Below are 56,893 nucleotides of genomic sequence, written 5' to 3'. Positions count from 1 at the left end.
GATAGACATCGACCCGATCATCTGCGATCAAACGATGTCCTCGTTTGATCAGTTCAAGCGCTGTTTCGCTTTTTCCGATCCCGCTGTCTCCTTGGATCAATACGCCAAGACCATATACATCGACTAAAACGCCATGTACACTTGTCCGAGGTGCCAGACGTCCGTCCAGGTAACTGGATAATTCACCTAGTAATCGGGAAGTGGAGATGGGTGAACGCAATACAGCCATTCCGTGTTCATTGGCTGCTTGGATCATTTCTTCCGGTGCCGGTAATCCTCTGGAAATGATAAATGCCGGCATATCCTCGCTGCATAATCTTCTCATGATCATCAAGCGTTCTTCAGGGATCATGCGCTCGGCAAAACTGATTTCCTTACTGCCAAATAACTGCAGTCGGTTATGTGAGTAATAATTAAAATAACCGGTCAATTCCAAACCGGGACGCGAAATATCACCCGTGACAATGACGCGTTCCAAGCTTTTTTCATCACCGGTCACGATTTCTAGCGATAATTTTTCTACTAACTGGCTAACTTTTACAACTTCTGCCATTCGTGCTACCTCATTTCTGTTAGAGTGTTCTCTTCCATTTTATCATTGTCTAGCCAAAAGTACTACCAATTAAAAAAAACGTTTTTATTTAAATATCATTAGATGAACATACCCCTTTTTCTCACGAATTTTTATCAGTCAGTAAACAAAAAAAGCTGCACCCAGTAACGGGTACAGCTTTTTTTGTTGGCAGAGCCTTATCTCCGGCTATTATGCTCGCTGACGATCACATTGACTAAAGACATCAAAATCGCTACTAATAAAGCAGCACCAAATGAAGAAAATTCAAAATGATCAGCTCCTACAAAGAAGGAGGTCATTTTTAAAATTGCCGCATTGATCACAAAAGTGAACAGGCCGAGGGTCACTAATGTAAAAGGAAGTGACAGGATCGATAAGATGGGTTTCACGAACATATTCAATATCGATAAAACAAAACTAGCCATCACAGCTGTCCAGATGCTACTCACATAGATCATGTTAGGGAAAAGGACAGCTAACGAAATAAACGTCAACGCGTTGACGAAGAGACGCTGGAAGTAAGACATTAGAAGTCACTCCATTCATCGTCATCGATTTTTTCCGCTTCCTTACGTTTTTTCGTTGGTTCCCGGTAGTTGTTTTTTTCATAATAAGCATTGTTATGACCATAGTTTGTTCGTGAAGAACGCGCAGATGGGATAATCAAAGCTAAGAAAATGTATAAAATAATTGGGCTGCCGAAAGCAACTAAGCTTAGGAAGACGTATACCACTCGGATAACTGTAGGATCGATTCCGAGATATTCACCAATTCCAGCCAGGGTCCCCGTCAAAACAATATTTTTATTTGATTTAGTCAACTTTTTTTTCATCATGTCTCACCTCTGTTCTACCATTTTAAATGAAGAAGGAATCTGTGACAATAGTCGCTATTACTCTTCTTCTGTTCTGTTCCTTTTTTGAATGATGTTCTACTGTCTGTCTATCGGCAAGAAGCTCACTGAACAAAAACAGGCGAAGCTGTTTTCTGTCCAGTGGTCTTACCGTTCAAAAATCAGACGAGACTCTTAGGAATACTTATTTGTCTGTATCTTTCAAGAAAATGTTTCCTGTTGTTGTAGACAACTGGATTTGTGCGATGCCGTTTTCTGATACACGGCGGAATTGTAGCATTTGATTGGTCCGCTCTTTCTTCTCACGAACGATCTCGTAGTCGGATAACCGGCTATTGATGCTTCCAAGACTTGTTTTCGCATGGCCTTCCATTCCGATTCCGGCAGGCAAAGCGACTTTGACATTTCCGTTCACAGAACTAGCTTCGATCTTCTTCAAGCGGTCTTCCTTGATCGTCAACCGAACATCACCGTTTACAAGTGACACAGAAAGATTTTCCGGTGTTGCGCCGAATGTTACAGTACCATTCACGGTTTCGATGATCGAATCCAGGATGTCGCCGTTTCGGATATCGATATTCCCGTTGACTCCTTCAATTTCCAGCATGGTTGCTGACAATTGGTTCACGAGGATATTACCGTTCGTAGACTTCGCATAGATATCTTTGGCTTCTAGCTGTTCGATCGTGATATTCCCATTGAGCAATTTGATCGCTGTATGGTCATAGATCCGTTTTGGCAAATAGAAGACCAAGTCTGCACGTACCCGTTTGTTCGGGATCTGGAAGGAAATACGTTCTTCATTCACTTCAATCTGGCTGCGTTCAGAAAATGCCTCGAATGGTTCACCGTTCATTTTTCCGTACAGCTTGATTTTCGCTTCGACTTTGACGTCTTCACTTTCCCAAGTCTTCAAGGTCACATTCCCGTTGGCCGCTTTGATGTCGATAATGCTGGCTTCAGGCGCATCATAGTAAAATTCATGATCGAATTTCGTTGTAGCGATACCGGGAACACGCAGATTGACATCTTTCCATTCCATGTTGTCATTGACTGTTTCTGAGACAGTTTGGAAAGTTTTTTTCAAGAATTTACCTAATTGTGAGCCAGCTTCAGACATTTTTTCACCGACTTGATTCAGTGTATCCGTCGCTTGATCTTTCCAGTCATCAGGCAGTTCGAATTTATCTGCTAACGTTTCTTTTTTCTCTGTCCACTGGTTCTTGCGGATGTCTTTCAATTCGGCTTCTAGCTTCAATTGTTCTTCTACGAGAGAATCACCAGCTACTTCTAATTCTTTGATTTCTGCTTCAAGTACTTGACGTGTCTCCAATTCTTCATCTGAAAGCTCGCCTAGTTCTTCTTTTGTATTCAACTGCATCAATGTTTCCTGTTTCTCATTGCGTGCAGCTTTATTTTCAGCTAAGCGGGCGTTGACTTCATCAAGTCGCGCAGAAGTTTTGTTCGCTTCGGTCGCCAGTTCATCTAGGATTCTTTCCAGATTTTCCTGATCTTCTTTTTCTTTTGCCTTTGGATCGACGGTCTCGGATGCCGAATCTTCTGTCCCGTTTTCCAGGTCATCGATCAATTGGTTCATCTGGTCTTTTTCTTTATGACTAGCAGTTACCTTGTCTGCTTCTTTTGCAATTTGTTTTTCGTCTTTTTCAGTTGCCATGCTTTCTAATAAATCTAAGCCTTCTTCAGTCGAAAGGATTCCTTTTTTTACTAAGTCTAAAATACGTTCTCTTTCTTTCATGGAAATTGCCTCCTTAAGCAAAAATTGTTTGCAAGCTTTTCCTTACATCCATATTATGCACCGTTTTTGAAAAAAAGTCATAGGACTTAAGTTGTAACTTTCTCTCCAACTCGGGTTGCTTTTCCTCTCCTTGTGAAAACAAACGATGAAATAAAGGACGTGATCGGCAAAACCAAGACAGCAGCAGCCGTTGTCAGAATAGCTGAGAGATATTCCATCACAAAAGCTTTTTCATTGATGATCTGCTGAAAGGTGTGTTCTAGGTCAATGAACCAAATGACAAGAGCAAGTGTACTACCGATAAATGCAAAAAGCAGTGTAATCACTGTTGAAGCTAAAATTTTCTTTGCAATCGTCAGACTTGAGCGCACCAATGCCTGAAAAGAAAGATCAGGATTCAGCCGGAATACTTCAAACGTCCCGCTTGAAACAGCGACGCTTGCATCCAAAACGGCTCCGCTTAAACTGATCAGCAGCAGTGATTGGCTCAATGTGCCAAAATCGATCGGGATCGTTGTATCCAGATGTGAGAGTTCATCTAATTCAACGGCTGTAAATCCTTGAATCGAAAAACGAGCTGTGAGAGGGACTACACACAAGAAAACGAGCAGGAACAACAAGACACTGATAAAAGCAGCTTGCATCTGCAGATTCCAGCCATTGACAAAAAACAGAGTGATCAGCGAAATGACAAGAAAACCAGCTACAGTCAGCCAGAGAATGGGCCATCGCTGATGGAAGCCAAAGACTAATAGGAAAAACACACCGATGTTTGCAAATATCCCTAAGATCGTATAAAAACCTTGCGTACCGCATACCATAAAGACACTTGCTGCTAACACTAAGGCTAAAACAAACAAGACATTCATATCTTTCCCCTCCTAACACTCAAAAAGCAAAGCAAGGCGATCGGAATCGAAAGGACGATCCCCAAACTACCAATGATCGCCCGCAGCAATTCCAAGGAAAGATGGACTTCCATCGTCTCTTTCACTGACCAGCCGTTTCCTAAATAAAGCAGGAGACTAGGGATCGCGCCGCTGATGTACACAAACAATAAGACATTCGTCATCGAACCGATCACATCCTGACCTACTTTCCGACCAGATAGCCATAGCTGTTTCAATGAGATAGCAGGCTGTTTTTCGACTAGTTCTTCTAGCGTTGCAATAACAGTCACAACAGTATCTAGTGTTCCTCCTGCTGTGCCAATGAGCAGGCTTGATAAGAAGACAGAGCGATATGGCCTTGTTAGATAATTCAATTCTTCGTATCGTAGTCCCTGGTCTTCTAGCAGATCCATTGCAATATAACAGATACCAAATGAGAGAAAGACGCTAGTGATCGTCGCAGTGATTTTTATCAAACTGCTTTTGTTCCAGCCATCAAGTGCCACTACACTGAAGACGACAGCTGAGATAATAAAGAAAGTCATAATCGCTAACAAAGAGATTCCTGTGGTCTTCGTGAATGTATGCAGGAGAAAAAGCAGCAAGGCAATGTTGACTAGCATACTACCTAAAACAAATCCCCCGTGTCTTCCACCAACAAGTAACAAGAGACCAATAAACATAGCAGTAACCAAAAAAAGCCAGCCATCATTTTTTTTCGCCCCTAGCTGCCACTCATCTCCAATGGATTGGATGAGATACATCTGTTTTTCTTTCACATGTGCCACATTGATTTGATTTTTCTGATAAGGGACAGCTAAAGTGATCCGCTCTCCTTTTTGTTCCGTATTCATTATTTCCCCGTGAATGATCTGCTGATGATCTTCCACTGTTACTTGCTGGACGAGCATGATCGGATCACTATACCATGCTGTACTGCGTTGAATCCCCCACGAAGCGAGAAGACAGCCAAGAATCATGGCAATTATTATGGTTATTTTTTTCTGCATCCTTCTTCCTTTCAATGAATGTCCATTCAAGAAGTAACCCCTTAGTGAAGAAACATCCAGTCATATGATACAAAAAGGAGTGTGACATCTGTCTGCCGCACTCCTTGATTTTAGAAAATCTCATTATGGTTCGTATTTAATTCAGTGATTTTCCCAGTTGCCAGATAAACGATCCACTCGCAAATATTTGTGACATAGTCACCGATGCGTTCCAGGTAGCTAGCTACATTCAAATAATCCGTTCCACTTATAACTGTTTCTGGATTCGACTGCATGTTCTGGATCGTTGCATTGTAGATACGATTGAAATAATCATTGACGCGCTGATCCATATTCGCGATTGTCCGTGCGTCTTTTTCGTCTGTTTTGACGTACGCAACTAATACATTGTCTACCATTTTTTTTACGTAATCTGACATGTCTGAGATTTCTTTTTCGATTTCAGGGATTCTTGTCTGTCCCTTCACTCGTATGGTCGATTTTGCAACGGAAACAGCATGGTCTGCCATTCTCTCCAAGTCAGAACTTGCTTTCATCACCGTGATGATCATGCGCAAATCTGTTGTTACCGGCTGTTGCAACGCGATCATCTCAAAGCTTTTTTTCTCCAGACGTGTTTCCATTTCATTGATATTCACGTCATTTTCGATCACTTCTTTTGCGATTGTCTTATCGTGCTTGATATAAGAACGTACAGATTTATGAACGGCGTTGCTCACCATCATTCCCATTTCATAAAACTGATTGTGAAGATTCAATAATTCTTCTTCAAATTGTGTCCGCAACATTTCGATTCCCCCTTATCCAAATCGTCCTGAGATATAATCTTCGGTTTCTTGTTTTTCCGGATTCATAAAAATCTTCTTCGTATCATTAAATTCTATCAAGTTCCCGTCTAAAAAGAAAGCTGTTTTATCCGAGATCCGAGAAGCTTGCGACATATTATGTGTCACGATGATCATCGTGTAGCGTTCTCTCAATTCTAAAAGCATGCTTTCGATCTTCCCTGTAGAAACTGGGTCCAACGCACTTGTCGGTTCATCCAGCAAGATAATCTCGGGATTTACGGCCAAAACGCGAGCGATACATACGCGTTGCTGCTGTCCGCCAGAAAGAGACAACGCGCTTTTATGCAATTTATCCTTTACATCGTCCCAGACAGAGGCAGCTTTCAAGCTTTCTTCTACTACTTGGTCCAATACTTTTTTATCTTTTTCGCCTTTCAGCTTCAATCCGTAAATCACGTTTTCGTAAATGGAAAATGGGAAAGGATTCGGCTGCTGGAACACCATGCCGATTTCTTTGCGAAGCTCTACGATATCTGTTTTAGGTCCGTAGATGTCTTTACCTTTATATAAGACGCTCCCCGTGATCGTGACATTCGGGATCAAATCGTTCATTCGGTTCAACGAGCGCAGATAAGTTGACTTTCCGCAGCCGGATGGACCGATCATCGCCGTGATTTCTCCCTGATTGAAACTGAGATCCACCCCTTTCAATGCTTCCTTTTTCCCATAATATAAGTGAAGATCTTTGGATGAAATAATTTCTTTTGTCATATTGAGGCCTCCGTTTTAACCAAAATGACCGGACACATAATCTTCGGTTGCCTGAATTTTTGGTCTGGTAAATATCTTGTTTGTTTTGTCGTATTCCATGACTTTCCCTAGATAGAAAAATGCTGTGTAATCACTGATACGGGCTGCTTGTTGCATGTTATGCGTCACAATGATGATCGTATAATCTTCTTTCAGATTCACTAGTGTTTCTTCGACCGTCCCAGTCGAGATCGGGTCCAATGCGCTTGCTGGTTCATCCAAGAGTAAGATATCAGGCTTCATTGCGATCGCGCGTGCAATACAAAGCCGCTGCTGCTGTCCACCAGATAAAGCAAGTGCACTTTTGTCCAGGCTGTCTTTTACCTGATCCCATAATGCGGCTTGCTTCAAGCTCGTTTCGACGATTTCATCGAGTTTCTTCTTGTCTCTTTCTCCATGCTGCTTCAATGCAAATGTGATATTTTCATAAATGGATTTGCTGAATGGGTTCGGACGTTGGAACACCATCCCGATCCGTTTGCGCATTTCATACACGTCGACTTGCGGCGCATTGATGTCGACATCTTTATACATGATCTTCCCTGTCACTTTGGTATTGGCTATGCCATCGTTCATTCGATTCAATGAACGCAAGTAAGTCGATTTCCCGCAGCCAGAAGGACCGATCAATGCCGTGATTTTGTTCTTTTCAAATTCCAAGTCCACGCCTTTGATTGCTTCATTATCGCCATACCAGACATGTAAGTCATCGGTATACAAAGCGATTTCTTTTTCTTTTGGCATGGTGATGACATTCGTTTCATTCCAGTTATATTCTTTCATTTTACTTCTTCTCCTTAGGCTGAAGTCATTTTACGGTACAGACGTTTCCCGATTGCGCGTGCGCCGAAATTGAACAGCAGCACTGCAATGATCAGAACAGCTGATGCACCTGCCGATACGGAAACACCATCTGGCATCGTTCCTTCCGTGTTCACTTTCCAGATATGGACAGCTAAGGTTTCAGCTTGTCGGAAAATACTGATCGGGCTGGAAACACTAAGCGGATTCCAATTGCTGAAATCAAGCGCCGGCGCACTTTGTCCTGCTGTATAAATCAGTGCAGCTGCCTCACCGAAAATTCTTCCAGAACTCAAGATCACACCTGTTAAGATTCCCGGTGTCGCTTCTGGTACGACCACTCGGATCACTGTTTCCCAGCGTGATAGTCCTAAAGCCAAACCTGCTTCACGCTGTGTGTAATGGACCGCTTGTAAAGATTCTTCTATCGTTCTCGTCAATAGCGGCAAATTGAATACTGTCAGTGCCAATGCACCAGAGATGATCGAGAATCCGTATTGGAACTGGATGACGAACACCAAAAAACCGAATAGACCGACTACCACAGAAGGTAGAGAGCTCAAGATTTCAATCGATGTACGGATCACATCTGTCAGCCAATTCTTACCTGCATATTCCGAGAGATAGATCCCTGCTCCTAATGAAAGAGGAAAGCTGATGATCATCGTGATCAGCAGCAGATAGATCGAGTTGAAGAGCTGGATACCGATCCCGCCACCTGTCTGGTAAGCTTTCGATGGTTCAGTCAAGAAGGACCATGAAATATGGGGAACTCCTCGAACAAGGATATAAAGCAGCAGTGCTGCCAAGATCAAAACTATAATACCGGAAATCGTATAAAGGATTCCTGTAGCGATTTTATCAGAGCGTTTTGCATTCATTATTTCAGAGCTCCTTTCTTACCGATCATTCGGATCACAATGTTGAAGAACAAGGACATCAGCAGAAGGATCAGCGCTAATGACCATAACACGTTATTCTCGACAGTCCCCATGATCGTATTCCCTATTCCCATCGTCAAAATAGACGTCAATGTCGAAGCTGGTGTTGTTAACCCTGAAGGCATCAATGCAGCGTTACCGATCACCATTTGGATCGCCAAAGCTTCACCGAAAGCACGTGCCATTCCGAAAACAACAGCCGTCAGGATACCAGGAACTGCGGCCCGCAAGACGACTTTGTAGATCGTTTGCCACCTTGTTGCGCCTAGTGCCAATGAAGCTTCGCGATAATGGCGCGGCACGGCCTTCAACGCATCGACCGTCATCGTCGTCACAGTTGGTAAAATCATGACGAACAAAACGAACGTCCCTGCTAAAATCCCGAACCCCGTTCCACCGAAAATACTGCGGACAAAAGGAACAATCACGGATAACCCGATGAATCCATACACCACTGACGGGATACCTACAAGCAGTTCGATGACCGGCTGCAAGATCTTCGTCCCGTGTTTCGGCGAGATCTCAGTCATGAACACTGCCGCTCCCACAGCAAATGGCGTAGCAACGATCGCTGATAAAAAAGTAACGATGAATGAACCGGCGATCATCGGAAGCGCACCGACCATTGGTTTGCCGTTTGCGCCGATTTGGCTCGGATTCCATTCCGTACCGAATAAAAAGTCGAATACATTTATTTTATCGACAAAAAAGGTCGCTAAACCTTTACTCGCAACAAAATAGAAAATCGCCAAAACAACTAAAACGATAAGCGCGATACACAAAAAACTGACAAATTTTCCGCGCTGTTCCATTTTTGAACGTTTTGATTTTGTTAATAATGCTTTCTTCACATCTTCCACAGATGATTCCCCCCTAGTCAGGTCTAACATACTTACTCAGTGTACAAAGTGAACATCAATTTGGTTTTAATAACATGTAAAACTTATGCTAAGTTTGTAAATTTTGTGTAAAGATTACTCGTTAACGATATTCCCTTCCCAATCGCGCTCGACTTTCATTTGAGAAACAGGGATATAGCCCAATTCACCGACAATGTTGTTTTGGACATCGTCAGATAAGATATATTCTAGAAATTCTTTTGTTAATTCTTTGGGATGATCTCTCGTGTACATATGCTCATACGCCCAGATCGTCCACTTATTCGTCGTTACGTTCTCATCTGTTGGCTCTACTCCGTTGACCTTGAGTGTAGCTACGTCATCTGTCACGTATGAAAAAGCGACATAGCTGATGGCTCCAGGTGTATCAGCGACGATTTGACGAACCATCCCGCTTGAATCTTGTTCTTGTGCTTGGACCGCTTTTTCCCCGTCCAACACCCATTTTTCGAATGTGCTTCGTGTCCCGCTTCCTGATGCCCGATTTAAAATAACCACTGGCTGATCTTTTCCGCCTAATTCTCGCCAGTTTTTGATTTCACCTGTGAATAGTTTCTTGAGATTCTCCATCGAAATATCTGTTACACCAATCTCTTTGTTGACGATTGGCGTGATTCCAACGACTGCTACTCGATGATCGACCAGTGCTGAAGCATCGATTCCTGATTTTTCTTCTGCGAACAAATCGGAATTACCAATATCGACAGCCCCTGACTGTACTTGTGACAACCCTGTACCGCTTCCGCCACCCTGCACATTGATAAACTTGCCGGGATTTTCTGTCTGATAGGTTTCAGCGACTGTTTCTACCAAAGGCTGCAATGCGGATGATCCGACTGCAGTGATGGATTCGCCACGGTCGATCCACTTGGAACAGCCTGACAAAAGAATCGCTAATCCCATTATTGGTAAGAATAGTTTTAATTTTTTCATTAGAAATCTCCTTTAATCCTAAAGTAAGTTTATTTTAACATTTTCGCTATCTATTGAAAACGAATCAAATTTATTAAATAACAAAATAAATCGGTACAAAATAAAAAAAAGACTATCTCATTAAACTTAACTATGCTATACTGGCTTTGAAATGTGTCTCCTCGATTAAGCATAGATTAGCTTATTTCTTGCTTTCCCCAAAAAACAAGAAATACCCCAAAGTTAATTTCGCTCACGCGAGACGCTTTCTCCATTTCTGTCAATTTATCCAGAAATGGCCCCGATAAAAAAGGACGAGAAGCAGCGCTGTTACGGCGCCGGTTTCACGTCCTTTTTGTATATTTTATAATAATGGGGAGATCAATCGTGCGAATCCCTCTTTCAGCTTGATCAAAGTCCCTCTATTCTCATATATCTCTTCAGTCAAGCGTTTAGAGACTTTTGAATCTTCAAAAAAGGCCTTTCTCACACGAGTTGCCATCCGTACATCATAAATCAAAGTATTGACCTCAAAATCCAATCGGAAAGATCGAACATCGATATTTGCCGAGCCAACGGAAACGATCCCGCCATCAATGACCATCGTTTTCGCGTGCATAAAGCCATTCTCATAGGTTTCGATAATCGCCCCATATTGGATCAGCTCCGCCGCAAACGAATACGTAGCCCAATAAACTAAAAGGTGGTCTGGTTTATTTGGGATTTGGATGTGGACCTTCACACCAGAAAGCAAGGCTAGTTTCAGCGCTTCATGGATCGAACCATCAGGAATATAATAAGGCGTTTGGATGAGGATCTCTCGTTTGGCTAATGAGATCATTTTCAGATAAGTCATCTTGATCTGCTCATGTTCAGAATCTGGACCACTTGTCACGATTTGTACTGCCATTTGTCCGACAGATCCTATCGCCGGGAAGAATTTCGGAGAATAATTCACTTCTTTTGTATGCTGTGAGTTCCAATCCATCAAAAATCGATTTTGCAATGTATACACAGCTTCTCCATGAATCCTCAGATGATTGTCCCGCCAATAACCGAATTTCTTCACTTGACCTAAGTATTCGTTCCCAATATTGAATCCGCCTGTATAGCCGATTTTGCCGTCGATGACCACGATTTTCCGATGGTTCCGATAATTGATCCTCGGATTGATGTAAGGCACGAATAATGGAAAGAAGAAGGCCACTTCCCCTCCAGCTTTTTTTAATTCTCGAAAAAATTTACTAGAAACCTGCGTAGATCCCCAAGCATCTAGCAACACCCTTACTTTGACGCCACGGTTCGCTGCTTCGACCAATGCTTCTCGTACTTCGATCCCTAACTCATCGCTGCGGTAAATATAATACTGCAGATGGATATGATCTTCTGCTTTTTTGATATCAGCGATCAGGGCATCAAATTTTTCCCGACCGTCTGTAAATAAAGTGATCTCATTTTTAGTTGTATATAGCGTGCTTTCAAATACTGTCAGCATATAAATCAATTGTTTCACATCTACTTGACCAGTTGGCGGATGCGGATACAGTCCTCTGATCAATGCTTGTTTATCTTCTTCGATCTCCAGGTTTTTCCCGATCTTTCCTTGGATCCTCAAATCAAAAATCTTGTCTTTTGAGATACCTCTGCCAAAAAAAATATAGAGGATGAATCCTAAAACCGGTATGAACATCAAGACCAACAACCAAGCCCATGTCTGTGCCGTCTCTCTTCTCTCCCGAAACACGATGATTATCGAAAGCAGGATATTCGTAATCAAAATGATGGTAAAGAGATTATCAACAATAACTCCCATGGCTTCACCTCTTCGTTTTCTAACTACTTAAGGATAACGAAGTTGTTTTTTAAAGTAAAGAAAAAGTATTATTCCGACGGCAAACAAAAAAGAGACTAGGATAAAAAACCTCCCAGTCTCTAGAAATTGACTACTAGTGTTCCAAAGCTTGCCTGTGCGTGATACATGATACAGGACAACTTTTTCACTATTCTTTAGAATTTCAAAAATCGTCTCATAGAAATAATTGAACCCAATGAACCGATGATCACGCCGATCCCAGTCATCAGCAGATTGATTTTCCAGATAATGTCTGAAGGCTGGATCAATGAATAATGAGATCGCAGCAATGACGGATTGATCAATTGGAAAAATTCACGATAACCGAATGTCATGATCAACGCTGGTATGATTGCACCAAGTAAACCGATCCAACCACCTTCTAGGAAGAAAGGCCAGCGGATATACCCATTTTTGGCCCCTACCAGACGCATGATCTGGATTTCTCGTTGCCGAGATAAGATCGTGATACGGATCGTATTTGAAATCAGGAACATAGCAATAAATAATAATAAAGCAGCTGCAGCTAATCCCCATGTACGAACAGCACCTGCCAATTGGAAGATACGGTCGGAAGAAGTGCCGCCATAATCCGAACGAGAAACATTGCTTAGTTTAGCTGCTTCTTCAGAGATTTCTTTTGTGTAGGACGGATCTGTTGCACTGACAACATAGACATCATATAGAGGATTGTTGTCTCCTTCAAATAGAGACCAGGAATCGCCCATTTCATCTTGGATCTTTTTAAGCTCCTGATCTTTGCTGGAGAATCTGACCTGTTTCACATGCTTAAGTTCTTTCAGTTCTTTTTCTAGATTCTTCACATCTTTTTCTTTCGTACCGATGTCGACGAAAACAGAAACATCCACGTTTCCTTCGATATCTTGTGCTAATTTTGTTGCATTCATGATCACTGCCATGAATACTCCGACTAAAGTCAGCGTGATCGTGACCGCACTGACAGAAGCGATGGTCATCCAGCCGTTACGCTTCAGACTTTTGATACTTTCTAATAAGTGACGGAAAAAGGTTCTAATCATCGTATCCGTATTCCCCTTCCGCTTGATCTCGAATAATCCGGCCATTCTCAATGGCGATTACCCGGTGACGAATGGTATTCACGATCGTGCTGTTATGTGTAGCCATCACGACAGTCGTCCCTTGTGCGTTGATCCGATCCAGTAATTTCATGATTTCCCAAGAATTTTCGGGATCTAGATTTCCAGTAGGCTCATCAGCGATCAGTACTTTTGGCGTATTCACGATAGCACGAGCGATCGAAACACGTTGCTGTTCCCCACCAGATAACTCACCTGGGAATACCCGTACTTTATGTTTCAAACCAACCAAATCCAATACTTCCATTACCCGTTTTTTGATATCACGCGGTTTTCTACCGATTACTTGCATCGCATACGCGACATTTTCATAAACAGTTTTTCTAGGTAATAATTTATAATCCTGGAACACCACACCGACTTCTCTGCGCAAATAAGGGACTTCGCGGTTTTTGATTGTCATTAAATCATGGCCGGCGACGTTCAAGGTTCCTTTCGAAGCTTTTTCTTCTCGATACATCAACTTGATGAATGTAGACTTACCAGCTCCAGAAGGCCCGACTACATAGACGAATTCCCCTTGTTCGATCAGGATCGAGAGATTTCGGATCGCGGTCGTACCATTGGAGTACTTTTTCATTACATCCTTCATTTCAATCATGGCGTTCTCTCCATATCTTTTTCAGTCTTTAGCCATTATAGCATGGCAATGTTTCATCTTGCTTTCAAAATCTTACAATTTCATTTCAATTCACATATAAATCCTTGTGAAGATCATTGAAGATGCATTTTCAGATAGCCATCGATAAACAGATCCAAGTCACCGTCCATCACTGCTTGAACATTCCCTGTCTCTACGTTCGTCCGATGATCTTTGACCATTGAATAAGGGTGGAAAACATAGGATCGGATTTGAGAGCCCCAGCCGATTTCTTTTTGTTCTCCTCGAAGCGCAGCAGCTTCTTGTTCTTTTTTCTCTACCTCTAATTGATAGAGTTTGGCTTTCAGCATCCCCATCGCCTGTTCCCGGTTCTTCAATTGTGAACGCTGGGCTTGGCTAGCTACGACTGTTCCAGTTGGCAAGTGAGTGATTCGGACAGCTGATTCCGTTTTATTGATATGCTGACCTCCTGCCCCACTTGCTCGATAGGTGTCGATTTTCAAATCGTCCGGATTGATTTCGATATCGATCGTTTCATCAAGTTCCGGCATGACATCGACGGAACAAAACGAAGTATGACGTCGTTTGGCGGAATCAAATGGCGAGATTCTGACCAAGCGATGGACGCCCTTCTCTGATTTCAGATAACCGAATGCATTGTGCCCTTTGATCAGCAAAGTCACGCTCTTGATACCAGCTTCATCGCCTGCCTGGTAATCTAAAGTCTCTACTTGATAGCCATGCTGTTCTGCCCAACGTGTATACATGCGCAAAAGCATACTTCCCCAGTCCTGTGACTCTGTCCCGCCTGCTCCCGGATGCAGTTCTACGATTGCATTGTTCCGGTCATACGGTCCATCTAAAAGCATCGATAATTCATAAGCTTTCATTTTTTCATCCAGTGCTTGAATGCGGGCTTCTGTTTCTTCCTGCATTTCTGCATCTGGTTCTTCTTGCAGCATTTCGACCATCAATTCCAATTCTTCCAGTTCTTCAGCTAATGAATGGAATTGATCGTACGTCTCTTTGTTCGCATTGTTTTCATTGATGACTTTCTGCGCAGTTTCACTATTGTCCCAGAATCCTGGCTCAGCCATTTTTGATTCTGCTTCTGCAATGTCTTCTTCCAGCTGGTCTAAGTCAAAGAGACCTCCTGAAACTTGTGACCTTTTCCTGCATCTCTGCTAGCAGATTGCGTATTTCAGAAATTTCCATATACGTATCCTTCTTTCTTCAATCTCTTGTTTTATTTCTTAGTCTACCAGAATCTTTCGATAACAGAAAGAAGGTGAGACAAATTCTTGATCAAAAAGAATCTATCTCACCAATCCTGCTGTCAAAAATCAGTTTGCTTCTTTTCCATGACAGTTCTTATATTTTTTCCCGCTTCCACAAGGACAAGGATCGTTCCGACCTACTTTGTTCACATGGATTGGCTGTTTTTTCGCACTTGTGTTACTGTTTTCTTTGGCGTCTCCTTCAGTTGGATGTACAGCAGTACCTTGAGAGACTTGCTCACGCTGCACATTTTGGCGGATTTCTGCTTTCATGAAGATTCTAGTCACTTCATATTCGATCGCCCCAACCATGTCTTCAAACATTTTATAGCCTTCTGTTTGATATTCGACTAATGGATTGTTCTGTCCATAAGCACGCAAGCCGATCGATTGACGCAATTGGTCCATCGCATCGATATGGTCGGTCCATTTCGAATCGACTACACGTAAAATCACGACTTTTTCAAATTCAAGCAATTGTTCAGGACCATTCAGCTGAGCAGCTTTCGTATTAAAGACTTCTTGAGCCAGCTCATTCAGATATTCTTTGATTTCTTCTGGTTTTTTCCCTTCGATATCTGCAATCGAGATACTGTCTTCGTGAACGAAGGTGCTACCAGTAAAATCAACGATCCCTTCAAGATTCCAGTTCTCTTTTTCCAGCTGAGTATGTGCATCGACCACTCGGCTGATCGTCCGTTTCACCATGTTCATCAATGGCTGCGACAGACTTTTTTCTTCCATGATCACTTCTTGACGCTGTTTATAGATGACTTCACGCTGTTCGCGCATCACATCATCGTATTGCAAGACGTTCTTACGTGTATCGTAGTTGTTTCCTTCTACGCGTTTTTGTGCAGATTCCACTTGTTTGGAAAGCATCTTGCTTTGGATCACTGCGTCTTCTTCGCCGATCTTCATGCGGTCTAAGAATGCTTTGATTCGTTCTGAACCGAATCGTTTCATCAAGTCATCTTCCAGAGAAAGGTAGAACTGAGACATTCCTGGATCTCCTTGACGCCCTGCGCGTCCACGCAACTGGTTATCGATCCGTCGTGATTCATGACGTTCGGTACCGATGACTGCTAACCCGCCTAACTCTCTGACACCAAGTCCAAGCTTGATATCTGTCCCACGACCAGCCATGTTGGTCGCGATGGTCACTGCGCCTTTTTGGCCGGCATTCATGATAATCTCAGCTTCTTTAAAGTGATTCTTCGCATTCAAGACTTCATGCGGGATACGCTCTTGATTCAGCATATCTGAAAGCAGTTCAGAAGTTTCGACGGCAACTGTACCGACTAGCACAGGCTGTCCTTTGCGGTAGCGGTCTTTGATATCCTGTACAACCGCATGGAACTTGCTTTTCAGTGTCGGATAAAGCAAATCAGGACGGTCGTCACGAATGACGGGACGATTGGTTGGGATTTGGAAAACTTGGATATTATAGATTTCTCTGAATTCTTCTTCTTCTGTTTTTGCTGTACCTGTCATCCCGGAAAGTTTTTTATACATCCGGAAATAGTTCTGGAAGGTGATCGTAGCCATCGTTTTTGTTTCATCTTCAATCTCTACGCCTTCTTTTGCTTCGATCGCCTGATGCAGTCCATCTGAATAACGACGTCCATCCATGATCCGCCCGGTGAACTGGTCTACGATCAGGACTTTACCGTCTTGTACGACATAGTCGATATCAAGCAGCATAATATAATTGGCACGAAGCGCTTGATCCAAATGGTGTGTCAGCGCCGTGTTTTCGATGTCATAAAGATTTTCCAATCCAAATGTTTCTTCTGCTTTTTCGATCCCTGATTCTGTCAGGCTGATCGTTTTGGACTGGACATCGATTTTATAGTCTTCTTCTTCTTTCAGGCGTTTCACGAAATTATCTGCTCTGGTATACAATGCAGTGGATTTTTCCGCTTGTCCTGAGATAATCAGCGGCGTTCTTGCTTCATCGATCAGGATCGAGTCTACTTCATCGACAATCGCATAATTCAACGGACGTTGTACCATCTGATGACGGTAAACAACCATATTGTCTCTCAAGTAGTCAAACCCTAACTCGTTATTCGTACTATAGGTGATGTCACAATTATAAGCTTCACGTTTTTCATCTGATGATTTGGAGTTGATATTCAACCCGACTGTCAAACCTAGGAAATTATACAGTTCACCCATTTCTGACGAGTCACGTGTTGCTAGATACTCGTTGACTGTCACGACATGGACGCCTTCGCCTGTCAAAGCATTTAGATAAACAGGCATCGTTGCTGTCAGTGTTTTCCCTTCACCTGTACGCATTTCAGGAATGTTGCCGTCATGAAGGACGATCCCCCCCATCAACTGCACGTGATATGGGTATAGCCCCAATACACGTTTGGCTGCTTCACGTACGACTGCGAATGCTTCCGGCAATAACTGATCCAGTGTTTCTCCTTTCTGGTATCTTGCCTTGAATTCTGGGGTTTTTGCTTGTAATTGTTCATCTGTTAATGCTGCCATCTGGTCAGCGTAAGATTCTACTTTTTTTGCAATGCTATCTAAACGTTTTAGTTCTTTCTTATCATTCTCGATAAGCGAACGAATCAAATTGGCCATGCGTTGTGTAATCTCCTTTTTCTTCTGTATATTATCCAGACTATGTAGACTCTATTTTCTATTTTATCATTAGTTATAGATAAATGAAATATTTTAATTGGATTAAAGTGTGAACTTCATAATTTATTCACATTTTAGACAAATTTGTCCTATTCAAAAAGGAACTTGCAGCAGGCGATCACGCCCGCTGTAAGTTCCTAATGTGTTATTTTTTTGTTATTTGTCAATCTGTTTCGATCAACCCGTATTTTCCATCTTTACGACGGTAAACGATGCTTGTGCCGTTGGTTTCTGCATCTTCGAAAATAAAGAAATTGTGTCCAAGCATATTCATTTGCAGGACTGCTTCTTCACTATCCATTGGTTTCAATGATAGACGTTTTGTACGAACGATATCTAGTTCCGAATCGTTGTCGTTATCTTCTTCATTAAATAAAGATGCCGCATCCGCTGTATTCAATCCAGTCTCACGAGACTTGCGATTGATTTTTGTTTTGAATTTGCGGATTTGTCGTTCCAGTTTATCAACGACCAAATCAATACTTGCATATAGATCTGGTGAAGTTTCTTCGGCACGTAACACAAGATAAGGTAATGGGATGGTTACTTCCACTTTTGCTGTTTTTTCAGTATAAACTTTTAGGTTCACATGCGCCGTAGCATCGGGAGCATCGCTGAAGTAGCGTTCAAGTTTGCCTACTTTCTTCTCAACGTAGTCACGAATCGCTTCAGTTACTTCGATATTTTCGCCGCGTACATTATATCTAAACATAAAAATTACCCCTTTCGTCTACCACAATCAAGAAGGAGAAGGACCACTCTTTCCCTCTTCTTACTTCCATTATATCTAACTCTAATTCATTTGCAAACTAAATCGCTATCAATTCTGTCTGTTTCTTTATTTTTCAGCGTGCAAGCGAAAAGGTACAGATTTTCGCCGGCTCGCAGCTCCTGAGACAATCAGCCGCATGGAACAGTGTTTGCCCTGTAGTGTAGACATCATCGACGATCAAAATTTTCCGATTCTTTAATTTTTCTTTATCTACTGACAAGACGAATGGCTGAGGCATGGCTAATCGCTCTTTTCGTGTGTTTTTTGCTTGGGCATCAAAATGTTTTTGTCTGACCAATAATTCTTGATAGGAGACATCCGAACACCTCAGCATCTCACTGACTTGATTGAATCCGCGTTCTGCCATTCGTCTGGTCGAAATCGGGATCGGACAGATAATGAATCTCGGAAATTCTTTTTTTAACTGTTTCCATTTAAAAGAGAAAGTTCCGGCCAATCGTATGTCCCCCATGAATTTATAGCGATTCAGCCACTCCTGCATCGCCAGATCATATGAAAAAAACGCACGATGGCAAAAATCGTAAGTCGGATAGCGTTTCTGCCATTCCTGACAATCTGTACAATATGAGGAGATCATACTTTCTATTTCCAGCTTGCCACGCTTACTTTCATGAGGCTTTTTCTCGGCCCATGTTTTTTGACAGCCCTGACAACCGCTTTTTTCTGGTAGTTCTTGAAATAATTGGCGACACTCTTGACAAGTCACCGGATTTTTATGAACAGAAGGTCCTATGATTTCAAGAATATTCAACTGACGTACCAGTTGGTTTTTGCAGTAATTGCATCTCATCGCAGCTTCTCTCCTTCTCGGTTCATGTCTTTGATCTCTCGGCATGCTTTCTGGATCGCTCTAGTCTTTTCTTCATAATAAAAATAGACTTGGCTATTCGTGAACGCCCCTTTACGATCCGCTCTTCCGGCAATCTGCACCAAAGAAGATTTTGTGAATGAAGGATGGTCTGCACCTAGCACGATGACTGAAACCCGCTCAAATGTCACTCCTCGTTCAAGAATCATCGTTGACAATAGTACATCATATGACTCTGTACGCATTTTCTGTACTTTTCTTGTCCGCTTCTCATCTCTAGAAGATACATCAGTGATTCTGTAGTGTGGCAGGCATACTTTCAATATTTCCTTCAATGAAGTCATCAAAGCGATACTTGGACAAAAAAGCAGGACATGGTTTTCTTCAAGAAGACGTTCGATCACTTTTAGGAGCGGCCGGATTTTTTTCGGTTTCAGACAGTTTTTCCGCCAATTGTTCCAAAAAACAAGCTGAGGCTCAGGCAGCAGCCGCTGATGGAATCGTAATGCTAAACGGTGGATCTCAAAAGAAGGTTTGATTTTTTTCAATGTCTGATCATCCGGTGTAGCACTCAAATAGATCAATTTTCCTTGAAGTTTGACCGCTGTATCAGAAGCGTATGACAATCCTGGATCACCCACATAGGGAAAAGCATCTACTTCATCGATCACTAACAGATCAAATGCTCGATAGAATCGATATAACTGGTGCGTCGTACAGATGACAAATGTACTATAGCGGTAAGGTTCATCTGCTTTTCCGTGAAGCAAAGTGATCTGTTCTTCTGGAAAGACCGCCGTAAATCGCAGAAACAGCTCATTGCATACATCGATTCTAGGTGAGACAACTGCTACACGTCCTCCTGCCCGCAATGCTGTCAGCAAGCTTTCATAGAGCATCTCGGTCTTTCCTGACCCTGTGACTGCCCACACCAAATGCCTTCTTTTATCTGGGGCTGCCAATTTTACAGCTATTTTCCTTTGTCGTGCTGTCAGCTTTCCTTCCCAAGAAAAAATGACTTCTCTAGGGCTTCCTTCTGGTTGTCCGAATAAGTAGATTTTTTGGCTGGTATCACATCGTCCGAGAAAAAGACAATGAGGGCAATAAAAACTAGATTCACTGAGCCTGCATTCTCTTATCCGGGTTCGCTTGCTGCAGCGATTGCACTGGATCGATCTTCCTTTTTTGATGACAGCGGGTACAGACTTACTTTCTACATTCTTGATGACTTCTTTTGGTACTTGTTCCAATTCTTTTGTCAAAAGTCTTCTACCCCATAGATTTTCCATTTTAGCTTCCCTATATAAATATACGAAAAAAACGGCACATTTTTTCAAATGCACCGCTTTTTTCTATCATCTCTGGTTTTATTCACCGATCAATGTGATTGCCTGCTGCAATACTTTTTCTCCGTTCATCATTCCGTAGTCTGCCATGTTGATCACTTCTAGCGGAATTCCTTTCGGTTCTAAACGCTCCTCGAAATCTGCTTTCATGAAACGTACTTGGGGCCCTAACAATAAGACATCTACGTCTTTAGAAGCTAACTGATTGTCTGCATCTGAAGCGGATACCGCAAATATATCTGAATCGATCCCTTTTTCTTCTGCAGCTTTTTGCATTTTAGTTACTAGCAGACTTGTGCTCATTCCTGCTGAACATACAAGCATGATTGTTTTCTTTGCCATGAGTCTTCTCCCCTTTTTCAAACAGCGACTGTCTTATTAGATGTGCTGTTCGAGCATTCTGACTAAGTATATGGATGAAAGCTACTACAAAAATAAAATAGTAAAGCAGCTTCTTCTTAATTATATAACAAGCATAACTTTTGTCAACGTTTTCTGTATGCGTTTTATTCAATCGAATAACCAGCTTGATTTCACAAGTTTGTTGAATACCGCATATTCTTTCTCTAGGTTGATCACTACGACTTCATAGCCTGCGTTCAACCATCCGTACGCTCCTTTTTCCGGATGCTTGTAGTCATTCGCCCACCAATCCGTCGTCTCCCTCGCAGATTTAGGAAGCCCGCTGCTGGGAAATAGCAATTCATCGAATTGTGTAAAGGTCAATGTGACTTGAGACCCTCCATTGTTTTTCAGATAATGCGTTATTGAATCATATTTTTTCTTTCGTTCCTTCATCCTGGACTCCACCTGCCTTTTCTCTTATTATCCCACACTATGCCGATTGCGCAACCATTAGACGGATTGAAAGAGCAGGGAATTTTCTATATACTGGAGTGAAAAAGAGTAAAGAGAGGTGCGTGCTATGCTGAATAGTTATCGTACAGTGAGAGAAAATGGCCGCAGTGAGATAGAAATCAAAAAATCGCGCTTCATTTGCTCCCTTAAACGTGTGGAAACGGAAGAAGAAGCAAAAGAATTCGTCCAGAAAATAAAAAAAGAACATTGGAAAGCCAACCATAACTGCAGTGCATTCGTTATCGGCGAAAAAAACGAGATCCAGCGAAGCAGTGATGACGGTGAACCCAGCGGAACTGCAGGTGTCCCTATGCTGGAAGTCCTCAAGAAAAACCAGTTGATCAACGTTGCCGCTGTCGTAACGCGCTATTTTGGTGGAACCAAGCTAGGAACAGGTGGTCTGATCCGTGCATATACCCATTCCGTCTCCCATGCATTGAATGAGATCGGCATCGTTGAAGGGACCTTGCAACAAGAGATTTCTGTGCACATCACCTACCCTCAGTTGGGAAAGCTAGAGAACTTCCTTGAACACCAAGGCTATCCCGTCAAAGACACGCTATACACCGACCAAGTGAGGGTGATTTGTTTCGTGAAGGAAACAGAAGTTCCTTCGTTCACATCTAGCTTGATCGAATTGCTCAATGGGCAAGTCCAATTTACGGAAGGTCCAGTCTCTTATCATGAACAGCTGATTCCCTCTGATCAATGAGCACAATGAACCAAAACGAAAGGAGCCGTGGCAAAAGTCTTGTCACAGCTCCTTATTTTCCGAATAAACGGTGTTCTCCTACCAACTCCTCGGGCATAAGCCACAATATTCATCGAACATGAGAAGCTGTTTTTGAAATTGTTCCTTGTGCCTCAAAGTTAAACGGAAAGCTCACAACCTCTATTTTTATCTTTCCAAGTAAAACTCGAAACGATTCCCAACATATTGCGTACGGACATATTCAAAAGGTGTCCCGTCTTCAAAGTAAGAAATCTGACTTAACCTTAGCACCGCATCGCCTCGTTTGACTTCTAAGTACTCAGCGATCTTTTCTGAAGCTAAGACAGCGGTGATCGTCTGATTGGCAGGACCGATTTTCTTTTTCCCTTTTTCTTCCAGTGTGCGGTAAAGCGATTCGGTGATTTCAGCCTTGCTGTATCCTTCGATCAATTTTTGAGGAACGCTTGCCACTTCAAAGCAGATAGGCACATCATCTGCAAAACGGATTCGTTCCATACGAAGGATCGTATCTTCTGACTCTAGATGCAATTTTTCCATTTCACTCGAACTTGGTGAGGTCAAAAAATAAGAGACGGTCCGGCTTGAAGGCACCCGATTTTGCGACTCCATGATTTCAGTGAAACTTGTCGCACCTGACATTTTTTCCTGGACTTTCTTACGTGCTACATATGTACCTGAGCCGATTTTTCTTTCTAAGATCCCTTCATCTGCCAAATTCTGGATTGCTTGTCTCAGCGTCATGCGACTGACGTTGAATTTCACAGCCAATTCTCTTTCGGAGGGTAGACGGTCACCGATTTTCCATACACCTTGTTCGATCTCGCTTTTTATTTGATCATGAATCTGTATATATACAGGTAATTGATTCGACATAACGTATATCCGTCCTTTCGTTTTCTCCATTATAACTGGTATATACCTAGTTCACAACTGAAAAAATACGTCTTGCGCTATCGTATTGACGAATAATTGAATAAAACGCCGTCTGCATATCCTCAGCAAAATGGAGAAAGTGTCCATCCAAAAAAGAGAATCTTAGATAGAAACCACTACCAGCATCTGACAGATTTCTCTAGAAAATAACAAAAAAGACATTTATTCGCATTTTATCGAATCCACGTCTTTTTTGTTATTATTAGCGGTTTTTTGACAACCATTTTTTCGTATGACTGGTCGGACGTTTTGCTTTTACTTGAACGGTTTTGCCAGATTTTTTTGGAAAATGAACTTCTACGTCATATTTGTCTGATTTGATCAGATCATAGAGTTTTTCTGCTGTTTCATCCACTTTTTCTTTCCATTTCATTTTTCTCATCCTCCGTTTCTTTTCTTATATCCACTCTATCCTAATTTGCTGAAATCTTCAAGAGACAAGGTGTGCGAAGGCCTATAAACAAAAAAAGACATCGATGAACGATGTCTTTCATGTATAAGTCAACTGGGGTAGCTGGATTCGAACCAACGCATGAGGGAGTCAAAGTCCCTTGCCTTACCGCTTGGCTATACCCCAATAAAAATGGAGGAGAGTGGATTCGAACCACTGAACCCTAAGGAACGGATTTACAGTCCGTCGCGTTTAGCCACTTCGCTACTCCTCCGAAAGGTCTGTATCAACCTGACTTAGTTATAATACCTAATTTTGCAGATTTTTGCAACCCTTTATTGAAAATTTTTTTGATTTTTTTTTAGTCATGCAGATTCCAATGGCGAATGACTGTTTCTATCGCGTTTTCAAGGCTTTTTTCACGGCCAAAATCTTCTTCACCAAAGAAAATTTCGTATTCTTTCGGTCCATAAGCCAAAATCTCCCCGATCATTTTTTTACCAATAAATAACTGAGTGACCTCATAGCTCTTTCCATTGACGTCCTTTTTGACTTCTTCGACTCTTACTTCGATATCTTTGTTCTTTTTTGACATAGTTTTCACCTCTTCGCTATTTTATCACATTCTAGGCAGTAAAATATACAAAAATGCTGAAAGACTGTCTTTTTCTAGCGATATCGCTGTTTCTTCTATTTTTCTCATACTTCTCCCTGGCTTTTTGCCAGATAATTTGCAGCTGCTCCGATAAGATTGGCGTCATTACGATAATCGCACAAGACTATTTGAGGGATGAAGTCGTGCAGGTCGAACTGGTCCATCAGTTTTTTCATTCTCTGATTGATTTGATCAATCAAGCCCTCTTTGGCCGATATGCCCCCGCCTAAGACGATGATTTCAGGATCAAATGCAAATTGTATACTGAACAGTCCCTTTGTCAGATACTCATAAAATCTTTCGACTTCTTCTGCCGCTAGCTCATCTCCTTTTTCTGCAAGATCAAATACATCTTTACCGGTATAAGTAGTTTTGTCTATCCCTTTTCGTTCACAATAGCGCCAGGCCATTTGTACTGCAGTCCCCAGTTTGCTGAATGTCTGGTCTCCTTCAAGAAACATCAAGCCGAATTCTCCACCATAAAGATGTGCGCCTTTGTTCAGTTGACCATCAGTGAATAGCGCGCCTCCAACTCCAGTTCCTATGACAACAAATGCCACATCTCGATGATCTTTGGCTGCACCTTCATAGAATTCAGCCATTCCTGCGCAATTCGCATCATTTTCGATCGTTACAGGTAATCCAAACAGATTTTCTAGCTCTTTGAAGATATTGAATCCATGGATATAAGGAATCGCACTGATCCCTTCGATTACCTGCTTCTCACTATTTACCACGCCCGGTGAACTGATCCCTATTCCTTCGACCGAATATTTCTCAGTAAATTCTTGACAAGTCTCAGCCAAAGATCCTTTCATTTCTTCCCATGTTGCTGGTGTTGCAAATTGAGCTGTGTCTGCTAAAGAATGACCGTCCCAATAACCATATTTAACTGCCGAACCGCCAAAATCAAAGACCATGATCCCCATGACTCTCCACTCCTTTTCACTTCCTGAAACTATTGTAAAACAATCAGCTAGCGATTGGAATCGTTTTCTAAAAATACTGGAAAAATCTTTCGTCTTTCGCTTACTTCTTCCATTCGTTCGCTAAAGTAATCTGGTCTCTCAAGCGTTCGCCATTTTCAAAAATCGGTTGCGGATAATTTTTTATGAAATAATCTTTTTCTCTTGAAATCTCCTGATAACCTTTTTTACGGTATAAATGCAATGCTGCATTACTTGTACTTCCTGTTCTGACAAGGATCCGCTTTTGCGTTTCTGCACGCGCAGATAAAAGGGCAAAAGCAGCATCTAGCAATTGTCCTCCGATCCCTTTTCCTTGTTCTTTTTCTGCTACAGAAAGATTCATGATTTCAAATTCTGTCTGACGAGTTGTATAAACCAATACTCCGGCTATTTCATTTTTTTCTTTCCATATGAATCCTTCGCCTGTTTCTATATAAGCAGCTACTTTCTCTTCATCTGGATCAGCTTCTAGCAGCAGTGTCCATGGTACGTTCTTTTTATCCAGTTCTTCAATCATCTTTTACCTCCAGAAGGCCAGCACGTCGAGCCAGTTTTTCAAAATAATTTTCCGGCTTTTTACGTATTGCTTCGTGCTAGTTTTTTCCACTTCTTATTTATAATCAGGCATTTGCTTATCTTTTTTGTTCCTAGTCAATTGAAAGGTCAGCGGAACATAGTCGATCCCGCCTTTGACAAATGGGTGGCAGCGTAAAATACGAGCCGTTCCCATCAACGTCCCTTTCAGCGCACCATGTGTTTGTATAGCTCGGATCATATAATTAGAGCAGGTCGGGTAATAACGGCAGCTAGGGGGGAATGCTGGCGAAATAAAACGTTGGTAACCTCGAACTAGATGAATCAACAGTTTTTTCATACTTTCTCCTCTTTGTTTTGTAATCAAAAAAGGAGCCGCGACCAAGGTCAACGCTCCCTCATACTTTTTTTGGACAACATATACATACGATTTGCTTAAAAACCTGTTACAGCAAAAGCGAGACAGAGACAGCATTCTCACTTAACGGAAAAAATCCCGAACGTGAAGCCATAAACTAGGCTGGAAAACCTTGAACGGATTTCCGCCTCCGATCACGCCGTAACCAATCATTGTACCGGCAATAAAAAGAAGTACAAGTAATAAGATCACTATTAAAATCTTGATGAGGCTTATTAGGATATACCGTTGGTTACTCATTTTGCCACTTCCTTAAGCAATCGTTTGTGCTGTTTTTTCAGCAGGTGTCTGATCTGTTTCTACACGTTCTACATCTGCACCAAGTTGTTGCAGTTTGACATGGAAATTATAATAGCCACGGTCCAGATATTTCAAGTTACGGACACGAGTGATCCCATTGGCTTTCAAACCAGCTAACACCAAAGCAGCAGCGGCACGTAAATCAGTTGCATATACTTCGGCACCTTGCAATTCATGGTTTCCTTCCATGATCGCCACATTGCCGTCAATTTTGACATGGGCATTCATACGGCGCATTTCTTCCAAATGTTGGAATCGATTTTCAAAGACTGTTTCAGTAACGACACTTGTACCTTCTGCTACTAATTGGATCGCAGTCATTTGTGCTTGCATATCTGTCGGGAAACCTGGATGAGGCATCGTTTTGACATCGGTAGGCAAGATATGTTCTGGTCCGATCACACGGATTCCGCCTTCTTCTTCACGGATCGTTGCGCCCATTTCGATCAGTTTAGAGATCAAAGGACGATTGTGTTCTGAGATTGCATCAGCGATCAGAACGTTTCCTTGTGTCATAGCAGCAGCAACCATAAATGTTCCAGCTTCGATACGGTCTTGAACGATTGAATGAGTCACTGCATGAAGATGATCCACACCTTCGATACGCATCGTTTCAGTACCTGCACCATAGACATTCGCACCCATCTTATTCAAGATGTTCGCAAGATCGACGATTTCTGGTTCACGAGCCACGTTTTCGATGATCGTTGTCCCTTTTGCTTTTACAGCAGCCATCATGATATTTTGAGTGGCACCGACGCTAGGGAAATCCAAATAGATCGTATTTCCTTTCAATTCGTCAGCGATTGCTTCGATGTATCCATTCTTTTGGATGATCTTTGCTCCTAAAGCTTGGAATCCTTTCAAATGCAAATCGATTGGGCGTTTGCCAATAGCACATCCGCCAGGCATCGCTACTTTTGCATGACCATTTCTAGCAAGCAACGGGCCCATGACAACGATTGATGCACGCATTTGGCTTACGTATTCGTAAGGTGCTTCGATCTCTAATTGTCTTGATGCGTCGATAGTCACTTGATTCTTTTGTTCGTCGAAGTCTACATCCACGTTCAAATGACGGATCACTTGATTCATGGTGAAGACATCAGATAGAATTGGGACGTTATCTAATGTGGTGATCCCCTCTTCTGCTAACAAACTAGCAGCTAGAATAGGCAAAACTGCATTTTTAGCTCCTTCAATTCTTACTGTTCCATTTAATTGATTGCCACCTCTTACGATGATCTCTTCCATGTTGTTCCCTCCAAAAAATTCCAATGAGTATACACTTACTCAAAATCTTTTCTATTATATCATTTCTTCTTTTAAAATAGTACCTTTTTTTAAAATTATAGACTAACGAAAAGATTTCGGCATAGTGCAATGACTTCTAAGAAAAAATTGCTGGCAGTGTACCCTAGAAAAATCGAGAAAAGTACAATAGCCATTCGTATCTGCGTCTCATGCATTGCCTTAAAAAACATTTCAATACGTAAAGAGCGTAAAGACCAAAAAGCCAAGTAAATAAAAGCCAGATGACTGACGAGTCGAATGATCGCATCAATCCCGTATACTTGCATAATTGCGTCCTTTCTAACAGCTGTTTTTTATAATAACTAATAAAATGATAATACCATAAATTGCATAAAAGGAGAAATTAAAAAGGCTATTTTCGCTTGGAAGCGTTGTGTTTTTGCAAAAAAGCCTGCAAATGGTCTGATGAATAAAGGTACGATACTCATTTCCAGAAAAATAACAATAACGAATCATATATAATAATTATTGTACGAAAAAAACAAGGATGCGCCAAATCGATCTGGCACATCCTCGTTTTGTTGAAAAGATTGAAACGACTTCGAAAGATCAAGAGTGTTTCGATACCTTGATACGATTGATCGCGCGGTGCAAAGCAACCGTTGCACGCTTCAACTCGTTCGTATCTTCTTTTGCTTTTGCTTCTTCGATTTGGCGTTCTGCACGCTGTTTTGCACGTTCAGCCCGTGATACATCGATATCGCGCTCACGTTCTGCACTATCGGCTACGATAGAAACGACATTATCGCGTACTTCCATGATTCCGCCATTGACTGCGATCCAGTCTACGTGCGTATCAGAGTCCGTCCGTTTTACACGGACTTCATCGATCGTCAAAGGTACGATGATCGGTGCGTGCTTAGGTAAAATCCCAAGCTCACCAGCTGTCGTACGTGCGACAACGATCGCTGCATGGTGATCATAGACCAAACCGTCAGGAGTTACCACGTTAACTGTTAAATATTGATCCATGGGGCACCCCTTTCTAGTAGCCTAGTTTTTTCGCTTTTTCTACGACGTCTTCGATTCTGCCGACACTTCGGAAAGCTTCTTCTGGAAGATCATCATACTTACCTTCTAAAATTTCACGGAAGCCTTTAACTGTTTCTTCAACTGGTACATAAGAACCAGGAAGACCAGTAAATTGTTCCGCTACGTTAAAGTTTTGTGACAAGAAGAATTGGATTCTGCGGGCACGAGAAACAAGTACTTTTTCTTGATCCGACAATTCATCCATCCCCAAGATTGCGATGATATCTTGTAGTTCACGATATCTTTGCAATACATGTTGGACTTCTGTAGCGACTTTATAATGTTCTTCTCCGACGATTTCAGGTGCAAGAGCACTTGATGAAGAAGCTAGAGGGTCCACCGCAGGATAGATCCCTTGTTCTGTCAGTTTACGTTCCAAGTTGGTTGTTGCATCCAAATGGGCGAATGTCGTAGCTGGCGCAGGGTCAGTATAGTCATCCGCTGGCACGTAGATCGCTTGGATCGATGTGATCGAACCTTTTTTCGTTGATGTGATACGTTCTTGCAATTGACCCATTTCTGTTGCTAAGGTTGGTTGGTAACCAACGGCAGAAGGCATACGTCCCAACAAAGCTGAAACTTCAGAACCAGCTTGTGTGAAACGGAAAATATTATCAATGAACAATAGCACGTCTTGTCCTTCTACATCACGGAAATATTCAGCGATCGTCAAACCAGTCAAAGCCACACGCATACGTGCACCAGGTGGTTCGTTCATTTGACCGAACACCATAGCTGTTTTTTCGATAACGCCTGAATCTTTCATTTCATAGTAAAGGTCATTCCCTTCACGAGTACGTTCACCAACACCGGTAAATACAGAAATACCACCGTGTTCTTGTGCGATATTATGGATCAGTTCTTGGATCAGTACGGTTTTACCAACTCCGGCACCACCGAACAGACCAACTTTACCACCTTTTAGATATGGCGCTAATAAGTCGATGACTTTGATCCCTGTTTCAAGGATCTCTGTACTTGTACTTAATTCGTCAAAATTAGGTGCTTTTTTGTGGATCTCGCTTCTTTCAGCGTTTTCTGGGAAAGGTTCTTCCAAATCGATCGTATCCCCTAATACATTGAATACGCGTCCTAATGTTTCTTTACCTACCGGAACAGAGATTGCTTTACCTGTATCGATAACTTCCATTCCTCTTTGCAAACCATCTGTTGATTCCATCGCAATGGTACGGATCACTCCGTCCCCTAATTCAAGCGCTGCTTCAAGAACAACTTTTGATTTATTCTCATCATTTTTATAAACAACTAACGCATTGTTGATATCTGGTAAGGATTGGTCTAAAGAAAATTCCACGTCGACAACGGGACCGATTACTTGAACAATCTTGCCTGAACTCATCTTTTTTCCTCCAATCTCAATACTATTCTAGTGCCGAAGCTCCGGCAACAATTTCGGTAATTTCTTGGGTAATTGCCCCTTGTCTTGCACGGTTATAAGAAACCGTCAAATCATCAATGATGTTGGCAGCATTATCCGTTGCTGTCTTCATCGCTGTCATGCCAGCTGCATGTTCGGCTGTTTTTGCATCAACGATTGCACCATAAATCAAACTTTCAGCATATTGAGGCAATAATTGAGACAAGATTTCTTCTTTTGAAGGTTCAAAAATATATTCTTGCTCAAAGCTTGTTGCTTCTTCTGGATCTAAATCTGAGATTGGCAGCATTTTTTCTACACGAAATTGACTAGTCAGCGAATTGATATGATGGTTATAACATACATATAATTCATCGAATACTTCATTTTGATACATCGTTGTTGCCATGTTTACGATTTTACGAACTTCTTCAAAGCTTGGCTGATCCGATAGATTACGAAGTTCATAAGCTAAGTTGATTCCGCGGGCTTTGAAGAAATCAGCACCGGTTCCGCCAATTGCGATCATTACGTAATCATCGGGTGACTGGTGATCTTCTTCCAAAATCGACATCGTTTGTTTCAAAATCGAACTATTGTATCCGCCAACCAGACCACCATCAGCGGTGATCACGATATAGCCGGTTTTCTTCACTGGTCGGCTTATCAGCATACTGTTGTAATTGATGTCGCCTCTAGGATTATCCGATGCAATATCGTTTAATTGTGTAGCGGTCAAATGAGTCACGATCTCTCTGACTTTTGTTGCATAGATCTGAAACTTCTGGGAAGAAGCTTCAGATTTTGTCAGTTTAGAGGCGGACACCATTTGCATCGCACGTGTGATCTGACTCGTTTTTTTCGTTGAAGCGATACGTGTCTTGATTTCATTTAATGATGCACCCATTCATCTCACCTCACTATGCATTTTGAATGGATTTCAATTTGTCTTCTGTAGACGATGTGTTTCCTTTTGTTGCTAAGAACATGTCTTTGTATTCTTGGATAGCACTGTTCAATTTTTCTTCTTCTGGAAGATCTTTGGTCGTGCGGATCGTTTCAAAAATATCTGAATGGTTCGTATCTAAGTATTCGAATAATTCATGTTCGAAATCCAAGATACTGTCAACAGGAATACTGTCTAAAAATCCATGGGTCAAAGCATATAAAATAACTACTTGTTTTTCAACAGCAAGTGGTGCATGCAGTTTTTGTTTCAAGATTTCAACAGTCCGACGTCCACGATTCAGTTTTGCTTGTGTCGCAGCATCCAGATCTGAACCGAATTGGGTAAATGCTTCTAGTTCACGGTAGCTGGCTAAATCCAGACGCAAGGTACCGGCAACTTTTTTCATTGCTTTGATTTGTGCAGACCCACCAACACGAGAAACCGATAATCCGGCATCGACGGCTGGACGAGTTCCTGCGTAGAACAAGTCGCTTTCCAAGAAGATTTGTCCGTCTGTGATAGAAATAACGTTTGTTGGGATATAAGCGGAGATATCTCCGGCTTGTGTTTCAACAAATGGCAGAGCAGTCATCGAACCGCCGCCTAGATCATCACTCAACTTCGCCGCACGTTCTAGTAAACGTGAATGCAAGTAGAAGACGTCCCCTGGGTAAGCTTCACGACCTGGTGGACGACGAAGTAGCAAGGAAAGTTCACGATAAGCCACAGCTTGTTTAGACAAATCATCAAAAATGATCAGTACATGTTTGCCGTTATACATGAATTCTTCACCCATCGCAGTACCAGCATATGGTGCGATGTAAAGCAATGGTGCTGGTTGGGAAGCACCCGCATTGACGACGATCGTGTAGTCCATCGCGCCGTATTTTTTCAATGTTTCTACTTGTGTACGTACTGTGGAATCTTTTTGTCCGATTGCCACATAGATACAGATCATATTTTGCCCTTTTTGGTTGATGATCGTATCGATCGCAATGGATGTTTTCCCTGTTTTACGGTCACCGATAACTAATTCACGTTGTCCGCGTCCGATTGGTACTAACGCATCGATTGCCTTCAAACCAGTTTGCATTGGTTCACTTACTGATTTACGTTGCATAACGCCGGGTGCCATTGCTTCGACTGGGCGAGCTTTATCTGTTACGATTTCACCTAATCCGTCGATTGGCTGTCCAAGAGGGTTCACGACACGTCCGATCAGAGATTCTCCAACTGGAACTTCCATGATCTTACCTGTTCGTTTTACTTTGTCCCCTTCACGAATGGATTCGAAATCACCAAGGATGATGATACCGACATCATTTGATTCTAAGTTTTGCGCCATTCCGTATGAGCCGTTTGAAAATTCAAGCAACTCACCACTCATCGCGTTTTCTAAACCATGTGCACGAGCGATCCCGTCACCAACATACGTCACGGTACCGATTTCTTCGACTGAAAGCACGTTTTGATAATTTTCAATTTGTTCTTTAATCAAGGCACTAATTTCTTCTGCTTTGATAGCCATTCGATTCACCTACCTCTTTGTACTATCTGTTTAATTGATTACGCATATTTTCTAGCTGCGTGCGAATGCTTCCGTCGATTACTCGATGGTCGGCTTCAACAATTGCGCCACCAATAATAGAAGAATCAACGATTTGATCTAATTCTACTGTTTGATAGTCCATTGTCTTTGCGACATTCTTTTCAAGCTTTTGTAATTGTTCTTCAGAAAGCGGCACTGCTGTTCTAACGCTTCCTAGCAGCAGTCCTTTGTGTTCATTATAACGATGTTCATATTCATCGATCATGAAAAGCAGGTCATCCATACGATTATAGTTGTAGACGACTTCTAAAAAGTTTCTGACTACTCCTTCGTATCCGCTGACTAGTTTGTCCATGATCAGACGTTTTTCATGCGGTTCCAAGCGAACATCGCTAAGCATGCTCCCTAATCCAGGAACTTCTGTGTAGATTTGACGCAGGCTCAATAGTTCTTGATAGACTTTTTCTGCTTGGTTCGAATCGATCGCCAGTTCGAACAAAGCTTTGCCGTATCGTCTGCCTACTGTATATTTATCTAGTTTCATTTGATGAACCCAGACCTTCAATATATTGATTGATTAATGATTCATGCATTTCCGGAGACAGCTCTTTATTCAAGATTTTTTCCGCAATTTGAAGGGAAAGATCCGCTACATCGTCTTTCACAGAGTTCAAAGCAGAATCACGTTCCATCATGATGTCCGCTTGCGCTTTGCTTTTCAGACGAGCCACTTCTTCTTGTGTATCCTTCAAAATATTTTGACGGCTTAATTCTCCGCTTTCTTTCGCATTCTTGATGATATCAGCTGCATCTGAACGAGAAGCTAACAATTGTTGTTCGCGTTCTTGTTCCATTTTTGCTGAGTTGATGCGAGATTGTTCTGCAGAATCTAAATCATTGGCGATCTTGTCTTCACGTTTTTTCAAAATATCGCTGATTGGTCCCCAAGCAAAATGCTTTAGTAGAACCAGTAGTATCAAAAATGAGCCGCTGACAACGATGATATTACCTAACATCGGATTGCCAACTTCTGCAATAGCCAATTGATTCAGCATAGGCTAGCCTTCCTTTCTTTGGAGTATTTCCAGTTTCTGCGTAAAAAAGCAGTAACAAACCGTGTTGTTTCTGCCTGATTACTGATTCAATTAAACGGCAAAAACTAGAATCAAGGCAATAACCACACCTAGAATAGGAACGGCTTCGACCAAGGCTACCCCGATGAACATTGTTGTACGCAATTGACCTGACATTTCTGGTTGGCGTGCCATAGATTCGATCGTTTTAGAGATTACTTGTCCATTACCATAACCAGCTCCGATTGCTGCCCCCATGATTGCGATTGCTGCTGCGATATAATTCATAATTTTTTTCCTCCTAAATAGATAAGTAATAGTTTGTGTTGATAACGAATTTTATTCTTCTACTTCAATCTTATGGCTCATATAAACCATTGATAAAGTGACAAAGACAAATGCTTGGATGCTTCCGATAAACAACGAGAAGGCAATCCAGACCATCTCTAGTGGAATTGCTAATGGCAATGAGAACCAGCCTAAGCTTGTCATCATTTTTGCAATCAAGGTTAGCAAAACTTCCCCCGCGTAAATATTCCCATAAAGACGTAAAGCAAGTGTTAATAAGTTTGTAAATTCTTCGATGACCTTCATCGGAAACATGAAACTATATGGTTTCAAGAATGCATTTACAAAATAACCTTTGAATCCGAGCTGCTTCACACCGAATAAGTGAGTAAGAGTGATCATTATAAATGCCAGAGTCAAAGTAACAAACGGGTCTGCTGTCGGACTCTTCCAAAGTGTTGTTTCGCTAGGTAAGACGATTTTTGTTACTAAACCTATGTTGTTCGCAACAAAAACAAATAAAAACAAAGTAAATGACAACAAATGGAAATTGTTCAATTCTTTTCTAGGCAGATTGTCCGTTACGATTCCCCGGCAAAAATCAATCACCCATTCTATCGCATTTTGTTTTCCAGTTGGTTTCATTTTCAGATTTCTTGTAAAAAAGTAAACCAAAAAGAAGACGATCAGGCAGGTTAATAACACCATCATACAAACTGTACCATCAAACCAGATAGGCCCAATGTGGAACGTTAGCGAGCGTTCATCCAATTCATTTCACCTCTTTTCCCCGAATCTCACATAAAATCAGCTTCCTGCGTGTATTCGGTTTTTTCTAAATCGGTTTCTAACCAAACGGTATCATACCACCATGAAACAGAAAATTCAAAACATTTTCATGAAAATTAGACACTTTTTTGTTTCAGTCTAAATTTGGTGAAAATCTCTGTTCTCATAGTGGTATTTTCTTTAGAAAAAACCTGTGATAATCATGCTTTATCAGATTAAATGCTAACAAATTTTATCATTAAGTAAAAGTAAAAGCACCGAATATGCGAAAAAGGATATTGAAATTATCTAGAGAAATTTTTTAATGTACGATCAATTTGACGATCGACATCTTTTCGTTTCAGATCTTCACGTTTATCGTAGGATTTTTTCCCTTTTGCTAAACCGATCAGTACTTTTGCGTACCCATTACGCAAATAGACTTTCAGCGGGACGATCGTGATTCCGGTATTTTTCGTCTCATTTTCAAGACGTGCGATCTGCTTTTTGTGCAAGAGCAGTTTTCTGGTGCGCAATGGGTCATGATTGAAGATATTCCCCTGTTCATAAGGGCTGATATGAACATTGTGCAAGAAAGCTTCTCCGTTTCGGACACGTACGAAACCGTCTTTCAAATTGATCCGACTGTTGCGGATCGATTTGATCTCAGTTCCCTGCAGGACCATCCCGGCTTCCATTGTGTCAATGATCGAATAGTCATGGCGAGCTTTCTTGTTTTGTGCGATTAATTTTCCCTCGCCTTTTGGCATAGTTAGTTCCTCCAAGCTGTCTTATTTTTTCTTCTTTTTGATTCCTTTATAAAAAGGTTTTTTCCCTTTTTTCTTTGAATAAGTGGTTTTCTTGTCATTCGTTCGTTTTTTATTTTTGCCTTGTTTTTCCCGGTCGGTATTCCTTTTTGCCTGACGATTGGCAGTTTTCCCTTTTTGCCGTGCTTTCGGACGTTCAAGTGAAGTGACTTCTTCTGCAGAAATGAGTTCGAAATCCACTGCCCGTTCATCTGGGTCGGCTTTGACGACTTTCACCCGAACTTTTTGACCGATTTTGAATGTCAGACCTGTTCGTTCTCCGACTAACGCTAAATGGTTCTCGATAAAGTGGAAATAATCTTGCTTCAGCTCATTGATATGGATGAGCCCTTCCACAGTATTCGGCAGCTCGATGAATAAGCCGAATTTGACAACGGAGCTGATGATCCCGTCAAACTCTTCCCCGACTTTATCTTGCATGAATTCCGCTTTTTTCATGGAATCGACTTCCCGTTCTGTTTCTACTGCTCGCCGCTCCATTTTTGAACTGTGATCGGCGATCTCCGGCAATTCAGCAGACCATAACGCCTGGTTTTTCTCGCTTTTATCTTGCCCGTAAGAACGGATCAGACGATGGACGATCAGATCAGGATAACGACGGATTGGCGAAGTGAAATGCGTATAGTAATTGGCAGCTAGTCCATAATGTCCAAAGTTATCTTCAGAGTAGCGCGCTTGCTGCATACTTCGCAACAGCATCGTATTGATCACTGCGGCTTCTGGTTTTTCTTCCACATCTTCAATGACCTTTTGTAGATCCTTCGGTGTGATCGTTCCTTTTGTTCCTCGAACCAAAATGCCTAGTGCAGATGCAAAGTCAAAGAAGCGCTGCATCTTTTCTTCCTTTGGCTGCTCGTGAATCCGATAAATGAATGGAAAATTCAATTTATGATAATGTTCGGCTACTGTTTCGTTTGCAGCTAGCATGAAGGATTCGATCAAACGCTCACCGACTCCTCGACTTCTAAGCTCGATATCGACTGGATGCCCATTTGGGTCGACAAGGATCTTTGCTTCTCTGTCCTCAAATGAAATCGCTCCGCGTCTGATACGCATCGTCTCAAGGATCTCATGTAGCTCTTTCATTGCTTGGAACATCGGCACAAGCTGTTCATAGCGCTCCATTGCTTCCTCATCTTGTTCTTCTAAGATCTGGTTCACCGCTGTATAGGTCATTCGCTCGGTCGTCTGGATCACACTTGGGAAGATCTCATGGGCGATGACTTGACCAGTTGGATCGATCTCCATTTCGCAACTCATCGTCAAACGCGGAACATGCGGATTCAATGAACAGATACCATTTGACAGACGCTGCGGGATCATCGGGATCACTCGGTCAGTCAAGTACACACTGGTTCCTCGTTCATATGCTTCACGATCCAGTTGGCTTCCTTGTGTCACATAATAAGAGACGTCGGCGATATGGACACCTAAGAAATAATTCCCGTTGTCTAATTTTCGGACAGTCACAGCGTCATCCAGATCCTTGGCATCTTCACCATCGATCGTGACGATCAGCTGATCTCTCAGATCTCTACGGCCGACTAGGTCTTCTTCGGCGATCGTATCTGGCACTTGATCTGCTTCTGTCAAGACATCGTCTGGGAATTTCGTCGGGATGCCGTTTGCTACCACGATGGACAGAATATCCATCCCAGGATCGTTTTTATGCCCGATGACTTGTTTGATGATGCCTTCTAGACTTGTCGCATAGCTTTTTTCCGGATAATGTGTGATCTCGATCAGCACGATGCTGCCGTCAACTGGGCGTACGCCTTCTGCTGCAGCATAGACTTTGAAATGATTCATTTTTTTATCTTTCGGTATCACTACCCCGTAAAGATCCGTTTCTTCGATTTCTTCTTCTGAATAAGCCACGAATTCCCCAGCTAGCTGTGTGACTGCTCGCTGACGGATTTCCACGACTTTCCCTTCTGCTCCGCGATCCATCGCTGCATTGGCTGTTTTGAAAATGTCGATCGCGACAGTATCTCCATCCATTGCGTAACCGGTAGATTCTTTTGGGATATAGATATCATCTTCTTCCGGATCGATCGTCACGAACCCGAAACCGCGTTCGTTTGCTCGGAAAGTCCCTTCCACCAGCACAGGCTTCAGTGGTAATTTGACTTTTCCTTTCTTGTTGAATACGATGCTTTCTTCTCTTTCCATTTGTGCGATCGTCTGCACGAGTAATTTGAAATCCTCACTTTTTTGAAAGCCAAGCCCTTCAGCTATTTCTTCCATTGAAAAACTTCTTTTACGACTGCTTTCCATAAAAAAGAGGATCTTTTCCTTGATCGTTTCTTTTGTCATATATTATTCCTCATTCCAGGGTAATTTCTTCAGAAAATCCAAGACATCTCTTTCCAGTTCTCTTCTCGCTTCGCCTACTGTGACGACGTGACTGCTTGTCGGATACCATTGCAAGGTAACCTTTTGTCTGCTCAATCTGCGAGCCGTTTCATATACGCCGTAAGGATCGATCATTTCATCTTGTCCTGCTTGCGCTAAAAATACCGGTGTCTGGATTGTTCGTAGATTCTGCTTTGCGATTGCTGCTTGTTCTTGTATTTCTGTCAGCTGCTGTTCGACTAATGGTCGGAATGCAACAGCTTTTTCTTCGATTTCTTCGGGGTCTTTACCAGCAAGTTTAAGTACCTGACGTACGTATTTTTCAAAATTCTCTGGAACATTGGTTTTCACTGGAGTGATCGGTGAGCAGAAAAATCCGCCGCCAATCAGCTGTTCTTCTTCCAATGCTCGAACAGCGAATATACCGCCCATAGACAATCCGAACACTGCAATCTCCGTGAATCCTTCCGACTGCAAAAACCTAAGAGCTTCTTTTGTGTCTTTCCACCATCTAACTGCTTGCTGTGCCAATATGTCATGCGGCTCCATCGTACCGTGGCCAGTAAATAATGGTGCATAGACGGTATAGTCTGCCTTTTCCAAAAAGCGGCAAAGCATCCTTACATCATTGGGACTTCCTGAATAAGCATGGAGAAGCAGGACTGCACGTTTCCCATGTTTGGCATAAAGGGGTTTTGGTAGACTTCTCACTTGTTTCACCTCTTTCAACTCATTTTACCATAGTTTCGCAGTTCCCTTCTTGTAAAACAGCTTCCTTTGCAAATAAAAAAAGAGCGTTGACCTAAGTCGCTGCTCTCTTTTGTTCCAAATAACAGGTCTTCTCAACCTCTTTATTTTGAAGATAAAAATGCAAGGACAAACAGCAAGATCATCCATGCAGCTCCCATGACTGCTGTCGATCGTTGCATAACGGCTTCAAAGCCACGCGCTTTTTGTTTACCGAAAAGCTGATCTGCCCCGCCAGTAAACGCACTTGCTGCACTGTTTTGCTTGCTTGGCTGCATCATGATCGCAATCACCATGATGATCGATAATACGATTACGATCCCTAAAATTATATTATACATCTCGCAGCCTCCTTTCCCGAAAAATATCGTCTCTTTAACTTTATCATATAAAAAAGGCGGTGGCAACCGTCAATGATATGAAAAAGAAGCGGTGAAAGCAACGCTTTAAACTGAGTATTAGAGAGAAAAGATGTGAAATCGCTCATCCTGTTTTTCTATAGATTTGGCTTATCTCCGAAAAGCTGGCAATGGAACGCCACTTATTCAAAAAAAGGAGTATGACAAGATGTTTGCCATACTCCTTACCTGATCACTTGCGCCATACGTCTTGATATTCTGGTTTTTTTTCAAATTCTTTTTTTGCATATGGGCATAATGGAATGATTTTTTTTCCTTCACGGCGAGCTACTTCTACACCGGTATAGACAAGCTTCTCTGCCAGCTTTTGTCCACGATATGCAGGATCAACGAATGTGTGGTCAACGATCATGATATCTGGACCAGCATCAGACCAAGTCATTTCTCCGATTTCCTGTTGTTCGTCATTGTATAAAGCCAGACGATTTTTCTCTTCTTTGATTTCCATGCACCAACACTCCTTGAATAACCAATATTATTTTTTACTTTCTCTATTTTAGCAGTCTCTTCTTAGAGAAACAATTATTTATCCTCGAATTTCCTAATAAAAAGAAAGTAACATCTTGTTACGTTCAAAGGTTGATTCTCTGGTCAATGAATGAAAAGATCACCGTCCAGTATGTCTGTGGATCTTTACTTTCCGCTTCCAAATGCTCAGCATCGGGAACCAGCAGCAATGCTTTATCCCCTGCTGTTGCGTTTTGGATCGTATAAGCGGCTTCCATAGGGACAAAATGATCTCTTTCACCGTGGATAATAAGGACTGGGAGATGATTGCTCCCCAGTTGCCGAGTCGCAGATGCTTGTTTCAAAGAATACCCTGCGTATTTTTGCGCATAATGGTTCGCGTAGCGCATGATCATTTTCTTAGGTAAAAATGTCAGCTTGCTCAGCATATATCGGAATTCTGCGTACACAGAAACGAATCCGCTGTCTAATATAAAACCTTTGACTGCTGGAGGCAACTTCTCACCGCTTGCCATCATAATGGCTGACGCGCCCATCGACCCGCCATGCAGAATAATCGACGCTTCGGGGTCGTCATCTATGATCGTGTGGATCCAGACAATCAGATCAAGACGGTCCAGCCACCCCATCCCGATAATCTCGCCTTCACTGTCTCCGTGTGCTCGCAAATCCGGAATCAAGACATTATATCCTTTAGCTGCGTATTGCTTCCCGATCGAAGACATATCTCTTTTCCCGGTACTGCGATAGTCATGCACGCAGATGACCCAGTTGTGCTGGCTGCTTCCAGAACGAATCATTCGTCCCGCTAGTTTTAGTCCATCATGACTTTTGACCGTCCTTGTTTCTCCTCTTTGCCAAAAGTCTTCTGCCTGCTCCTCCAGTTCCTGACGTTTTCTTTCTACTGTCGTCAATGAAGCAGGATCCATCAGCTGATGCCCAGTTGTTTCGTACCAGTCATACCCGCGTTGGACGCCGGCTTTGATCAGTTTTTTCGCGTAAAAATAAGAAAGGAAATGATAGAGAACTGTCAATCCCAAAAGAATGGATATGAAATAAAGAATGATCATTGCGCCCCCGCTTTCTATAAAAATCATTAATCGAATCTCTGTATCAATCGTCTAAGTAATAGGAACGTCCACTTCAAACATCTCTACACCATGATATATCCGATCATTTTCTATTATATTGTATCATTTTCTTAACGTTCTACTCAATAAATCTCTTTTATCACAGTTCAATCTGGCTATTTCAGAACTCATGATTCCATTTACTTTTCGATTAAAAATCAGTATACTAATCCCGTGCATTAGAATCAAGACCTTGTCTTGGACTGGTTCGGAAACTTCCCAGGATAAAAAACTAAGTATCTCTAAAGAAAGGAGATTGGAAATAATGCGAAAAGTAATCATTGACTGTGATCCGGGGATCGATGACACGCTTGCCTTACTATATGCGCTCAAATCTCCAGAAATTGAAGTAGTCGCTATCACCACTGTATGCGGGAATGTCCCGTCAGACATCGGTGCACAAAATGTCCTTAGATGTTTGAAACGCTGTAGTCGCTTGGATATCCCTGTTTACCAAGGGATGGAAGCACCATTGAAACAGCCGTTCATTAGCGCACAAGATACGCACGGCATGGATGGATTGGGCGAAACGAATTTTCCGCCTGTGACCGAGAAACAGGTAGAACCTGTACATGCAGTGGATTTTCTGGCAGATTATTTTGCTGAAGAAACAGACACAGCAGTCATTGCTCTGGGTCCTTTGACCAACATTGCCCGCGCCTTGGAAAGCAACCCGAAACTGGGTGAACATATGACGCGTTTCGTTACGATGGGTGGGAGCTATAAAAGCCACGGCAACTGTTCGCCAGTAGCTGAGTATAACTATTGGTGTGACCCTGACGCTGCCGCATATGTCTTCGAACATCTTGCTCAGGTAATCGAAATGGTTGGATTGGACGTAACGAGAGAAATCGTCTTTACCCCTACACTATTGGAATACTGCTGCCAAATGAATCCGGACGAAGGTCGTTTCTTGCAAGCAATCACCCGTTTTTATTTTGACTTTCACTGGACGCAGGAAAGGATCCTCGGCTGTGTCATCAATGATCCGTTAGCTGTTGCTTATTTTGAGGATAGCTCTATCTGTCAGGGATTCACTAGCTATACAGCAGTTGAGACGCAAGGGATCAGTCGTGGGCAGACGCTTGTCGACCGTTATGACTTTTGGCAAAAAGCGCCAAATAGTTCGATCATGACGGAAGTAGATTCTCGTCTGTTTTTCCGGAAGTTTTTGTCCGTTCTTCTAAATGCACAAGAGGAAACGATAAAAAAAGATCTGGAAAGATTAGAGATGGGATGAACGAATATGAAAAAAATCTCCACAAGAACGCTGACGATCATGGCTTTATGTATCGGATTCAATTACATGGGAGGAACGATCGCTTTATGGCTGCGGCTACCGATCTATCTTGATTGTATCGGCACGATTTTTGCTGGTGCACTACTTGGTCCTATCGCTGGTATGCTGACAGGTCTAAGCAGTGGCGTGCTGAGTGGTGTGACGACCGATATTTTTTCCTTGTACTACTCGCCGATCCAGATCGTCACTGGACTACTTGCTGGTTTGGTTTTACACAACTATCTACAAAGTAGGCAGAGTCGCTTCAAGCTCTTGTTTTTGACGCTTTTGCTATCTGTGCCTGGTACGATCATTTCTTCGATTATTACCGTTCAATTATTTGGCGGGATCACTTCTTCTGGTTCTAGTATGATCGTGCAGTTGCTGCATGGTTTCGGATTGAATCAGACAGCAAGTGTGATCGTTGTTCAAGCAGGCACCGATTATCTGGATCGTCTGCTTTCAGTGATCGTTGTTGCTCTAGTGATCACTGCACTGTCCAAACGCAGATTGCTGGATATGAAACGCAGCTAAAAATAAAACGTGCGCAAAACAACACACATGTCGCTGTTTTGCACACGTTTTTTTATTCATGAGATTCGTAATCTTTTCAGGCTAAATAAGAAAGAATGATCGATTGGTATTTGTCGATCATGTCCAGATAATTATCGATTTCTACATATTCATCTACTTGATGAGGTAATGTAACGACTCCTGGGCCAAAAACGACAAAATCAAAGGGATTCGAAGCTTTGGTAAATTCTGCGGCATCTGTCGTAGCCGCTGCACCAACCAAAGGTAACGGCGTCTGAAATTGCTGCTGGATGCAATGGATCAGCGAAGAGTCAGGATTTGCTTTCACCGGGATCTTATTGTAGTCGATCGATAATGTCAGTTTGTATTCTGTTTCTTTATTCAGCTCATCGATGATTATTTGCAAGACCTCGATGATCTTGTCGTTTGGAAATTCCGGGATAGAACGGATATTTCCTTGGAGTTGCGCATGGCTAGGGATACTGTTGACTTGATTCCCGCCACTGATCAGCGTCACGTTGTGGATGGTTTTTCCTAAGACAGGATTTTCGATCATTTCAGCGATGCGTGACATTTCCTCATTTATCCGAGTGATAAACTCATTCAGATGGTCGATAGCGTTGTATCCTTGTTCAGGCATCGAGCTATGGGCTTCTTTTCCATGAGAAACAACGGTGTAATTGATCGAACCCATGTGTGTATACATCAAACTGTAATTGGTCGGTTCACCGATGATCAACCCGTCTAAGTCATCGACATAACCATCTCTAGTCAGCTGTTCTCCACCCAATTCTCCTACTTCTTCGCCGACAGTAGCGAGCAGTTTGATCGCACCATTGAATGGTTTACCTGATTCTTTTAGCTCGATCATGGCTATGACCATTGCAGCTAGTCCACTTTTCATATCTGTCGTGCCCCGCCCGTACAAACGGTTACCTTCGATCACTGCTTCAAACGGCGCATGTGTCCAAGCTTCTTCATTTCCAGCTGCTACGACATCCATATGTCCAGATAAACCTAAGACTTTTCCCGATTCACCTTTTTCAAAGCTAGCGATCAGATTATCTCTGCCGTCGCTGTAAGAAATCAATTTGCCCTCGATTCCATGTGTCTGCAATAATTTTTGTAAGTAAGACGCCACTTCTGCTTCATTTCCATTGACTGAATGGATCCGAACGATGTCTTGTAAAATCGAAATCTTTTCTTCTTTGTTCATTGTATCTGCTCCTCTACCGTTTCTTTCCATTTTATGGTACGGTGTCTGTTTTTTCAAATAGGAGCAATCAGAAGGTTGTGACAACTGCGTTCTGCTTTAAGGAATAAGGAAACTGAACAGAAAATAGCTCTTCATATTTTCTTGTTCAGTGAACTTATTGCCGAGAAGCAGCAGTTGGAACACCGTGAATCAGAGGTTGCGAGCTTGCCGTTTAACTCCTCGGGCACAAGGAACAATTTCAAAAAACAGCTTCTCATGTTTGATGAATATTGTGACTTGTGCCCGAGGAGTTGGCAGGAGAACACCGTTTAGTGGAGAGGTCGTGAAAGAGACGTTCTGCCTTATTGCCGATAGGCTGTCTCTTGAGCACCGTTTAGTGGAGAGGTTGTGACAACTGCGTTCTGCTTTAAGGAATAAGAACACTGAACAGAAAATAGCTCTTCATATTTTCTTGTTCAGTGAGCTTATTACCGAAAAGCAGCAGTTGGAACACCGTTTATTCGAAAAAAAGGAGCTGCCACAAGTCTTTTGTCACAGCTCCATAAAGATCTAACTTTTGAGGATCACTACAAACCTCGCAGGCTTTTAAAAAAATTCTTAATTATTCGTCATGCCTTCCATCAATCGATCTACGATTGTTTCAACCGGTTGGATTTGATGGATCATAGAGATCCCTAATCCAAGAGAAGCAAACCCTTTTTCAAGATCACCAAAGAGCATGCCATCTCGCATGCCAGTTCCAGCTCCTGAAGCCTGCAGAATAGCTTCGCGACTTTCTCCTGCTTCATCCATCGTCACTAGTTTTTGAGGAAGCTTCCCAGGTAAAGAACGGTAATAAGCAGGAACAGTCCGGTATAATAGCATGTCAGTCGCATCAGATGCTACTAGTTGATCTTTAATGTTTTCGGCTAAAGGAGATTCTTTAGAGGCTAAAAATACTGTACCTGCAAAGATACCATCAGCTCCTAATGCCAAGGCTGCTTTTGCCGTTCGTGTATCCGTAATCCCCCCTGCCGCTAATACAGGGACTCTTCCCTTTGCAGCGTCGACTACTAGAGGCACGATTGAAAAAGTTCCAATGACTTGATCGGGCACAGTCCCGCCTTCGTCAAACCCTGTCGCAACAATGACATCCGCTCCACCTTCAATTGCTTCTTCTGTTACTTCAACTGTTGGGGCGCCACGATAGACCACCTTGATGCCATTCTCTTTGAATTTCCGGGTCCAAACTTTTGAAAAATTTCCGACCATCACAGCAACTTCAACGCCTTCTTCTACCATCATCTCAAGCATGGGCTCTGTGTACAGATCATATTCTTCGACCATTGGATAGACATTCATTCCAATTGGATTCGCTGTAATACTTTTAGCAATACGTACTTCTTTTCGCATATTCGCGATTGTTTCCTCAATCGTTGTCGCTGCTTGGGTCTGACCAGCATTGATTCCTAGAACACCCAAAGCCCCAGTTTTACTGACTGCTCCCACGAATTCACCATTCGTCAGCCAATTCATGGGTCCTTGAATAATCGGTTTTTGGATTCCTAAAATTTCTGTCACGCTCTTTGCCATATTTGACACCTCATTCTCTTTTGCTTATATTTAAGTTACACCTGTCTTTTAAAACATACAATAGTCAAATCGGTCGGAATTGTCACTTAGAGGACAAAATGAATAAAAACGTCACCAACAAGGAGTTAAAAATGAAAGCAGATAAACGTTTTATCAGAAGTGAAAGCATGATCAGAAAAGCTTTTTTGTCCTTAATGGAATCTAAACCTTATTCTAAGATCAAAGTCACCGAGATCTGCCAGTTAGCAGATTGTTCACGGAATGCTTTTTATCTTCATTATGAAACAAAAGAACATTTACTAAGTAGCATCATTATTGAAATCACTAACCATGTACAGCGAAGTTGTCAACCTATTGTAAATTCTCTGCATCAGGTTGGCCGAAAAGAGTCAAAGCAGTATACAGATCAGATACTACAAGCCATTGAGGAAAATAAACACGTCGTCACGATCCTATTGAAGCAGCAGCAGATGAATTTTTTGAACTGTCTTAGCAATACTTTGATCAAAACTATGACTGAATGCAGTGAAAGACTTAAAGTCACTCCTAACATTCCCTTCATTGTTTATTTTTCGAATGGGATATGCGGATTCATCAATTATTGGCTGACAACTGACTTAACATTAGAAGAAGCCCAAGAGATACTGCATCAGACAATTTTTTATCAGTACGAGAATGAGATTCATGATTAGAAAAACAGCCTTGCAGCCAAAACTCAATATCGCGATTGACAAAAAAAACCTCTCCATCAGCTGCAATACAGCCGGTGGAGAGGCTCTTGACTAAATCTGTACGTAACAGTTTAGAAAAGAATTATTTGTTTTTCAAGTTGTAGAAAGATTTCAAACCTTTGTATTCTGCAACTTCACCAAGTTGGTCTTCGATACGTAGTAATTGATTGTATTTAGCAATACGGTCAGTACGTGATAGAGAACCAGTTTTGATTTGGCCAGCGTTTGTTGCAACAGCGATATCAGAGATTGTTGAATCTTCTGTTTCACCAGAACGGTGAGATACAACTGCAGTGTAGCCAGCTTCTTTAGCCATTTCGATTGCTTCGAATGTTTCTGTCAAAGTACCGATTTGGTTTACTTTGATAAGGATTGAGTTAGCGATTCCTTTTTCGATACCTTCAGCTAATTTTTGAGTGTTTGTTACGAACAAGTCGTCACCAACTAATTGAACTTTGTCGCCTAATACGTCAGTTAATTTCTTGAATCCGTCCCAGTCGTTTTCGTCTAATCCGTCTTCGATTGAGATGATTGGATATTTAGAAACTAATTCTTCGTAGAATTTGATCATTTCGTCAGTTGTTTTTTCGCCTTCGCCTGAATCAGCTAATACGTAAACACCTTTTTCTTTGTCGTAGAATTCTGAAGAAGCAGCATCCATAGCAAGAACAACGTCTTTACCAGGTACATAGCCAGCTTTTTCGATTGCTTCGATGATTACTTCGAAACCTTCTTCGTTTGAACCAAGGTTAGGAGCAAATCCGCCTTCGTCACCAACAGAAGTAGCTAATCCGCGACCTTTTAAGATTGAAGCTAAAGCGTGGAATACTTCTGCACCCATACGTAGAGCTTCTTTGAATGTTGGAGCGCCAACAGGCATGATCATGAATTCTTGGAAGTCGATTGAGTTGTCAGCATGTGATCCGCCATTGATGATGTTCATCATTGGTGTTGGCAATACTTTTGTGTTGAATCCGCCTAGGTAGTGGTATAAAGGTACTTCTAGGTAGTCAGCAGCTGCACGTGCAACAGCGATAGATACACCTAAAATAGCGTTCGCACCTAATTTACCTTTGTTAGGAGTTCCGTCTAAAGCGATCATAGCTTTGTCGATAGCCATTTGGTCACGGACATCGTAGCCAATGATTGCTTCAGCAATGATGTTGTTTACGTTGTCGACAGCTTTAGTTACACCTTTACCGCCATAACGAGCTTTGTCTCCGTCACGTAATTCAACTGCTTCGTATTCACCAGTTGAAGCACCTGAAGGAACCATTCCGCGGCCAAAAGCTCCGCTTTCTGTGTATACTTCTACTTCGATTGTTGGGTTACCACGTGAGTCTAAGATCTCGCGAGCGTAAACATCAGTAATAATTGACATGTTTTGTCTCTCCTTTGAGTTTGTTTTTTCCTAAGGGATTTCCCTCATATACGATTTTAGTTAATTTTGCTCATTAGTGCAAACATTTCTTGCATTTTTCGCAAATTTTCACCAATTATTTTACAGCGTCTAACAATGACAAGAAAGAATCAGCTTGTAAGCTTGCGCCGCCGACTAATGCGCCGTCAACGTTTTCTTTTGCCATGTATTCAGCGATGTTTTCTGGTTTTACAGAACCGCCGTATTGGATACGAACTGCTTCTGATACTTCTTTACCGTATAATTTTTCAACAGTTTGACGTACAACGCCGCAGATTTCGTCAGCGATTTGAGCGTCAGCTGATTTACCAGTACCGATTGCCCAGATTGGTTCATAAGCAATGACCATGTTTGACACTTGTTCAGCTGAAAGATCAGCTAATCCAGCAGTGATTTGTCCTTCGATCCATTCAGCAGTTTTTCCTGCTTCATATGTTTCTAAAGATTCACCACAGCAAAGGATTGGTGTCATGCCGTTTGCGAAGATCGCTTTTGCTTTTTTGTTGATATCTTCGTCTGTTTCGTGGAAGTATTCACGGCGTTCTGAGTGTCCGATGATGACATAGTGGACACCTAGGTCAGCTAAAGCTGCTGGTGAAGTTTCACCAGTGAAAGCACCTGAATTTTCCCAGTAGCAGTTTTGTGCTGAGATTTTTAGTTCTGTACCTTCAGCTGATGCCATTAATTCTTGTAAAAACAAGGCTGGTGATCCGATGACTGAATCAACTTTGTCGTTTGAAGGGATATTGTTTTTTACTGCTTCAGCAAATTCTTTTGCTTCTGCTGCAGTTTTGTTCATTTTCCAGTTACCTGCGATAATAGGTTTACGCATTGATGAACACACTCCTTTGTTTAATAAAGAATGGCTCAGGGAGCAAATCGAGCTCCCTTTGCCTTTTGATCGTTCTGTTTTTTACGGATTTGCCGCGATTACTTGCTGCTCAATGATTTATTTATCGTTGATTGCTGCTAGTCCAGGTAATTCTTTTCCTTCTAGCAATTCCAAGCTTGCGCCGCCACCTGTTGAGATGTGTGTGAATTTGTCAGCAAAGCCTAGTTGTTCTGCTGCTGCAGCTGAGTCTCCGCCGCCGATGATCGTTGTTGCACCTTCAAGGTTAGCGATTGCTTCACAAACGCCGATTGTTCCTTTAGCGAAGTTGCTCATTTCGAATACACCCATAGGTCCGTTCCATACGACAGTTTTTGCACCTTGTAATGTATCAGCGAACAATTTAACTGATGCAGGGCCGATGTCTAGAGCCATCAAGCCTTCAGGGATATCTCCTTCGATGACTTGTGTTTCAACATCGTTAGAAAATTCTGGTGCACATACGTTGTCGATTGGCAATACTAGTTTGTCGCCAGCTTTTTCGATCAATTCTTTTGCTAATGCTACTTTATCAGCTTCAACTAAAGAATTACCAATCTTGATTCCTTTTGCTTCGTAGAATGTATAAGTCATTCCGCCGCCGATCAAGATTTTGTCTGCTTTAGGGATCAAGTTTTCGATTACGCCGATTTTATCAGAAACTTTTGCGCCACCAAGGATCGCGATCATTGGGCGTTTTGGTTCTTCGACTGCTTCACCGATGAATTTGATTTCTTTTTCCATCAAGAAGCCTGCAACTGTTGGGATACCTGTTGAAGCAATACCAACGTTAGAAGCATGCGCACGGTGAGCTGTACCGAAAGCGTCGTTCACGAATACATCACCTAATGAAGCCCAGTATTTACCTAGATCTGCATCATTTTTGCTTTCTTTTTTGCCGTCAACATCTTCAAAACGAGTGTTTTCAAATACGACAACATCGCCGTCTTTCATGCTGCTGATAGCTGCTTCTAGTTTTTCGCCGCGAGTTTCAGGAACGAAAGTAACTTCTTTTCCTAATAATTCGCCTAAACGTTTTGCCACAGGAGCTAAAGATTTTCCTTCTTTATCTTCTTCTGTTTTTACACGTCCAAGGTGAGAGAAAAGGATTGCTTTTCCGCCTTGTTCCAACACGTAGTTGATTGTTGGCAATGCTGCTTTGATACGTGTGTCATCAGTAATCACACCGTCTTTCAAAGGCACGTTGAAGTCGACGCGGACAAGAACTTTTTTGTCTTTCAAATCGATATCTTTCACTGTTTTCTTAGCCATTTTATTTCCTCCTGAATAAACGTATTATCAAAAAAAAGCGGAAGAAGCGCGATTGCTTCCCCGCTTTTAAGTGTACATGTCTATAGTTTACACTTGTACGTTTGTCTATCTTATAAGTTAGCGAAGTATTCTAAAGTACGTACTAATTGTGCAGTGTATGACATTTCGTTGTCGTACCAAGCAACAGTTTTAACTAATTGTTTGTCGCCAACTGTCATTACTTTTGTTTGAGTAGCATCAAACAATGAACCGTAAGTCATACCAACGATATCTGAAGAAACGATTTCGTCTGTGTTGTATCCGTAAGATTCGTTTGAAGCTTCTTTCATTGCTGCGTTGATTTCGTCAACAGTTACTTCTTTGTTAAGAACTGTTACTAATTCTGTTAATGAACCTGTTGCTACAGGAACACGTTGAGCAGCTCCGTCTAATTTACCGTTCAATTCAGGGATTACCAAGCCGATAGCTTTAGCAGCACCTGTTGAGTTAGGAACGATGTTTACAGCAGCAGCGCGTGCACGGCGGAAGTCACCTTTAGGATGAGGTCCGTCTAGAGTCATTTGGTCACCTGTGTAAGCGTGGATAGTTGTCATTAATCCTTCAACAACACCAAATTTGTCGTTCAATGTTTTAGCCATAGGAGCTAAACAGTTAGTAGTACATGAAGCACCTGAGATAACTGTTTCTTTACCAGTTAATGTTTCGTGGTTTGTGTTGTAAACGATTGTTGGAACGTCATTTCCACCAGGAGCTGAGATAACAACACGTTTAGCACCAGCTGTTAAATGTTTTTCAGCTGCTGATTTTGAAGTGAAGAATCCAGTACATTCTAGAACGATGTCTACGCCTAGTTCGCCCCATGGTAATTCTTCTGGGTTGCGGTTAGCTAGAACTTTAACTTCTTTTCCGTTTACGTTGAATGAACCTTCATGAACTTCAACTGTTCCGTTGAAACGTCCTTGAGTTGTGTCATATTTTAACAAGTGTGCCAACATTTTAGCATCTGTTAAGTCGTTGATTGCTACTACTTCGATTCCATCTACATCTTGGATACGACGGAATGCTAGACGTCCAATACGTCCAAAACCATTAATACCTACTTTAACTGTCATTTAAGATTTCCTCCTTATGAAAATCAAAAAAATATTTATTTTAAAGGGATACCCCTTTTAAAATCGCATTTGCAGCAGCTTCATCTGTGATGAGCCACGTTTGTTTTGGTGCATTTTTCATATAAGCGCGAATTGCTTTGGCCTTTGACTTTCCTCCTGCAACAGCAAGGATGATCGGTACTTTTGCCAAATCTTTCAATTCAATGCCGATTCTCGGAACCGTATAAACGACTTCGCCTTTTTCATCGAAGAAATAGCCGAATGATTCCGCTACAGCGTTCGCTTGTTTCAGCATGATCAATTCTTTTTCAGTCATCTTTCGTCGCGCTGCCATGTGCAACGCACGTCCAATACTATGAATAACACAATTCGCCTCACTAATCAAGTTTAAGACTTCTTGGATCGAAGGCTCGTTGAGTAAAGAATTATATGTTGCTAAACTTAATTGCTCTGGTACATACAATGCCCGGTGGTCTCCGTTTGCTTTTGCAGCCATTCGCGCACTCACGGAATTCGCCTGTACAGTGACTGCTTCTCCGATACCACCTCGAGCTGGAACAAACAGATTATGCCGTTCTTTGGTCTCCAGATTCGCAAGTTGTTCTGCAACCACAGCCATCGTTGTGCCTCCCATAACGGCGATAATATTATCCCCTTCTGGAAGTAAAAGGTCCAACGCTTCGTTCACCGCTTCTCCAAAGGCATCTGCTACTTTAGATTGCTCTTCGCTATTGCCAGAAACAACGATGCAACGCTGATTCCCGAAATACTCAGACAATTTCTGTTCAATCTGATGCATCCCCAATAGCTGATCCATGAATTTTTCAAGGCTTTGGTACACTTCTTCACCTTTAGCTGTGAGCGTCATGCCACTTTTTGAGGCGTCAATCAAATTGAGATGTTTCAATAGATCCGTTTCTGTTCGTAAAACTCGCTCTGTTATCCCCATACTCTCCGATAAACTTCGACGTCCGATCGGCTGCATCCAATAGATATTTCGTAAAATTTTATAGCGTTCTTGTAGAACTTCGATAATATCCGGTGCTACCGTTTCAATCATTTTTAATTCATCCAGCATAGCGATCTCCTTAGTTGGACGATTTCCGTCCAATGTAGACTCAAAACGACCCATGTACGATAAAAAAAGAAAATTGGCTTTTCCATTTCTAACATCTTCAAAAGGAAAATCTCAACCTCACGTACGTAAGTCTAACAGTTTTACTTCGTTTTTTCAACCAAAAAAGACTAGAAAAAGCAAAATACTTTCTCTAATCTTTCCAGTCATTCCTTATCATAACGTTTTCTTTTCGATGAACTCGGGATTCCCAAAAGGTCACGATATTTTGCGACAGTTCTTCTTGATATCGTGATTTCTTCTTTTTTTAGCAATTCGACTAGTTTTTGATCCGAAAGCGGTTTGGCTTTGTTTTCCTGATCTACTAATTCCTGCAGTTTTTTCTTGGCAGTATCTGCTGATAGGTCTTCTGTGCTATCTGGCTGTGCTGTCAGTCTCGTTGTGAAGAATTTCTTCAGCTCAAACACCCCGAAGTCCGTCTCCAAATACTTCCCGTTGACAGCTCGGCTTACTGTAGATTCGTGCATCTCGATCTCTTTTGATACTTCTTTCAGCGTCAGAGGCTTGATTGGCCGTTGTGTATCCGTGAAGAATTCCTTTTGATGAGAAACGATGACTTGAGCTACCCGCAAAATGGTATCTCCGCGTTGAAGGATCGTTTTTTTCAGCCATTCAAATTCCTGCTTGCGTTCCTTTAAGTAATCTTCCGTTTCTTTATCGGCTTTTTGCGACATCTGTTCGAAGTAAGCTTCTTGGAAACGCACACTTGGCTGATGCGAACGATTCGAAAGGACATGGACTTCCTGATTCTGATCGACTAAGACGCGCACGTCAGGAATGATGTATAATTCGCTGCTGCGGTCAAAGATTCTCCCAGGACTAGGACTTAATGTCTGGATATAATCAAAGATCTGCTGTACCTCACTTAGTTCAATGGAAAAAGCTTGAGCGATTTCTTTCCATTTTCGTTCCACCAGCTGGTCAAAGCATTCCTCTAGAACGATGTATGCCAAATCTGGGGCAAAATCATCGCGTTCTGTTTGCAGCATCAGACACTCCTGCAGATTCCGCGCACCAACACCTGCTGGCTCCAGCTGTTGGATCAGCGTAAGTGCATCGAGCATTTGGATGGGGGTGGCGCCAATCTCTTTTCCGGCTTCTTCCATGTCAACAGTCAAAAAACCGTTCTGATCGATATACTCGATCAGATAAAGGATCACTTTTCGTAAAAAAGTATCGCGATAATTCAAATGGACTTGATCGATCAGAGATTCGAACAGCGACCCTTTCGTATCCGGGATCTGATTCAAGTAATTCGTTTCTTCTCCCTCATAGCGGTTCGAACTTGACCTTATGTAATCAGGCTGAAAATCGGGTTCTACTACTTCTACTAAGGGATTTTCCAATGCTTGGTTTTCAACGAAAGCCAATAATTCTTCACTATTGTATTGTAAGACCTGGATGGACTGCTGCAATTGCTGTGTCATGGCTAATTTCTGTGTTTGCTGTTGTTTTTGCGAAAAATTTTGCTGAAATTTCATTTTTTTGTCCAATCCCCTTGTAATTTTTTTTCTATTTGGTTACAATTATCCCAGTGCTTGCGTCCTTAGTGTAGTGGATATCACGTAAGATTCCGGTTCTTGAGACGGGGGTTCGATTCCCTCAGGACGCGTTATATTGCTATTTTAGCATATTTTGCAAGTGTTTGCTTCCTTAATTTTTAAAGAGAAAAAAGCTGATCTTCGCGAGAAAGCGAAGGTCAGCTTTTTTCTTTCGATCTATACTAAGTCATTTCATACCAAAAGACACAAAAGCATAAAACATTTGCCCGCTCTTTTGGCTAAGCTGGGCGGTGATCATTCCGCCCGTAATAGTTTTCTGCAGCAGTTGGGTGATCTAGCAGTTCTCCAACTGTCAACAGCTGGTATCCTTGTGAATGAAGGTAATCAATGATTTGCGGAATCGCTGCGACCGTCTCTTCATAGATATCATGGAACAAAATGATGGCCCCGTCATAAACCGTTTCTTGGACTTGCCGCACGATCAGTTCAGGATTTCTTGTCTTCCAATCTTGTGAATCGACTGACCATTCAATGATTGGGCGATTGATGATTCTTGCCCCTTCACTTGTTATTGAGCCATAAGGTGGTCGGACGTACGCTGGCCTTTCTCCTATGGATTTTCTGATCTCCTCATCTGCTTTGGTTATTTCTGCTGTGATCTCAGCAACAGATAATTTAGACAGATCTTGATGATCGAAGGTATGGCTCCCTATCTCATTTCCATTTTCTATGGCTTTTTTGGTTATGTCAGGATGTTTTTCAATTTTATCACCTAACACGAAGAAACTTGCATGAACCTTTTTTTCTTTTAAGATCTGCAGCAGTTGTGGTGTGGTAGCTGCATTGGGACCGTCATCAAAGGTGATTGCTACGCTTTTGGTGTATGCTGGTTTCATCGTTTCTTGTGCAGGTTCATCCTTTTTCGCTGTTGTGCTTTTGGCTTGATTGGCCTTTACGCTACTTTCGGCAGACATAGAGTTTTCTTTTGCTTTCCCTTTCTTTTTCTTATTGTACTGGGACCTCTCAATAGACTGAGGCGTTCCAGTTTGTTGAGAGGTCTTAAGAAAAGCAACCGTAGTGACTTCTAGAAATAAAAGGAGCAAAAGCATCATACTTCCCAATAATAAAAACGTTCTTTTCGACATGCATCCTCTTCCTTTAAATGTTTATTAGTCAGGATTCACGAATAAAAGTTTCAATGATCTAGATAATCCGGTGAAACTAAAAGAGGTCTCGTTACCGACTTAGGAATAACAAATTCAGGATTCCCCATATATCCTGGAGCGATTTCATAGGGTGAAAACACCAAGACCAACTGATGTTCTTTGTTCAGATAAAAGTCTCGTTTTGGTGTGACTAACGCTGGTTTTTCGATCGTTCCTTCATCAAAATCCTGCTGCGTCCAATAATATTTCGAAGGATCTTGTCTGACTTGTTCAGCCATTTGTTTTTCTACTTCTTTTGTCAAAGCCGAAATATACGTATCATCTTTGAATAAGAGTGGCAAAGATAACTGGACACCATTTTTCTTGTCGATTGTGTCGTACTTTTTTTCTGTATGGCTATCCGCTGCTGTCTGAGTGAGATCTCGTTCGATGACTAAAAAACGCTCATCATCTAACACTTTCTGATAATCACCTTTCACTTGGAAATGCTCCGCTTGGACATCCCCATATTCTTTTTTCGCCTGTTCGTAATCTGCTTTTGCTTCTTGAAAATATTTTTGATTCAACCCGCTGATCATTGGATCTTCTTTGCTTCCTTGTGTGATAGCAGGTACTCGAATATCGATTTTCTGGTTTTTATCTGTGAACTGTCTACCTAAGACCAATTCGATCACTGAACCGATCAGTGGTAAATCCTCAGCGAAACTGCGTGCTTGGTCGCTGAAAAAAATACTGCTTAATGCCATCATGGCAATCACGAAAGAAAGAACTACTCCATGCAATTGCTTCTTTTTTCGGAGCGCTCGTTTCAGCGATTGTTCTTCGATCGAATATCTTTGAAGGATCTCTTCTCTAGCCCCTTTCGGTAGTTCTTGTTGTTTGTACGCTTGTTTGAGTATTTTTAAGTTTTCTTTGGAAGAATACATCGCATCAGTCTCTCCTTTATTCTAAAATTTTCCTCAAGATATTTAATGAACGATACATTTTTGTTTTGACTGTGTTTTCATTCAACTCTAGAATTTCTGCAATCTCTTTTAATCGGAAGCCTTCAAAAAAGTAGAGGATCAATATTTCTTTTTCAGGACTATCGATTTTTTCCAGGATCATCTGCAATTCTACTGAAGAGATCTTAGATGGACGTATTGGTGTCGGCATGTGGTCTTCTAATGCCTCAAAGGGATGGCGTTTGTTCTTTCGCCAACTGTCAACAGCAGTACGAACCAATATCCGGTAAAACCAAGCAGTAAAATGATCGATTTCCTTTTCTTTTTCAAAATATCTCAATGCCTTGTGAAAGCTGTCTTGCATCACGTCTAGCGCTTCTTCTTTGTTATGCACATAATTCATCGTGATCCGAAACATTTTGTCCCACTCGTTTTCGATGAGTTCTTGAAGCAATTGTTTATATTTTTCGATCCGTCTTTTTTTCTTGTATCCTGTAAAAATAACTCTCCTCTCCTTTCTGCCTCACTTATTATGACGTACCACCTACGTAAAAAGTTTCAGATTTTTTATTTTTATGTATCTCGCCAGTAAAATCACGTACTTGCCGCAGTTTTTATGCATAAAAAAACTGCAACACCTACCGGATCACCGGCTGGTTGTTGCAGTCAAAAAAAATAGACAGTCTATTCTTTTTCAGAATCAGAAAATTCTTCATCATCATAATCTTCGTCATCGTCATCATCTTCAATGATACTTAGATCTTCTTCGATATTTCCTGGCAATTCTTCTTCGTCATCACTTGTATCGTCTGCACCGATTTCTTGTAAATCAGAATTATAAGCGGCGATTTCTTCGTCGTCATCATCGTCATCATCAAACAGATCGTCATCATCTTCTTCTGACAAATCAGTATCTTCTGGATCATCATCGTTATAATCGATTGCATCTTCATCATCATTGATAAATGCGTTGACTTTTTTGCGTTTGCGTCGACGAGGTGTATCTTCATCTTCTTCGTCTATTCCATGATTTACTTCTTCATCGATTGAGTCGATGGCATACCATGAACGCAAGCCCCAACGATTGTCGCCTAATGAAATAAAGCTACCGTCAATATTCAAGTCAGTATAAAATTGTGCGAGTGAATCACGAATTTCACTGTCTGATTTTTCAAGATATGTTTGGATCTCATTCGCTAAATCAGAAAAATCCATCACATCGCCACGTTGTTCCAAGATCGCATGTGCGACTTCAATCATTGATAATTCGCTTTTGTTTGCACCTTCAAATACACTAATTTCCAATCAGGACACGTCCTTTCACAGTCTATCCCTTATCATACAAAATCCGACACAAAAAATCAA

At 41.8% G+C, this 56,893-nt stretch carries 61 protein-coding genes, 3 tRNA genes and 1 riboswitch (1 of these 65 running past the window's edge); of the genes, 5 read left to right on the top strand and 59 right to left on the bottom strand.

Translation table 11 applies throughout. The features are described 5' to 3' along the window. The 22 genes from hprK to G7Y42_RS02535 form a co-directional block, all read right to left on the bottom strand. Positions 1–553, bottom strand: the 5' portion of a protein-coding gene (gene hprK, locus G7Y42_RS02640; RefSeq protein ID WP_165003585.1) for an HPr(Ser) kinase/phosphatase. It extends 386 nt beyond the left edge of the window; only the first 553 of its 939 coding nucleotides appear in the window; it begins with the start codon at positions 551–553; its stop codon lies beyond the left edge, outside the window. 197 nt (positions 554–750) lie between these two features. Then, positions 751–1,101, bottom strand: coding sequence for a phage holin family protein (locus G7Y42_RS02635; RefSeq protein ID WP_165003587.1), 351 nt, complete (start codon positions 1,099–1,101; stop codon positions 751–753). Next, positions 1,101–1,409 (bottom strand): PspC domain-containing protein, encoded by a 309-nt coding sequence (locus tag G7Y42_RS02630; RefSeq protein ID WP_206215428.1) that lies wholly within the window; start codon positions 1,407–1,409, stop codon positions 1,101–1,103. Before G7Y42_RS02630 ends, G7Y42_RS02635 begins: the two co-directional genes overlap by 1 nt. 202 nt (positions 1,410–1,611) lie before the next feature. Then, a complete protein-coding gene (liaX, locus tag G7Y42_RS02625) occupies positions 1,612–3,183 on the bottom strand; it encodes a daptomycin-sensing surface protein LiaX (RefSeq protein WP_165003588.1) in 1,572 nt (523 codons plus the stop codon). 86 nt (positions 3,184–3,269) lie between these two features. Then, a complete protein-coding gene (locus G7Y42_RS02620; RefSeq protein ID WP_165003590.1) occupies positions 3,270–4,052 on the bottom strand; it encodes a YibE/F family protein in 783 nt (260 codons plus the stop codon). Beyond that, entirely contained in the window at positions 4,049–4,741 is a 693-nt protein-coding gene (locus G7Y42_RS02615; RefSeq protein ID WP_346773679.1) for a YibE/F family protein, read from the bottom strand. The genes G7Y42_RS02620 and G7Y42_RS02615 overlap by 4 nt, the downstream gene beginning before the upstream one ends. 452 nt (positions 4,742–5,193) lie before the next feature. Further along, positions 5,194–5,871: a phosphate signaling complex protein PhoU gene (phoU, locus tag G7Y42_RS02610; RefSeq protein ID WP_165003595.1), complete on the bottom strand. Its 678-nt coding sequence runs from the start codon at positions 5,869–5,871 to the stop codon at positions 5,194–5,196. Positions 5,872–5,883: 12 nt separating this feature from the next. Then, complete coding sequence (gene pstB, locus G7Y42_RS02605; protein WP_165003597.1) at positions 5,884–6,642, bottom strand: phosphate ABC transporter ATP-binding protein PstB; 759 nt, start codon at positions 6,640–6,642, stop codon at positions 5,884–5,886. A gap of 15 nt (positions 6,643–6,657) precedes the next feature. Beyond that, positions 6,658–7,464 (bottom strand): phosphate ABC transporter ATP-binding protein PstB, encoded by an 807-nt coding sequence (pstB, locus tag G7Y42_RS02600; protein ID WP_165003599.1) that lies wholly within the window; start codon positions 7,462–7,464, stop codon positions 6,658–6,660. Between the two features lie 14 nt (positions 7,465–7,478). Further along, a complete protein-coding gene (gene pstA / locus G7Y42_RS02595) occupies positions 7,479–8,363 on the bottom strand; it encodes a phosphate ABC transporter permease PstA (RefSeq protein WP_165003601.1) in 885 nt (294 codons plus the stop codon). Beyond that, entirely contained in the window at positions 8,363–9,283 is a 921-nt protein-coding gene (pstC, locus tag G7Y42_RS02590; RefSeq protein WP_165003603.1) for a phosphate ABC transporter permease subunit PstC, read from the bottom strand. The genes pstA and pstC overlap by 1 nt, the downstream gene beginning before the upstream one ends. 114 nt (positions 9,284–9,397) lie before the next feature. Beyond that, positions 9,398–10,255: a phosphate ABC transporter substrate-binding protein PstS gene (locus G7Y42_RS02585; protein ID WP_165003605.1), complete on the bottom strand. Its 858-nt coding sequence runs from the start codon at positions 10,253–10,255 to the stop codon at positions 9,398–9,400. 343 nt (positions 10,256–10,598) lie between these two features. Further along, complete coding sequence (gene cls / locus G7Y42_RS02580) at positions 10,599–12,047, bottom strand: cardiolipin synthase (RefSeq protein WP_165003607.1); 1,449 nt, start codon at positions 12,045–12,047, stop codon at positions 10,599–10,601. A 194-nt stretch (positions 12,048–12,241) separates the two neighbouring features. After that, complete coding sequence (gene ftsX / locus G7Y42_RS02575) at positions 12,242–13,126, bottom strand: permease-like cell division protein FtsX (RefSeq protein ID WP_165003609.1); 885 nt, start codon at positions 13,124–13,126, stop codon at positions 12,242–12,244. Continuing rightward, complete coding sequence (gene ftsE, locus G7Y42_RS02570; RefSeq protein WP_165003611.1) at positions 13,119–13,805, bottom strand: cell division ATP-binding protein FtsE; 687 nt, start codon at positions 13,803–13,805, stop codon at positions 13,119–13,121. The genes ftsX and ftsE overlap by 8 nt, the downstream gene beginning before the upstream one ends. Before the next feature lie 113 nt (positions 13,806–13,918). After that, a protein-coding gene (gene prfB, locus G7Y42_RS02565) for a peptide chain release factor 2 (protein WP_206215429.1) occupies positions 13,919–15,020 on the bottom strand; the annotation gives its coding sequence in 2 pieces (ribosomal slippage) (positions 13,919–14,947 and positions 14,949–15,020; 1,101 coding nt in all). A gap of 128 nt (positions 15,021–15,148) precedes the next feature. Beyond that, positions 15,149–17,683: a preprotein translocase subunit SecA gene (secA, locus tag G7Y42_RS02560; RefSeq protein WP_165003613.1), complete on the bottom strand. Its 2,535-nt coding sequence runs from the start codon at positions 17,681–17,683 to the stop codon at positions 15,149–15,151. Positions 17,684–17,906: 223 nt separating this feature from the next. Beyond that, positions 17,907–18,455, bottom strand: coding sequence for a ribosome-associated translation inhibitor RaiA (gene raiA / locus G7Y42_RS02555; protein ID WP_165003615.1), 549 nt, complete (start codon positions 18,453–18,455; stop codon positions 17,907–17,909). A gap of 133 nt (positions 18,456–18,588) precedes the next feature. After that, positions 18,589–19,326, bottom strand: coding sequence for a phosphoribosyltransferase family protein (locus G7Y42_RS02550; protein ID WP_165003617.1), 738 nt, complete (start codon positions 19,324–19,326; stop codon positions 18,589–18,591). Further along, the gene (locus G7Y42_RS02545) at positions 19,323–20,633 is read right to left on the bottom strand and encodes a DEAD/DEAH box helicase (protein WP_165003618.1); all 1,311 of its coding nucleotides are present in this window, start codon (positions 20,631–20,633) and stop codon (positions 19,323–19,325) included. The genes G7Y42_RS02550 and G7Y42_RS02545 overlap by 4 nt, the downstream gene beginning before the upstream one ends. Positions 20,634–20,711: 78 nt before the next feature. Then, entirely contained in the window at positions 20,712–21,032 is a 321-nt protein-coding gene (locus G7Y42_RS02540) for a PTS sugar transporter subunit IIB (RefSeq protein WP_165003619.1), read from the bottom strand. A gap of 168 nt (positions 21,033–21,200) precedes the next feature. Then, complete coding sequence (locus G7Y42_RS02535; RefSeq protein ID WP_165003621.1) at positions 21,201–21,488, bottom strand: hypothetical protein; 288 nt, start codon at positions 21,486–21,488, stop codon at positions 21,201–21,203. 127 nt (positions 21,489–21,615) lie between these two features. Between G7Y42_RS02535 and G7Y42_RS02530 the strand changes: the two genes are divergently transcribed. Beyond that, positions 21,616–22,260, top strand: coding sequence for a YigZ family protein (locus G7Y42_RS02530; protein ID WP_165003623.1), 645 nt, complete (start codon positions 21,616–21,618; stop codon positions 22,258–22,260). Positions 22,261–22,446: 186 nt separating this feature from the next. On the opposite strand, the gene G7Y42_RS02525 is transcribed toward G7Y42_RS02530, so the two are convergent. The 25 genes from G7Y42_RS02525 to G7Y42_RS02405 all read right to left on the bottom strand — a co-directional run bounded on the left by G7Y42_RS02525 (position 22,447) and on the right by G7Y42_RS02405 (position 40,717). Next, on the bottom strand, positions 22,447–23,154 hold the full coding sequence (locus tag G7Y42_RS02525; RefSeq protein ID WP_165003625.1) for a GntR family transcriptional regulator: 708 nt from the start codon (positions 23,152–23,154) through the stop codon (positions 22,447–22,449). Between the two features lie 262 nt (positions 23,155–23,416). Then, positions 23,417–23,587: a hypothetical protein gene (locus G7Y42_RS02520; RefSeq protein WP_165003627.1), complete on the bottom strand. Its 171-nt coding sequence runs from the start codon at positions 23,585–23,587 to the stop codon at positions 23,417–23,419. 132 nt (positions 23,588–23,719) lie between these two features. Further along, positions 23,720–23,791 (bottom strand) — tRNA-Gln (locus G7Y42_RS02515). Positions 23,792–23,798: 7 nt separating this feature from the next. Then, positions 23,799–23,879, bottom strand: a tRNA-Tyr gene (locus G7Y42_RS02510). Between the two features lie 87 nt (positions 23,880–23,966). Next, positions 23,967–24,200: a DUF2969 domain-containing protein gene (locus G7Y42_RS02505; RefSeq protein ID WP_165003628.1), complete on the bottom strand. Its 234-nt coding sequence runs from the start codon at positions 24,198–24,200 to the stop codon at positions 23,967–23,969. Between the two features lie 104 nt (positions 24,201–24,304). After that, complete coding sequence (locus G7Y42_RS02500) at positions 24,305–25,189, bottom strand: ROK family protein (RefSeq protein ID WP_165003630.1); 885 nt, start codon at positions 25,187–25,189, stop codon at positions 24,305–24,307. Positions 25,190–25,289: 100 nt separating this feature from the next. After that, positions 25,290–25,745, bottom strand: a complete 456-nt coding sequence (locus tag G7Y42_RS02495) for an N-acetyltransferase (RefSeq protein ID WP_165003632.1) — start codon at positions 25,743–25,745, stop codon at positions 25,290–25,292. Between the two features lie 93 nt (positions 25,746–25,838). Then, entirely contained in the window at positions 25,839–26,102 is a 264-nt protein-coding gene (gene yidD / locus G7Y42_RS02490; RefSeq protein WP_165003634.1) for a membrane protein insertion efficiency factor YidD, read from the bottom strand. A gap of 141 nt (positions 26,103–26,243) precedes the next feature. After that, positions 26,244–26,420 (bottom strand): DNA-directed RNA polymerase subunit beta, encoded by a 177-nt coding sequence (locus tag G7Y42_RS02485; protein ID WP_165003635.1) that lies wholly within the window; start codon positions 26,418–26,420, stop codon positions 26,244–26,246. Positions 26,421–26,432: 12 nt separating this feature from the next. After that, entirely contained in the window at positions 26,433–27,734 is a 1,302-nt protein-coding gene (gene murA, locus G7Y42_RS02480) for a UDP-N-acetylglucosamine 1-carboxyvinyltransferase (protein WP_165003637.1), read from the bottom strand. 95 nt (positions 27,735–27,829) lie between these two features. Then, positions 27,830–28,060, bottom strand: coding sequence for a DUF1146 family protein (locus tag G7Y42_RS02475; RefSeq protein WP_165003639.1), 231 nt, complete (start codon positions 28,058–28,060; stop codon positions 27,830–27,832). A 283-nt stretch (positions 28,061–28,343) separates the two neighbouring features. After that, entirely contained in the window at positions 28,344–28,766 is a 423-nt protein-coding gene (locus tag G7Y42_RS02470; protein WP_165003641.1) for a F0F1 ATP synthase subunit epsilon, read from the bottom strand. A 13-nt stretch (positions 28,767–28,779) separates the two neighbouring features. After that, positions 28,780–30,186 (bottom strand): F0F1 ATP synthase subunit beta, encoded by a 1,407-nt coding sequence (atpD, locus tag G7Y42_RS02465; protein WP_165003643.1) that lies wholly within the window; start codon positions 30,184–30,186, stop codon positions 28,780–28,782. 22 nt (positions 30,187–30,208) lie between these two features. Then, positions 30,209–31,111 carry a F0F1 ATP synthase subunit gamma gene (locus G7Y42_RS02460; RefSeq protein ID WP_165003645.1) on the bottom strand — a complete coding sequence of 301 codons (903 nt, stop codon included), beginning with the start codon at positions 31,109–31,111 and terminating at the stop codon, positions 30,209–30,211. Positions 31,112–31,124: 13 nt separating this feature from the next. After that, positions 31,125–32,681 (bottom strand): F0F1 ATP synthase subunit alpha, encoded by a 1,557-nt coding sequence (gene atpA, locus G7Y42_RS02455; protein WP_165003647.1) that lies wholly within the window; start codon positions 32,679–32,681, stop codon positions 31,125–31,127. A 22-nt stretch (positions 32,682–32,703) separates the two neighbouring features. Continuing rightward, a complete protein-coding gene (gene atpH, locus G7Y42_RS02450; RefSeq protein WP_165003648.1) occupies positions 32,704–33,246 on the bottom strand; it encodes an ATP synthase F1 subunit delta in 543 nt (180 codons plus the stop codon). After that, positions 33,233–33,757 (bottom strand): F0F1 ATP synthase subunit B, encoded by a 525-nt coding sequence (gene atpF, locus G7Y42_RS02445; RefSeq protein WP_165003651.1) that lies wholly within the window; start codon positions 33,755–33,757, stop codon positions 33,233–33,235. The genes atpH and atpF overlap by 14 nt, the downstream gene beginning before the upstream one ends. 90 nt (positions 33,758–33,847) lie before the next feature. After that, a complete protein-coding gene (atpE, locus tag G7Y42_RS02440; protein WP_010718599.1) occupies positions 33,848–34,063 on the bottom strand; it encodes an ATP synthase F0 subunit C in 216 nt (71 codons plus the stop codon). Positions 34,064–34,114: 51 nt separating this feature from the next. Continuing rightward, entirely contained in the window at positions 34,115–34,834 is a 720-nt protein-coding gene (atpB, locus tag G7Y42_RS02435) for a F0F1 ATP synthase subunit A (RefSeq protein ID WP_165003653.1), read from the bottom strand. 302 nt (positions 34,835–35,136) lie between these two features. After that, positions 35,137–35,601: an SsrA-binding protein SmpB gene (gene smpB / locus G7Y42_RS02430; RefSeq protein WP_165037810.1), complete on the bottom strand. Its 465-nt coding sequence runs from the start codon at positions 35,599–35,601 to the stop codon at positions 35,137–35,139. Positions 35,602–35,622: 21 nt separating this feature from the next. Then, the gene (gene rnr, locus G7Y42_RS02425; RefSeq protein ID WP_165037808.1) at positions 35,623–37,974 is read right to left on the bottom strand and encodes a ribonuclease R; all 2,352 of its coding nucleotides are present in this window, start codon (positions 37,972–37,974) and stop codon (positions 35,623–35,625) included. Between the two features lie 3 nt (positions 37,975–37,977). Further along, the gene (locus G7Y42_RS02420; RefSeq protein ID WP_165003655.1) at positions 37,978–38,724 is read right to left on the bottom strand and encodes an alpha/beta fold hydrolase; all 747 of its coding nucleotides are present in this window, start codon (positions 38,722–38,724) and stop codon (positions 37,978–37,980) included. Between the two features lie 140 nt (positions 38,725–38,864). After that, on the bottom strand, positions 38,865–39,101 hold the full coding sequence (gene secG, locus G7Y42_RS02415; protein WP_165003657.1) for a preprotein translocase subunit SecG: 237 nt from the start codon (positions 39,099–39,101) through the stop codon (positions 38,865–38,867). A gap of 250 nt (positions 39,102–39,351) precedes the next feature. Further along, complete coding sequence (locus tag G7Y42_RS02410) at positions 39,352–39,627, bottom strand: GNAT family N-acetyltransferase (protein WP_165003659.1); 276 nt, start codon at positions 39,625–39,627, stop codon at positions 39,352–39,354. 124 nt (positions 39,628–39,751) lie between these two features. Beyond that, entirely contained in the window at positions 39,752–40,717 is a 966-nt protein-coding gene (locus G7Y42_RS02405) for an alpha/beta hydrolase (RefSeq protein ID WP_165003930.1), read from the bottom strand. Between the two features lie 257 nt (positions 40,718–40,974). Further along, positions 40,975–41,019: riboswitch (PreQ1 riboswitch) on the top strand. A 23-nt stretch (positions 41,020–41,042) separates the two neighbouring features. Between G7Y42_RS02405 and G7Y42_RS02400 the strand changes: the two genes are divergently transcribed. Both G7Y42_RS02400 and G7Y42_RS02395 read left to right on the top strand, forming a co-directional pair. Then, positions 41,043–42,017: a nucleoside hydrolase gene (locus G7Y42_RS02400; protein ID WP_165003661.1), complete on the top strand. Its 975-nt coding sequence runs from the start codon at positions 41,043–41,045 to the stop codon at positions 42,015–42,017. 6 nt (positions 42,018–42,023) lie between these two features. Continuing rightward, positions 42,024–42,590 (top strand): ECF transporter S component, encoded by a 567-nt coding sequence (locus tag G7Y42_RS02395; RefSeq protein ID WP_165003663.1) that lies wholly within the window; start codon positions 42,024–42,026, stop codon positions 42,588–42,590. A gap of 76 nt (positions 42,591–42,666) precedes the next feature. Here G7Y42_RS02395 and G7Y42_RS02390 read toward each other — a convergent pair whose 3' ends face one another. Further along, complete coding sequence (locus tag G7Y42_RS02390; RefSeq protein ID WP_165003665.1) at positions 42,667–43,806, bottom strand: ArgE/DapE family deacylase; 1,140 nt, start codon at positions 43,804–43,806, stop codon at positions 42,667–42,669. Between the two features lie 597 nt (positions 43,807–44,403). Next, positions 44,404–45,378: a nitronate monooxygenase gene (locus tag G7Y42_RS02385; protein ID WP_165003667.1), complete on the bottom strand. Its 975-nt coding sequence runs from the start codon at positions 45,376–45,378 to the stop codon at positions 44,404–44,406. A gap of 98 nt (positions 45,379–45,476) precedes the next feature. On the opposite strand from G7Y42_RS02385, the gene G7Y42_RS02380 reads away from it, so the two are divergent. Continuing rightward, complete coding sequence (locus G7Y42_RS02380; RefSeq protein ID WP_165003669.1) at positions 45,477–46,070, top strand: TetR/AcrR family transcriptional regulator; 594 nt, start codon at positions 45,477–45,479, stop codon at positions 46,068–46,070. Positions 46,071–46,191: 121 nt separating this feature from the next. Here G7Y42_RS02380 and eno read toward each other — a convergent pair whose 3' ends face one another. The 6 genes from eno to rpoN form a co-directional block, all read right to left on the bottom strand. Next, entirely contained in the window at positions 46,192–47,490 is a 1,299-nt protein-coding gene (gene eno / locus G7Y42_RS02375) for a phosphopyruvate hydratase (protein WP_165003671.1), read from the bottom strand. A 115-nt stretch (positions 47,491–47,605) separates the two neighbouring features. Beyond that, positions 47,606–48,361 (bottom strand): triose-phosphate isomerase, encoded by a 756-nt coding sequence (gene tpiA / locus G7Y42_RS02370; protein ID WP_165003673.1) that lies wholly within the window; start codon positions 48,359–48,361, stop codon positions 47,606–47,608. Positions 48,362–48,478: 117 nt separating this feature from the next. Then, the gene (locus G7Y42_RS02365; RefSeq protein WP_165003675.1) at positions 48,479–49,669 is read right to left on the bottom strand and encodes a phosphoglycerate kinase; all 1,191 of its coding nucleotides are present in this window, start codon (positions 49,667–49,669) and stop codon (positions 48,479–48,481) included. Between the two features lie 110 nt (positions 49,670–49,779). After that, entirely contained in the window at positions 49,780–50,781 is a 1,002-nt protein-coding gene (gene gap / locus G7Y42_RS02360) for a type I glyceraldehyde-3-phosphate dehydrogenase (RefSeq protein ID WP_165003677.1), read from the bottom strand. Positions 50,782–50,821: 40 nt separating this feature from the next. Beyond that, positions 50,822–51,913, bottom strand: a complete 1,092-nt coding sequence (locus G7Y42_RS02355) for a sugar-binding domain-containing protein (protein ID WP_206215430.1) — start codon at positions 51,911–51,913, stop codon at positions 50,822–50,824. Between the two features lie 149 nt (positions 51,914–52,062). Then, positions 52,063–53,397 carry an RNA polymerase factor sigma-54 gene (rpoN, locus tag G7Y42_RS02350; protein ID WP_165003681.1) on the bottom strand — a complete coding sequence of 445 codons (1,335 nt, stop codon included), beginning with the start codon at positions 53,395–53,397 and terminating at the stop codon, positions 52,063–52,065. A gap of 59 nt (positions 53,398–53,456) precedes the next feature. Here rpoN and G7Y42_RS02345 point away from each other — a divergent pair. Then, positions 53,457–53,528, top strand: a tRNA-Arg gene (locus tag G7Y42_RS02345). 168 nt (positions 53,529–53,696) lie between these two features. On the opposite strand, the gene G7Y42_RS02340 is transcribed toward G7Y42_RS02345, so the two are convergent. The 4 genes from G7Y42_RS02340 to rpoE form a co-directional block, all read right to left on the bottom strand. After that, a complete protein-coding gene (locus tag G7Y42_RS02340) occupies positions 53,697–54,563 on the bottom strand; it encodes a polysaccharide deacetylase family protein (RefSeq protein ID WP_165003683.1) in 867 nt (288 codons plus the stop codon). Positions 54,564–54,613: 50 nt separating this feature from the next. Continuing rightward, positions 54,614–55,510 carry an RsiV family protein gene (locus G7Y42_RS02335; RefSeq protein WP_165003685.1) on the bottom strand — a complete coding sequence of 299 codons (897 nt, stop codon included), beginning with the start codon at positions 55,508–55,510 and terminating at the stop codon, positions 54,614–54,616. Between the two features lie 16 nt (positions 55,511–55,526). After that, entirely contained in the window at positions 55,527–56,000 is a 474-nt protein-coding gene (locus tag G7Y42_RS02330) for an RNA polymerase sigma factor (RefSeq protein ID WP_277424416.1), read from the bottom strand. A 212-nt stretch (positions 56,001–56,212) separates the two neighbouring features. Continuing rightward, positions 56,213–56,833 (bottom strand): DNA-directed RNA polymerase subunit delta, encoded by a 621-nt coding sequence (gene rpoE / locus G7Y42_RS02325; RefSeq protein WP_165003689.1) that lies wholly within the window; start codon positions 56,831–56,833, stop codon positions 56,213–56,215. Positions 56,834–56,893 lie beyond the last annotated feature (60 nt).

The sequence above is a fragment of the Enterococcus sp. ZJ1622 genome, assembly GCF_011038845.1.
GTDB lineage: Bacteria > Bacillota > Bacilli > Lactobacillales > Enterococcaceae > Enterococcus_B.
This window is presented reverse-complemented; position numbering and strand designations above follow the sequence as displayed.

What these genes read in the sequence shown, in the direction of transcription:
- atpE (WP_010718599.1), bottom strand. Translation starts at nt 34,063, where the DNA reads ATGAATTATATCGCAGCAGCAATCGCAATCATGGGGGCAGCAATCGGA.
- liaX (WP_165003588.1), bottom strand. Translation starts at nt 3,183, where the DNA reads ATGAAAGAAAGAGAACGTATTTTAGACTTAGTAAAAAAAGGAATCCTT.
- pstB (WP_165003599.1), bottom strand. Translation starts at nt 7,464, where the DNA reads ATGAAAGAATATAACTGGAATGAAACGAATGTCATCACCATGCCAAAA.
- G7Y42_RS02500 (WP_165003630.1), bottom strand. Translation starts at nt 25,189, where the DNA reads ATGGGGATCATGGTCTTTGATTTTGGCGGTTCGGCAGTTAAATATGGT.
- G7Y42_RS02535 (WP_165003621.1), bottom strand. Translation starts at nt 21,488, where the DNA reads ATGAAGGAACGAAAGAAAAAATATGATTCAATAACGCATTATCTGAAA.
- rpoN (WP_165003681.1), bottom strand. Translation starts at nt 53,397, where the DNA reads ATGAAATTTCAGCAAAATTTTTCGCAAAAACAACAGCAAACACAGAAA.
- murA (WP_165003637.1), bottom strand. Translation starts at nt 27,734, where the DNA reads ATGGAAGAGATCATCGTAAGAGGTGGCAATCAATTAAATGGAACAGTA.
- atpA (WP_165003647.1), bottom strand. Translation starts at nt 32,681, where the DNA reads ATGGCTATCAAAGCAGAAGAAATTAGTGCCTTGATTAAAGAACAAATT.
- cls (WP_165003607.1), bottom strand. Translation starts at nt 12,047, where the DNA reads ATGGGAGTTATTGTTGATAATCTCTTTACCATCATTTTGATTACGAAT.
- G7Y42_RS02530 (WP_165003623.1), top strand. Translation starts at nt 21,616, where the DNA reads ATGCTGAATAGTTATCGTACAGTGAGAGAAAATGGCCGCAGTGAGATA.
- atpD (WP_165003643.1), bottom strand. Translation starts at nt 30,186, where the DNA reads ATGAGTTCAGGCAAGATTGTTCAAGTAATCGGTCCCGTTGTCGACGTG.
- G7Y42_RS02585 (WP_165003605.1), bottom strand. Translation starts at nt 10,255, where the DNA reads ATGAAAAAATTAAAACTATTCTTACCAATAATGGGATTAGCGATTCTT.
- eno (WP_165003671.1), bottom strand. Translation starts at nt 47,490, where the DNA reads ATGTCAATTATTACTGATGTTTACGCTCGCGAGATCTTAGACTCACGT.
- G7Y42_RS02405 (WP_165003930.1), bottom strand. Translation starts at nt 40,717, where the DNA reads ATGATCATTCTTTATTTCATATCCATTCTTTTGGGATTGACAGTTCTC.
- G7Y42_RS02550 (WP_165003617.1), bottom strand. Translation starts at nt 19,326, where the DNA reads ATGAGATGCAATTACTGCAAAAACCAACTGGTACGTCAGTTGAATATT.
- ftsE (WP_165003611.1), bottom strand. Translation starts at nt 13,805, where the DNA reads ATGATTGAAATGAAGGATGTAATGAAAAAGTACTCCAATGGTACGACC.
- atpH (WP_165003648.1), bottom strand. Translation starts at nt 33,246, where the DNA reads ATGAAACTAGATAAATATACAGTAGGCAGACGATACGGCAAAGCTTTG.
- G7Y42_RS02355 (WP_206215430.1), bottom strand. Translation starts at nt 51,913, where the DNA reads ATGGGTCGTTTTGAGTCTACATTGGACGGAAATCGTCCAACTAAGGAG.
- pstA (WP_165003601.1), bottom strand. Translation starts at nt 8,363, where the DNA reads ATGAATGCAAAACGCTCTGATAAAATCGCTACAGGAATCCTTTATACG.
- G7Y42_RS02340 (WP_165003683.1), bottom strand. Translation starts at nt 54,563, where the DNA reads ATGTCGAAAAGAACGTTTTTATTATTGGGAAGTATGATGCTTTTGCTC.
- ftsX (WP_165003609.1), bottom strand. Translation starts at nt 13,126, where the DNA reads ATGATTAGAACCTTTTTCCGTCACTTATTAGAAAGTATCAAAAGTCTG.
- G7Y42_RS02635 (WP_165003587.1), bottom strand. Translation starts at nt 1,101, where the DNA reads ATGTCTTACTTCCAGCGTCTCTTCGTCAACGCGTTGACGTTTATTTCG.
- rnr (WP_165037808.1), bottom strand. Translation starts at nt 37,974, where the DNA reads ATGACAAAAGAAACGATCAAGGAAAAGATCCTCTTTTTTATGGAAAGC.
- G7Y42_RS02400 (WP_165003661.1), top strand. Translation starts at nt 41,043, where the DNA reads ATGCGAAAAGTAATCATTGACTGTGATCCGGGGATCGATGACACGCTT.
- G7Y42_RS02390 (WP_165003665.1), bottom strand. Translation starts at nt 43,806, where the DNA reads ATGAACAAAGAAGAAAAGATTTCGATTTTACAAGACATCGTTCGGATC.
- secG (WP_165003657.1), bottom strand. Translation starts at nt 39,101, where the DNA reads ATGTATAATATAATTTTAGGGATCGTAATCGTATTATCGATCATCATG.
- G7Y42_RS02410 (WP_165003659.1), bottom strand. Translation starts at nt 39,627, where the DNA reads ATGGAAATCAAAGAAGAGAAAAATCGTCTGGCTTTATACAATGACGAA.
- G7Y42_RS02395 (WP_165003663.1), top strand. Translation starts at nt 42,024, where the DNA reads ATGAAAAAAATCTCCACAAGAACGCTGACGATCATGGCTTTATGTATC.
- gap (WP_165003677.1), bottom strand. Translation starts at nt 50,781, where the DNA reads ATGACAGTTAAAGTAGGTATTAATGGTTTTGGACGTATTGGACGTCTA.
- G7Y42_RS02475 (WP_165003639.1), bottom strand. Translation starts at nt 28,060, where the DNA reads ATGCAAGTATACGGGATTGATGCGATCATTCGACTCGTCAGTCATCTG.
- G7Y42_RS02505 (WP_165003628.1), bottom strand. Translation starts at nt 24,200, where the DNA reads ATGTCAAAAAAGAACAAAGATATCGAAGTAAGAGTCGAAGAAGTCAAA.
- G7Y42_RS02540 (WP_165003619.1), bottom strand. Translation starts at nt 21,032, where the DNA reads ATGGCAAAGAAAACAATCATGCTTGTATGTTCAGCAGGAATGAGCACA.
- G7Y42_RS02525 (WP_165003625.1), bottom strand. Translation starts at nt 23,154, where the DNA reads ATGTCGAATCAATTACCTGTATATATACAGATTCATGATCAAATAAAA.
- G7Y42_RS02470 (WP_165003641.1), bottom strand. Translation starts at nt 28,766, where the DNA reads ATGGATCAATATTTAACAGTTAACGTGGTAACTCCTGACGGTTTGGTC.
- atpF (WP_165003651.1), bottom strand. Translation starts at nt 33,757, where the DNA reads ATGCTGAATCAATTGGCTATTGCAGAAGTTGGCAATCCGATGTTAGGT.
- G7Y42_RS02335 (WP_165003685.1), bottom strand. Translation starts at nt 55,510, where the DNA reads ATGTATTCTTCCAAAGAAAACTTAAAAATACTCAAACAAGCGTACAAA.
- secA (WP_165003613.1), bottom strand. Translation starts at nt 17,683, where the DNA reads ATGGCCAATTTGATTCGTTCGCTTATCGAGAATGATAAGAAAGAACTA.
- smpB (WP_165037810.1), bottom strand. Translation starts at nt 35,601, where the DNA reads ATGCCAAAAGGCGAGGGAAAATTAATCGCACAAAACAAGAAAGCTCGC.
- yidD (WP_165003634.1), bottom strand. Translation starts at nt 26,102, where the DNA reads ATGAAAAAACTGTTGATTCATCTAGTTCGAGGTTACCAACGTTTTATT.
- phoU (WP_165003595.1), bottom strand. Translation starts at nt 5,871, where the DNA reads ATGTTGCGGACACAATTTGAAGAAGAATTATTGAATCTTCACAATCAG.
- G7Y42_RS02520 (WP_165003627.1), bottom strand. Translation starts at nt 23,587, where the DNA reads ATGAAATGGAAAGAAAAAGTGGATGAAACAGCAGAAAAACTCTATGAT.
- tpiA (WP_165003673.1), bottom strand. Translation starts at nt 48,361, where the DNA reads ATGCGTAAACCTATTATCGCAGGTAACTGGAAAATGAACAAAACTGCA.
- G7Y42_RS02380 (WP_165003669.1), top strand. Translation starts at nt 45,477, where the DNA reads ATGAATAAAAACGTCACCAACAAGGAGTTAAAAATGAAAGCAGATAAA.
- G7Y42_RS02495 (WP_165003632.1), bottom strand. Translation starts at nt 25,745, where the DNA reads ATGATTGAAGAACTGGATAAAAAGAACGTACCATGGACACTGCTGCTA.
- G7Y42_RS02630 (WP_206215428.1), bottom strand. Translation starts at nt 1,409, where the DNA reads ATGATGAAAAAAAAGTTGACTAAATCAAATAAAAATATTGTTTTGACG.
- G7Y42_RS02365 (WP_165003675.1), bottom strand. Translation starts at nt 49,669, where the DNA reads ATGGCTAAGAAAACAGTGAAAGATATCGATTTGAAAGACAAAAAAGTT.
- G7Y42_RS02620 (WP_165003590.1), bottom strand. Translation starts at nt 4,052, where the DNA reads ATGAATGTCTTGTTTGTTTTAGCCTTAGTGTTAGCAGCAAGTGTCTTT.
- G7Y42_RS02545 (WP_165003618.1), bottom strand. Translation starts at nt 20,633, where the DNA reads ATGGAAAATCTATGGGGTAGAAGACTTTTGACAAAAGAATTGGAACAA.
- pstB (WP_165003597.1), bottom strand. Translation starts at nt 6,642, where the DNA reads ATGACAAAAGAAATTATTTCATCCAAAGATCTTCACTTATATTATGGG.
- raiA (WP_165003615.1), bottom strand. Translation starts at nt 18,455, where the DNA reads ATGTTTAGATATAATGTACGCGGCGAAAATATCGAAGTAACTGAAGCG.
- G7Y42_RS02385 (WP_165003667.1), bottom strand. Translation starts at nt 45,378, where the DNA reads ATGGCAAAGAGCGTGACAGAAATTTTAGGAATCCAAAAACCGATTATT.
- G7Y42_RS02460 (WP_165003645.1), bottom strand. Translation starts at nt 31,111, where the DNA reads ATGGGTGCATCATTAAATGAAATCAAGACACGTATCGCTTCAACGAAA.
- G7Y42_RS02485 (WP_165003635.1), bottom strand. Translation starts at nt 26,420, where the DNA reads ATGAGTAACCAACGGTATATCCTAATAAGCCTCATCAAGATTTTAATA.